55 protein-coding genes, 1 tRNA gene and 1 other RNA gene (2 of these 57 running past the window's edge) are annotated in these 57,306 nt (G+C 57.8%); 19 read left to right on the top strand and 38 right to left on the bottom strand.

Annotated features, from left to right (window positions below; genetic code table 11):
• From AC2AXP_RS20615 to lldD, 3 genes are all read left to right on the top strand, one after another.
• Nucleotides 1-365, top strand: partial view of a LysR family transcriptional regulator gene (locus AC2AXP_RS20615; protein WP_004959103.1) — the 3' portion only. Its footprint begins 556 nt before the window's first position; only the last 365 of its 921 coding nucleotides appear in the window; its start codon lies off the left edge, out of view; it ends in the stop codon at nt 363-365.
• A 333-nt stretch (nt 366-698) separates the two neighbouring features.
• The gene (locus AC2AXP_RS20620; RefSeq protein WP_039991792.1) at nt 699-2,279 is read left to right on the top strand and encodes an L-lactate permease; all 1,581 of its coding nucleotides are present in this window, start codon (nt 699-701) and stop codon (nt 2,277-2,279) included.
• A 38-nt stretch (nt 2,280-2,317) separates the two neighbouring features.
• A complete protein-coding gene (gene lldD, locus AC2AXP_RS20625) occupies nt 2,318-3,457 on the top strand; it encodes an FMN-dependent L-lactate dehydrogenase LldD (protein WP_004959099.1) in 1,140 nt (379 codons plus the stop codon).
• A gap of 32 nt (nt 3,458-3,489) precedes the next feature.
• Here the strand turns inward: lldD and actS are convergent, their stop codons facing one another.
• From actS to AC2AXP_RS20640, 3 genes are all read right to left on the bottom strand, one after another.
• On the bottom strand, nt 3,490-4,269 hold the full coding sequence (gene actS / locus AC2AXP_RS20630; RefSeq protein ID WP_004959097.1) for an amidase activator ActS: 780 nt from the start codon (nt 4,267-4,269) through the stop codon (nt 3,490-3,492).
• 71 nt (nt 4,270-4,340) lie between these two features.
• Nucleotides 4,341-4,685 carry a helix-turn-helix domain-containing protein gene (locus AC2AXP_RS20635; protein ID WP_484381906.1) on the bottom strand — a complete coding sequence of 115 codons (345 nt, stop codon included), beginning with the start codon at nt 4,683-4,685 and terminating at the stop codon, nt 4,341-4,343.
• Nucleotides 4,686-4,882: 197 nt separating this feature from the next.
• Nucleotides 4,883-6,373, bottom strand: a complete 1,491-nt coding sequence (locus tag AC2AXP_RS20640) for a YadA-like family protein (RefSeq protein ID WP_371902244.1) — start codon at nt 6,371-6,373, stop codon at nt 4,883-4,885.
• A 600-nt stretch (nt 6,374-6,973) separates the two neighbouring features.
• Between AC2AXP_RS20640 and fimA the strand changes: the two genes are divergently transcribed.
• The 7 genes from fimA to AC2AXP_RS20675 all read left to right on the top strand — a co-directional run bounded on the left by fimA (nt 6,974) and on the right by AC2AXP_RS20675 (nt 14,349).
• The gene (fimA, locus tag AC2AXP_RS20645) at nt 6,974-7,531 is read left to right on the top strand and encodes a type 1 fimbrial major subunit FimA (protein WP_004959089.1); all 558 of its coding nucleotides are present in this window, start codon (nt 6,974-6,976) and stop codon (nt 7,529-7,531) included.
• A gap of 55 nt (nt 7,532-7,586) precedes the next feature.
• Nucleotides 7,587-8,129: a fimbrial protein gene (locus AC2AXP_RS20650; RefSeq protein WP_227745701.1), complete on the top strand. Its 543-nt coding sequence runs from the start codon at nt 7,587-7,589 to the stop codon at nt 8,127-8,129.
• 26 nt (nt 8,130-8,155) lie between these two features.
• Entirely contained in the window at nt 8,156-8,860 is a 705-nt protein-coding gene (locus AC2AXP_RS20655; RefSeq protein WP_273870793.1) for a fimbria/pilus periplasmic chaperone, read from the top strand.
• Nucleotides 8,861-8,941: 81 nt separating this feature from the next.
• The gene (locus AC2AXP_RS20660) at nt 8,942-11,587 is read left to right on the top strand and encodes a fimbrial biogenesis usher protein (RefSeq protein WP_198773897.1); all 2,646 of its coding nucleotides are present in this window, start codon (nt 8,942-8,944) and stop codon (nt 11,585-11,587) included.
• The gene (locus AC2AXP_RS20665; protein WP_088499774.1) at nt 11,587-12,588 is read left to right on the top strand and encodes a fimbrial protein; all 1,002 of its coding nucleotides are present in this window, start codon (nt 11,587-11,589) and stop codon (nt 12,586-12,588) included. The genes AC2AXP_RS20660 and AC2AXP_RS20665 overlap by 1 nt, the downstream gene beginning before the upstream one ends.
• Nucleotides 12,589-12,598: 10 nt before the next feature.
• Entirely contained in the window at nt 12,599-13,114 is a 516-nt protein-coding gene (locus tag AC2AXP_RS20670) for a fimbrial protein (RefSeq protein WP_088499775.1), read from the top strand.
• 230 nt (nt 13,115-13,344) lie between these two features.
• On the top strand, nt 13,345-14,349 hold the full coding sequence (locus AC2AXP_RS20675; RefSeq protein ID WP_088499776.1) for a fimbrial protein: 1,005 nt from the start codon (nt 13,345-13,347) through the stop codon (nt 14,347-14,349).
• 268 nt (nt 14,350-14,617) lie between these two features.
• Here the strand turns inward: AC2AXP_RS20675 and AC2AXP_RS20680 are convergent, their stop codons facing one another.
• The 8 genes from AC2AXP_RS20680 to xerD all read right to left on the bottom strand — a co-directional run bounded on the left by AC2AXP_RS20680 (nt 14,618) and on the right by xerD (nt 22,305).
• The gene (locus AC2AXP_RS20680; protein WP_449145666.1) at nt 14,618-14,932 is read right to left on the bottom strand and encodes a DUF1493 family protein; all 315 of its coding nucleotides are present in this window, start codon (nt 14,930-14,932) and stop codon (nt 14,618-14,620) included.
• The gene (locus tag AC2AXP_RS20685) at nt 14,925-15,386 is read right to left on the bottom strand and encodes an STM2901 family protein (RefSeq protein ID WP_484381907.1); all 462 of its coding nucleotides are present in this window, start codon (nt 15,384-15,386) and stop codon (nt 14,925-14,927) included. Before AC2AXP_RS20685 ends, AC2AXP_RS20680 begins: the two co-directional genes overlap by 8 nt.
• A gap of 530 nt (nt 15,387-15,916) precedes the next feature.
• Nucleotides 15,917-15,990 (bottom strand) — tRNA-Gly (locus tag AC2AXP_RS20690).
• Nucleotides 15,991-16,145: 155 nt separating this feature from the next.
• A complete protein-coding gene (gene lysS, locus AC2AXP_RS20695) occupies nt 16,146-17,663 on the bottom strand; it encodes a lysine--tRNA ligase (protein WP_004959050.1) in 1,518 nt (505 codons plus the stop codon).
• A 9-nt stretch (nt 17,664-17,672) separates the two neighbouring features.
• Nucleotides 17,673-18,771 (bottom strand): peptide chain release factor 2 gene (gene prfB, locus AC2AXP_RS20700; protein WP_102991031.1). Its coding sequence is split into 2 segments (ribosomal slippage): nt 17,673-18,695 and nt 18,697-18,771, totalling 1,098 coding nucleotides; the frame shifts between segments, so codons are not numbered across the junction.
• A gap of 151 nt (nt 18,772-18,922) precedes the next feature.
• Complete coding sequence (gene recJ, locus AC2AXP_RS20705) at nt 18,923-20,656, bottom strand: single-stranded-DNA-specific exonuclease RecJ (protein ID WP_004959045.1); 1,734 nt, start codon at nt 20,654-20,656, stop codon at nt 18,923-18,925.
• 6 nt (nt 20,657-20,662) lie between these two features.
• Entirely contained in the window at nt 20,663-21,379 is a 717-nt protein-coding gene (gene dsbC / locus AC2AXP_RS20710) for a bifunctional protein-disulfide isomerase/oxidoreductase DsbC (protein WP_004959043.1), read from the bottom strand.
• A gap of 26 nt (nt 21,380-21,405) precedes the next feature.
• Nucleotides 21,406-22,305, bottom strand: a complete 900-nt coding sequence (gene xerD / locus AC2AXP_RS20715; RefSeq protein ID WP_004959041.1) for a site-specific tyrosine recombinase XerD — start codon at nt 22,303-22,305, stop codon at nt 21,406-21,408.
• 114 nt (nt 22,306-22,419) lie between these two features.
• Between xerD and fldB the strand changes: the two genes are divergently transcribed.
• Nucleotides 22,420-22,938, top strand: coding sequence for a flavodoxin FldB (gene fldB / locus AC2AXP_RS20720; RefSeq protein WP_004959039.1), 519 nt, complete (start codon nt 22,420-22,422; stop codon nt 22,936-22,938).
• 40 nt (nt 22,939-22,978) lie between these two features.
• Here the strand turns inward: fldB and creD are convergent, their stop codons facing one another.
• The 5 genes from creD to sdhE all read right to left on the bottom strand — a co-directional run bounded on the left by creD (nt 22,979) and on the right by sdhE (nt 27,174).
• The gene (creD, locus tag AC2AXP_RS20725) at nt 22,979-24,307 is read right to left on the bottom strand and encodes a cell envelope integrity protein CreD (protein ID WP_484381908.1); all 1,329 of its coding nucleotides are present in this window, start codon (nt 24,305-24,307) and stop codon (nt 22,979-22,981) included.
• 63 nt (nt 24,308-24,370) lie between these two features.
• Complete coding sequence (gene creC, locus AC2AXP_RS20730) at nt 24,371-25,810, bottom strand: two-component system sensor histidine kinase CreC (protein WP_198774103.1); 1,440 nt, start codon at nt 25,808-25,810, stop codon at nt 24,371-24,373.
• Nucleotides 25,807-26,502: a two-component system response regulator CreB gene (gene creB / locus AC2AXP_RS20735; protein WP_371902344.1), complete on the bottom strand. Its 696-nt coding sequence runs from the start codon at nt 26,500-26,502 to the stop codon at nt 25,807-25,809. Before creB ends, creC begins: the two co-directional genes overlap by 4 nt.
• Complete coding sequence (locus AC2AXP_RS20740; RefSeq protein WP_039991778.1) at nt 26,502-26,927, bottom strand: protein YgfX; 426 nt, start codon at nt 26,925-26,927, stop codon at nt 26,502-26,504. Before AC2AXP_RS20740 ends, creB begins: the two co-directional genes overlap by 1 nt.
• A complete protein-coding gene (gene sdhE, locus AC2AXP_RS20745; protein ID WP_004959027.1) occupies nt 26,908-27,174 on the bottom strand; it encodes an FAD assembly factor SdhE in 267 nt (88 codons plus the stop codon). The genes AC2AXP_RS20740 and sdhE overlap by 20 nt, the downstream gene beginning before the upstream one ends.
• 322 nt (nt 27,175-27,496) lie before the next feature.
• Here sdhE and ygfZ point away from each other — a divergent pair, with 322 nt between their 5' ends.
• Nucleotides 27,497-28,486: a tRNA-modifying protein YgfZ gene (gene ygfZ, locus AC2AXP_RS20750; RefSeq protein ID WP_004959025.1), complete on the top strand. Its 990-nt coding sequence runs from the start codon at nt 27,497-27,499 to the stop codon at nt 28,484-28,486.
• A 54-nt stretch (nt 28,487-28,540) separates the two neighbouring features.
• Here the strand turns inward: ygfZ and AC2AXP_RS20755 are convergent, their stop codons facing one another.
• Nucleotides 28,541-29,041, bottom strand: a complete 501-nt coding sequence (locus AC2AXP_RS20755; RefSeq protein WP_004959022.1) for a DUF2165 family protein — start codon at nt 29,039-29,041, stop codon at nt 28,541-28,543.
• 153 nt (nt 29,042-29,194) lie between these two features.
• Nucleotides 29,195-29,869, bottom strand: coding sequence for a PAQR family membrane homeostasis protein TrhA (trhA, locus tag AC2AXP_RS20760; RefSeq protein ID WP_039992574.1), 675 nt, complete (start codon nt 29,867-29,869; stop codon nt 29,195-29,197).
• A gap of 194 nt (nt 29,870-30,063) precedes the next feature.
• Here trhA and AC2AXP_RS20765 point away from each other — a divergent pair, with 194 nt between their 5' ends.
• Nucleotides 30,064-30,672, top strand: a complete 609-nt coding sequence (locus tag AC2AXP_RS20765; protein WP_004959018.1) for an HD domain-containing protein — start codon at nt 30,064-30,066, stop codon at nt 30,670-30,672.
• A gap of 114 nt (nt 30,673-30,786) precedes the next feature.
• Here the strand turns inward: AC2AXP_RS20765 and AC2AXP_RS20770 are convergent, their stop codons facing one another.
• Genes AC2AXP_RS20770 through AC2AXP_RS20785 form a run of 4 tightly spaced genes read right to left on the bottom strand, consistent with a single transcriptional unit; the run spans nt 30,787 to nt 34,866 of the window.
• Nucleotides 30,787-32,106 carry an MFS transporter gene (locus AC2AXP_RS20770; protein WP_004959017.1) on the bottom strand — a complete coding sequence of 440 codons (1,320 nt, stop codon included), beginning with the start codon at nt 32,104-32,106 and terminating at the stop codon, nt 30,787-30,789.
• Nucleotides 32,103-32,756 carry a DUF4286 family protein gene (locus AC2AXP_RS20775; protein WP_039991775.1) on the bottom strand — a complete coding sequence of 218 codons (654 nt, stop codon included), beginning with the start codon at nt 32,754-32,756 and terminating at the stop codon, nt 32,103-32,105. The genes AC2AXP_RS20770 and AC2AXP_RS20775 overlap by 4 nt, the downstream gene beginning before the upstream one ends.
• 47 nt (nt 32,757-32,803) lie before the next feature.
• On the bottom strand, nt 32,804-34,153 hold the full coding sequence (locus tag AC2AXP_RS20780) for an amidase (RefSeq protein ID WP_004959013.1): 1,350 nt from the start codon (nt 34,151-34,153) through the stop codon (nt 32,804-32,806).
• The gene (locus AC2AXP_RS20785) at nt 34,153-34,866 is read right to left on the bottom strand and encodes a DUF2848 domain-containing protein (protein ID WP_484381909.1); all 714 of its coding nucleotides are present in this window, start codon (nt 34,864-34,866) and stop codon (nt 34,153-34,155) included. The genes AC2AXP_RS20780 and AC2AXP_RS20785 overlap by 1 nt, the downstream gene beginning before the upstream one ends.
• A 125-nt stretch (nt 34,867-34,991) precedes the next feature.
• On the opposite strand from AC2AXP_RS20785, the gene AC2AXP_RS20790 reads away from it, so the two are divergent.
• Nucleotides 34,992-35,672 carry a GntR family transcriptional regulator gene (locus tag AC2AXP_RS20790; RefSeq protein WP_039991774.1) on the top strand — a complete coding sequence of 227 codons (681 nt, stop codon included), beginning with the start codon at nt 34,992-34,994 and terminating at the stop codon, nt 35,670-35,672.
• A 4-nt stretch (nt 35,673-35,676) separates the two neighbouring features.
• Here AC2AXP_RS20790 and AC2AXP_RS20795 read toward each other — a convergent pair whose 3' ends face one another.
• Nucleotides 35,677-36,423 carry an SDR family oxidoreductase gene (locus AC2AXP_RS20795; RefSeq protein WP_004959006.1) on the bottom strand — a complete coding sequence of 249 codons (747 nt, stop codon included), beginning with the start codon at nt 36,421-36,423 and terminating at the stop codon, nt 35,677-35,679.
• On the opposite strand from AC2AXP_RS20795, the gene AC2AXP_RS20800 reads away from it, so the two are divergent.
• Nucleotides 36,422-36,661 carry a hypothetical protein gene (locus AC2AXP_RS20800; RefSeq protein ID WP_484381910.1) on the top strand — a complete coding sequence of 80 codons (240 nt, stop codon included), beginning with the start codon at nt 36,422-36,424 and terminating at the stop codon, nt 36,659-36,661. The genes AC2AXP_RS20795 and AC2AXP_RS20800 overlap by 2 nt on opposite strands.
• Nucleotides 36,662-36,715: 54 nt before the next feature.
• Here AC2AXP_RS20800 and gcvP read toward each other — a convergent pair whose 3' ends face one another.
• From gcvP to AC2AXP_RS20835, 7 genes are all read right to left on the bottom strand, one after another.
• Nucleotides 36,716-39,595, bottom strand: a complete 2,880-nt coding sequence (gcvP, locus tag AC2AXP_RS20805; RefSeq protein ID WP_273870744.1) for an aminomethyl-transferring glycine dehydrogenase — start codon at nt 39,593-39,595, stop codon at nt 36,716-36,718.
• A gap of 86 nt (nt 39,596-39,681) precedes the next feature.
• Nucleotides 39,682-40,068 carry a glycine cleavage system protein GcvH gene (gcvH, locus tag AC2AXP_RS20810; RefSeq protein WP_004959000.1) on the bottom strand — a complete coding sequence of 129 codons (387 nt, stop codon included), beginning with the start codon at nt 40,066-40,068 and terminating at the stop codon, nt 39,682-39,684.
• 93 nt (nt 40,069-40,161) lie between these two features.
• The gene (gcvT, locus tag AC2AXP_RS20815; RefSeq protein WP_039991772.1) at nt 40,162-41,259 is read right to left on the bottom strand and encodes a glycine cleavage system aminomethyltransferase GcvT; all 1,098 of its coding nucleotides are present in this window, start codon (nt 41,257-41,259) and stop codon (nt 40,162-40,164) included.
• A gap of 480 nt (nt 41,260-41,739) precedes the next feature.
• On the bottom strand, nt 41,740-42,942 hold the full coding sequence (ubiI, locus tag AC2AXP_RS20820; RefSeq protein WP_004958996.1) for an FAD-dependent 2-octaprenylphenol hydroxylase: 1,203 nt from the start codon (nt 42,940-42,942) through the stop codon (nt 41,740-41,742).
• 31 nt (nt 42,943-42,973) lie between these two features.
• Nucleotides 42,974-44,152: a 2-octaprenyl-6-methoxyphenyl hydroxylase gene (ubiH, locus tag AC2AXP_RS20825; protein ID WP_004958994.1), complete on the bottom strand. Its 1,179-nt coding sequence runs from the start codon at nt 44,150-44,152 to the stop codon at nt 42,974-42,976.
• A gap of 1 nt (nt 44,153) precedes the next feature.
• A complete protein-coding gene (pepP, locus tag AC2AXP_RS20830) occupies nt 44,154-45,467 on the bottom strand; it encodes a Xaa-Pro aminopeptidase (RefSeq protein ID WP_004958992.1) in 1,314 nt (437 codons plus the stop codon).
• Between the two features lie 56 nt (nt 45,468-45,523).
• Nucleotides 45,524-46,102: a YecA/YgfB family protein gene (locus AC2AXP_RS20835; protein ID WP_004958989.1), complete on the bottom strand. Its 579-nt coding sequence runs from the start codon at nt 46,100-46,102 to the stop codon at nt 45,524-45,526.
• Between the two features lie 308 nt (nt 46,103-46,410).
• Here AC2AXP_RS20835 and zapA point away from each other — a divergent pair, with 308 nt between their 5' ends.
• From zapA to AC2AXP_RS20850, 3 genes are all read left to right on the top strand, one after another.
• A complete protein-coding gene (gene zapA / locus AC2AXP_RS20840) occupies nt 46,411-46,740 on the top strand; it encodes a cell division protein ZapA (protein WP_004958986.1) in 330 nt (109 codons plus the stop codon).
• Between the two features lie 40 nt (nt 46,741-46,780).
• Nucleotides 46,781-46,962, top strand: a non-coding RNA gene (gene ssrS, locus AC2AXP_RS20845) — 6S RNA.
• 48 nt (nt 46,963-47,010) lie between these two features.
• Nucleotides 47,011-47,619, top strand: a complete 609-nt coding sequence (locus tag AC2AXP_RS20850) for a 5-formyltetrahydrofolate cyclo-ligase (protein ID WP_039991769.1) — start codon at nt 47,011-47,013, stop codon at nt 47,617-47,619.
• Between the two features lie 54 nt (nt 47,620-47,673).
• On the opposite strand, the gene serA is transcribed toward AC2AXP_RS20850, so the two are convergent.
• Both serA and rpiA read right to left on the bottom strand, forming a co-directional pair.
• Entirely contained in the window at nt 47,674-48,912 is a 1,239-nt protein-coding gene (serA, locus tag AC2AXP_RS20855) for a phosphoglycerate dehydrogenase (protein WP_004958982.1), read from the bottom strand.
• A gap of 464 nt (nt 48,913-49,376) precedes the next feature.
• On the bottom strand, nt 49,377-50,033 hold the full coding sequence (gene rpiA, locus AC2AXP_RS20860) for a ribose-5-phosphate isomerase RpiA (RefSeq protein ID WP_004958980.1): 657 nt from the start codon (nt 50,031-50,033) through the stop codon (nt 49,377-49,379).
• 127 nt (nt 50,034-50,160) lie between these two features.
• Between rpiA and AC2AXP_RS20865 the strand changes: the two genes are divergently transcribed.
• A complete protein-coding gene (locus tag AC2AXP_RS20865; protein ID WP_004958979.1) occupies nt 50,161-51,054 on the top strand; it encodes a LysR family transcriptional regulator ArgP in 894 nt (297 codons plus the stop codon).
• A gap of 51 nt (nt 51,055-51,105) precedes the next feature.
• Here AC2AXP_RS20865 and AC2AXP_RS20870 read toward each other — a convergent pair whose 3' ends face one another.
• The 6 genes from AC2AXP_RS20870 to epd all read right to left on the bottom strand — a co-directional run.
• Nucleotides 51,106-51,837: an oxidative stress defense protein gene (locus AC2AXP_RS20870; protein ID WP_071586657.1), complete on the bottom strand. Its 732-nt coding sequence runs from the start codon at nt 51,835-51,837 to the stop codon at nt 51,106-51,108.
• A gap of 182 nt (nt 51,838-52,019) precedes the next feature.
• Complete coding sequence (argO, locus tag AC2AXP_RS20875; protein ID WP_088499783.1) at nt 52,020-52,634, bottom strand: arginine exporter ArgO; 615 nt, start codon at nt 52,632-52,634, stop codon at nt 52,020-52,022.
• Between the two features lie 183 nt (nt 52,635-52,817).
• Nucleotides 52,818-53,687, bottom strand: a complete 870-nt coding sequence (gene mscS / locus AC2AXP_RS20880) for a small-conductance mechanosensitive channel MscS (RefSeq protein ID WP_004958970.1) — start codon at nt 53,685-53,687, stop codon at nt 52,818-52,820.
• A gap of 225 nt (nt 53,688-53,912) precedes the next feature.
• On the bottom strand, nt 53,913-54,992 hold the full coding sequence (gene fbaA / locus AC2AXP_RS20885) for a class II fructose-bisphosphate aldolase (RefSeq protein ID WP_039991768.1): 1,080 nt from the start codon (nt 54,990-54,992) through the stop codon (nt 53,913-53,915).
• Nucleotides 54,993-55,232: 240 nt separating this feature from the next.
• Nucleotides 55,233-56,396, bottom strand: coding sequence for a phosphoglycerate kinase (gene pgk / locus AC2AXP_RS20890; protein WP_004958966.1), 1,164 nt, complete (start codon nt 56,394-56,396; stop codon nt 55,233-55,235).
• 74 nt (nt 56,397-56,470) lie between these two features.
• Nucleotides 56,471-57,306, bottom strand: partial view of an erythrose-4-phosphate dehydrogenase gene (gene epd, locus AC2AXP_RS20895; RefSeq protein ID WP_004958964.1) — the 3' portion only. The gene runs 181 nt beyond the window's last position; only the last 836 of its 1,017 coding nucleotides appear in the window; the start codon falls outside the window, past its right edge; the stop codon is at nt 56,471-56,473.

Here is a 57,306-nt window from a genome sequence, read left to right on the forward strand (position 1 = left end):
CCGAGCTGCTCAATCACAACTGTCTGACCTATACCTATCAGGAAAGCGGCAGCGCCAACTGGCTGGTCAAACAGCCGACCGGCGACCAGATTGCCGAACTGCAGGTCAACGGTAACCTTTCCGCCAATAATGCGCGGGCGATCCGCAAAGCGGTCATCGGCGGCTACGGCATTGCCATGGTGCCGCGTTGCATGGTGTACGAGGATCTGCAGCAGGGCAAACTGCTGGAAATATTGGCCGGACACTGCGGCAAAGTGCTCGGCGTGTATGCGGTGTACCCGTACACGCGTAATTTGCCGCTGAAAACCCGGTTGCTGATCGAGCACATCATCTGCAGTTATAAAAATATCAGTCATTATTTTTGAGCGACGACAGCGTATTGCGTTCATTCCATGCCGCAGCGCCGGCATGGATTAGGCGATATTTGGATATAATCTATTGAGAATAAACGCCTAATAAATGTGATCACGCGCTTTTATCACACAATATCTTTTTTTACCCCACTGATTTTTAACGTGTTTACCGTTCCCTCTGGTGCCGACCGCTGACGCCGATACGTCTGTTTCCCGTTACTCTACGATTGTTATAAAAATGCGTCATAGAACATCACATTATGTTGTGATTAGAATAACGCGCCGTGGAAATTAACGACTCTGTAACACCTCTCCCCTACAAGAATAATGACCTCTGAGGATGATATGTCCCTGTTTTTCAGTATCGCTCCCATCGTCTTATTGATATGGATGATGACGAAACGTCAAGGCGTGCCCTCTTATCTGGCCCTGCCGCTGACCGCAGCGGTGGTATACGCGGTGCAACTGCTGTGGTTCGGCAGCGCACCGCTCCTGCTGCACGCCAACATCATCAGCGCACTGGTGGCGGTGTTCACGCCAATTACCATTATTGCCGGTGCGATCCTGCTGAATAAACTGATGCAGATCAGCGGTGCTGAAAATGTGATACGCAACTGGCTGGAAAACATCAGCCCCAACCCGGTCGCCCAGTTGATGATCATCGGCTGGGCCTTCGCCTTTATGATTGAAGGCGCCAGCGGATTTGGCACGCCGGCCGCCATTGCCGCCCCGATCCTGGTTGGCCTGGGCTTTAACCCGCTGCGCGTTGCGCTGCTGACGCTGGTAATGAACTCCGTACCGGTCTCGTTCGGTGCGGTAGGCACGCCAACCTGGTTTGGCTTCGCCAATCTGGGCCTGAGTGACGGCAACCTGCTGGACATTGGCCGGCTGAGTGCGTTAATTCATTTTGTCGCTGGATTTATCATTCCGATCCTCGCTCTGCGCTTTATCGTTTCCTGGCAACAGATCCGCCATAACCTGGTGTTTATCCTGCTCAGCATCGTTAGCTGTACCGTGCCCTACCTACTGCTGGCGCAGGTAAATTACGAGTTCCCTGCCTTGCTCGGCGGCGCGATTGGCCTGACGCTGTCGGTGCTGCTGGCGCGTAGCCGTATTGGCCTGAGCAACGAGCCGGCCAACACGCCCGGCGCCGCCATTCCCTTTGGCCAGGTGCTGAAGGCAATGACCCCCACGCTGCTGCTGATCGCCATTTTAATCGTGACCCGCATTCACCAATTGGGGCTGAAGGCGCTGCTCAACAGCACCGCCCCCCTGTGGCAAGGCAGCCTGGGCTGGCTGGGTGAGCTGAGCCTCAGCAAGGCGTTGATCATCAACCTGCAGCAGGTGCTGGGCACCAGCGTCAGCGCCAGTTATAAAACGCTGTACGTGCCGGCGCTGATCCCGTTCCTGCTGGTGGTGCTGATTTCCATTCCACTGTTTCGGCTGAACGCCAGCCAGGTGCGTAATATGTTCGGCGACACCGCCGCACGCATCAGTAAACCGTTTATCGCCCTGCTCGGCGCGCTGATCATGGTCAACATGATGATGCAAGGCGGCGACCGTGCGCCGGTGATTATCATCGGCCAGGCGCTGGCCGACACCACCGGTAGCGGATGGCTGCTGTTTTCGGCATTTCTCGGCGCGCTCGGTTCATTCTTCTCCGGTTCCAATACCGTCTCCAACCTGACGTTCGGCGGCATTCAGCACTCCATCGCCGTCAGCAGCGGTTTGAACGTCAACCTGACGCTGGCGCTGCAATCGGTCGGCGGGGCCATGGGCAATATGGTGTGCCTCAATAACATCATCGCCGTCTGTTCGATTCTCGGCATTAGCAACGCCGAAGGGAAAATCATCAGAAAGACCGTCCTGCCGATGCTGGTTTACGGCGTGATTGCCGCGGCCGTCGGATCGGTGCTGGCTTTCTGAAGGGAACCTAAGTTAACGACAAAAGTAAGGTAGATATCATGATCATCTCCGCTTCAACCGATTACCGGGCCGCAGCACAGGCTAAGCTTCCGCCTTTTCTGTTCCATTACATTGACGGCGGAGCTTACGCGGAACATACCCTGCGGCGTAACACCGCCGATTTGGCCGATATCGCGCTGCGTCAGCGCATATTGAAAAACATGTCCGAGCTAAGCCTGGAAACCACCCTGTTCGGCGAAAAATTGGCGATGCCGGTGATCCTGGCGCCGGTCGGGCTGACCGGCATGTACGCCCGCCGTGGTGAAGTGCAGGCCGCACGCGCCGCCGCCGCCAAAGGCATTCCGTTCACCCTGTCGACCGTTTCAGTGTGCCCGATCGAAGAGGTGGCGCCGGCCATCGATCGGCCCATGTGGTTCCAGCTGTATGTGCTGAAAGACCGTGGCTTTATGCGCAACGCGCTGGAGCGAGCGCAGGCCGCCGGGGTAAAAACCCTGGTATTTACCGTTGATATGCCGGTACCTGGTGCACGCTACCGCGATGCGCACTCCGGCATGAGCGGCCCGAACGCCGCCATGCGCCGCGTATGGCAGGCGATGACCCATCCGCAATGGGCCTGGGATGTCGGCATCCACGGCAAGCCCCACGATCTTGGCAATGTGTCGGCCTATCGCGGTACGCCAACCAATCTGGAAGATTACATCGGCTGGCTGGGCGCCAACTTCGATCCGTCGATTTCCTGGCAGGATTTGGAGTGGATCCGCGAATTCTGGCAGGGGCCAATGATTATCAAAGGTATTCTTGACCCGGAAGATGCCAGAGACGCGGTGCGCTTTGGCGCCGACGGCATTGTGGTGTCCAACCATGGCGGCCGCCAATTGGACGGCGTGTTGTCCACTGCCCGCGCCCTGCCGGCCATTGCCGATGCGGTCAAGGGAGATATCGCCATTTTGACCGACTCCGGCATCCGCAACGGGCTGGACGTGGTGCGCATGATAGCGCTAGGCGCCGATAGCGTGATGCTGGGGCGGGCGTTTGTCTATGCGCTGGCCGCTGCCGGTGAGGCCGGCGTGGCCAACTTGCTGAGCTTGATCGACAAGGAGATGCGTGTGGCGATGACGCTGACCGGGGCCAAAAGCATCGGCGACATTACGCCGGAACTGTTGGTTAAATCAGCGTAAATGCAACAGGCCGGTATTAACCGGCCTGTTGTTTAACATGATGGCGAACTGCCCTGCGGCGGCAGATAGCGCAATGGATCAAGCGCCGTCGCGCGATAGCGGATCTGGAAGTGCAGGCGCACCGAATCGGTACCGCTGCTGCCCATGGTGGCGATTTTCTGCCCGGCCTTTACCTGCTGGCCATTGCGCACCAGGGTGCTGTCGTTATGGGCATAGGCGGTAATAAAGTCCTCGCCGTGCTTGATCATGATCAGGTTGCCATAACCGCGCAACTGGTTACCCACATAGACCACTTTGCCCGTGGCCGACGCGTACACCGCTTGGCCACGGCTGCCGGCGATATCGATGCCCTTGTTACCGCCGTCGGAATTAGAGAACTTGACCAGGATTTTACCCCTGGTCGGCCAGCGCCAGCAGCGCGCGGCACCCGGCGGCGGGGTACTTTTCGCCAATACCGTGCCGGAGGAACGGCCAGCCGATTTGCGGCCAGTGGAGGACGCCGTCGCGCTCGGGGTTACCCTGAGCTTTTGTCCGACCGCCAGGCTATAGGGCGGGCGGATTTTGTTGATGCGCGCCAGATCGCTAACTTCGTTATCCGTGATCCAGGCAATGTAATACAGCGTGTCGCCGCGTTTGACGGTGTAGGTTTTACCGCTATAGCTGCCTTTGGGCAGCTTGTCATAATCGCGATTATAGCTGTTTTTGCCGGAACACCCCGCCAGCAGCAGGCCCAGTGCCAGACACACCGCGATGCGACGCCACCCTACCGTTATGCTTCCTCTGCCCAAAGCCATCCCCAATCTGTTCGACATGCTGATACACCGGTGGCGTATAAAGACCGCCTATCTTAACACCTGTGGCAAGGCAGTCAAAAAGCCGGGGATCAGGGATTATGCCTTTTGGCTTTTCTTACCCAACCCAGCAGCCCACGCTGTTTTTCTGCCGGTGCCGGCGTGCCAAGCCTGGCCTTGATCTCATTGACGGACTGGGTAAGCAGCGCGATATCCTGCTGCATCAGCAGCAGTTTTTCCAGCAGGATGGCCGCACCGTTTGGCGTAAGCGCCTGTGCCGGCAGTTGATAGACGCGCAACAGTTCGCCAGTGTCTATTTTGATGTTGTCGCCCTGACCTTCCGCAACCTGCAGCTTGTTGCTGGCAATATGGCGATAGATGGTACGCCGGGTCACGCCGACCAGCTTTGCCGCTTCCGTGACGCTATGTAGAGCCACGCTCGCCTCCTTATCATGCCATCTGCATAATCGACCAACGGCGGCAGACATCGCCCTGGCCCGGTAAACCGTTAACCGGGCGATACTGCCGCCAGGCGTGACCCCATATCGCGGATCAACGCCCTGGCGGTTAACCGACGGTTGGCCGAGGCGGGTGCCGCGGCCAATCAACGGCCATCAGCGTGGTCGCTGTGCCGTCAGAACTGCCAGCCAACGCCGGCGCCCAGGCCATAGTCACCCTGCGTATTGGCGGTACCGCTGAACTTGACCACCATCCCACCCTGGGTGGCGGTAGACAGCCCCATGGCGACGGCGCTTGAATCATGGAAGGTGCCGCCACCGATGCCAAACATCGACGCGCCAGGCGTCATCACCTGCGGGATCTGCGACATGGCGAACGCAGAGGCCACGCCGGCATTCAGGCGTTTGTTCAGGTGATTGATTTTGGCGTCCTGCTGCCCCAAACGGGTATCAAACTGATCCATACGGCTGCTGAGCTGGCCAATCGAGCGGGTGTTGCTTTGCGTTTGCGTATCGACGCGATTCAATTGACCGGCCTGCTGCGTCAATTTACCGTCAAGTTCGCTGGTGGTATTAGTCGTAGCCTCGGCAAATTGATTGAATTTATTGGTGGTATCGGCAATCTGCTGCGTATTGCTGCCGATGTCGCTGCTGTTTTTGGCAATTTTCTGCGCGTTATCATCGACGCCGGCCTGCGCCTTGTCCGCCGTCAGCTGCGCGCCTGCCGCCGCCGTGGTCGCCGTATTCGCCGTGGCTTGCGCCAGATCCGCCGATTTTTGCGCGCCTTCGGTCAGCGTTTTATTGGCCGCGATATCGCTGGCGTTCTGCTGCCCCTGCTGCTGCGCCTTGTCAATTGCCTGCTGATGGATAGCGATATCTGCGCCATTTTTATCGACGCCCGCCTGTGCGTTGGCCGCGGCCGTCGCGGCAGCGTCTGCGCCGGCCTGGGCGTTGACCGCCGCCGTGCCCGCCTGGTCGGCGGCCAATTGCGCCTTGTCCAGCGCCAGTCGCTGGTCGGCAATGGCGCCGGCGTTGACGCCAATAGCGGTTTTGTTGGCATCTATGCCATCCTGCAAGGTTTTGGCAGCGGTATTAAGCTGGCCGACGGTGGCGCCGTCGGTGGCCGCCACGCCATCGGTCATGTTGGTCATTTTGCGGGTAGCGTCCGGTGCACCGATCGATACCGCGTTATCTTCCGTTGCCACCGAACCGACGCCGAGCGCCACGGAATTGACGCCGGAGGCTTTGGATTTGCTGCCAAACGCGCTGGCATTGTCCGCGCTGGCGCTGGCCTCTTCGCCAATCGCCGTCGCCTGCACGCCGCTGGCCGACGCGTAATAACCGGCCGCGGTGGAAAAGTCGCCGCTGGCCTTGGCTTCGTTACCCAAGGCTGCGGATTCGGTGCCGGTTGCCCCGGCGTTCATGCCTACCGCCGTCGATCCCCGCCCCTGCGTGGTGGCGTTAACGCCAAGAGCGGTCTGCCGATCGGTCAACGCGTCCGTCGCCGCACCGGCGCCCACCGCCACCGAATCCGCACCCGGGGCCAGGCCACCGCCGGCCTCATAAGAGCCGGCTCCGGGGGCGGCTAACGCCACCTCGCCAAATAGCGAGCCGGAAATAGCCAGCGCCACCAGCGCCAGTTTGAACTTCGTCGTTTGCTTCGTCATTAATCTATTCCTTGTTATGGTCGACAATCGGGGAAACAGCAGAATCCATCGACAAGGAATATAGGTTTGCCTTAACGCTCAAAGAATAAATTTAATTTAATTTAACTTCTTCCTCCCGCCTCCGTTATATAAAAACCAACAGGCACCGACTTAGTGATAATCAATTAGCATCAAGTTAAAATAAAACCGCAGCGTGATTATCGTCGTTATTATTAATGGAATAAATAACACGAAAATTAGCAACCAGACGGTTTGATTCAGAAAATACAATGGCTACAATTTGCGTAATTCAGCCCCACACCCCGCATTACCTGCGGGTGCGCGTTTCCTGGCAAGGTGACACAATGTCACTAGGATGTCGCAAGATAGGCGATATTTATCGCAACAACTATAGGTAATAAATAAAAATAACGCATAAATCACTAGAGGTTTTTTATATCAGGTTGATTGGTGTTTTATAACGTTACTTAAATCAGAATACACCGTTTAATCACCGTTTAACCTCCCGTCATCATTATTCTTTTGCCGGCCAAACGGCTACTGCCCGTATTTGGATATTTGGCTGCGCAATTCCCATTAAATAATTTAAAAGGAAATTTCATGTACAAGAATTTATCTCGCATATTGATCGGGACTGCACTGCTGACTACCGGCGCCTCGGCACTGGCTGCCACGGCAACCACCTATGGCGGCAATATTCACTTTGTCGGTCGTATCGTCAATGCCGCCTGCGCGGTGAGCGCAGACTCTACCGATCAGACCGTGAACCTTGGTCAGTATCGCACCGCCAAGTTTGCCGCTGCGGGCGACTATTCCGGCAAGGTGCCTTTTACCATCAAGCTGGAGGATTGCGATACCGCAGTGTCGACCAAAGCCTCGGTTGCCTTTAACGGCGCGGCCGACAAAACCGATAACACCGTGCTCGGCGTCAGCAACGCCGGTGGCGGCGCCGCCGGCGTTGCCTCGGGCGTAGGCATCGAAATCCGCGATCATCTGGATAACGTGCTGATCCCGAACGGTGCCAGCTACTCTGCCCCCTTCACCCTGGCCGACGGCAAAAACATTCTGCACTTTACCGCACGCTACAAGGCCACCGCCAAAGCGGTTACCCCAGGTGAAGCCGACGCTGACGCCACCTTTACCATGCAATATCAATAAACATTCCGCTTTGGGATGAACTGCGCACGGAGCCATGACGGTTAAGGAGCCTACATTGCGATATTCAACGATTATCTCTGCCGCGCTGATGCTGTCTTCCGCGGTTGCCCTGGCGGGGAATCGCCATCACGTCATCATTGATGGCGGGCAGGTGAAACTTCGCGGTGCAATTACGGCAGCAGCCTGTTCAGTCAGCACCGGCAGCGAAGCTCAGATTGTCGAAATGGGCGACGTGCGCAGTAACCAGTTCAGCGGGCTGGGCAGCTATTCCCCTCCGGTTGCATTCAGTATCGATCTGACTGGCTGCAACCGGGCTATCTACCACGCGGTGGGCGTCAGTTTCTGGGGCGTGACCGACGGCAAGGATCCTCTGGTGCTGAAAGCCGGCAACGGCGCGCAGGGTGGCCCCGGTATCGGGCTGGCGCTGTTTGACGACCATGGCGATCTGATGGTGCCCAACGCCCCGCCGAGCCGCCTGGCCATGATTAATGACCGGGAGACCAGGCTGCATTTTTCCGCTCGCTATCGCGCAACCTCGCGTCAGGTTACCGGCGGTGAGGCCAATAGCTGGGCGTGGTTCGCTCTTACCTATCAATAAGGCAATCAATCATCAACGAGGTCAGCGTGTTCAACAAAAAATCACTGCGCCAACTGGGGTTAACGTTGTTTTTTTCCACCCTTGCCATCAGCAGCTTTGCCGCGCAGGCCGGTGGCATCGCGCTGGGGGCAACGCGGGTGGTCTATCCGGCAGATGCCAAACAGGCCTCATTGGCCGTGACCAACAGCGACAAGAATCTGCGCTTTTTGATTCAGTCCTGGGTCGAGACAACCAACGGCGAAAAAACCACTGATTTCATCATGACGCCGCCGCTGTTCGTCAGCAAACCGCAGGGGGAAAACACCTTGCGTATCATGTACGTGGGCCAGACGCCGCCGACGGATCGTGAAAGCGTCTACTGGATCAACGTCAAGGCGATCCCGGCGGTCGAACGCGAGGCGGTACAGGGCAAAAACGTGCTGCAACTGGCCGTGTTGTCGCGCATCAAACTGTTTGTGCGCCCTGCGGGGTTGGCGATGTCGCCAGCAGATGCGCCGGCCAAGCTGACGTTCCATAAGCAGGGCAACAAGATAAGCATTAATAATCCAACGCCTTATTATATTACTTTGGTGAATTTTAATATTGGCAATCACAATTTGCCAAATACCATGGCGGCCCCCAAAAGCAATACCGACATTGCCATTCCGGCCGGCGTTAACGGCTCGATAAAATACCAAACAATTAATGACTATGGCGCCAATACGCCCAGTATCAATGGCGTAATGAAATAATAAAAACATTTTCGAGGGACAGGTGTTACAGAGGCTTGTTTGGCTCTCAGGGAACCTGCTGCCTAAAATAAAGGAGTATTTATGCGGTCATTTGCTGTTAGCAAGTGCGCACAGCGATTAAGACAGTGCTGCCTGCCCCATTGCACCTGGTCTTATTTCAGCCCGGCGCTATTTATGGTTGCAATGCTGCCATCAGCCTCTGTCAGCGCGGAGATATTCTTTAACCCGTCGTTCCTGTCAGGCGATCCTACGGCTATCGCCGATTTGTCGCGTTTCGAAAAAGACGAGGGGCAGGCCGCCGGGCAATATCACGTTGAGCTTTATCTTAACGACGATTACGTTGCCACCCGTAATATCAACTTTGTCCCCGTAGACAAAGACGCGCCGGCACATGATGACAGCGGCCTGCTGCCCTGCCTGTCATATAATCAGCTCAGCGCGCTGAACGTTAATATGACCATGCAAAGCAAATTGACCGTATTAAAGCCCGAACAATGCCTGCCGCTGCCAGAGGTCATTGAGGGTGCGCAGTCCGAGTTCGATTTTGAAAAGCAACGACTGAAGATCAGCATTCCACAGGTGATGCTGGTGAATAACGTGCGTGGTTACATCCCGCCCGACCAGTGGGATAACGGCATCACCGCCGCGCTGCTGACCTATAATTTCAGCGGTGGTAACAGCTGGGGAGCCAGCACCAACAATAGCTATTTTCTTAACCTCAATAGCGGCTTCAACTGGGGCGCGTGGCGGCTGCGCGATAATTCCAGCTGGTCATACAGCAGCGGCGCCGGCCAGCATGCCAACCAGTGGCAGCACATCAACACCTACCTGCAACGGGCCATCATTCCGCTCAAGGGCGAGCTGACGCTGGGCGATCACATCAGCCCCAACGACGTGTTTGACAGCGTCAATTTTCGCGGCGTGCAGCTTGCCTCCGACGATAATATGCTGCCGGACAGCCTGCGCGGATTTGCCCCGACGGTGCACGGCGTGGCCAAGAGCCATGCCAAGGTGACCATCAACCAGAACGGCTATGTCATTTACCAGACCTACGTTTCCCCCGGGGCCTTTGCCATTAGCGATCTCTACCCCACGTCGTCCAGCGGCGACCTGAAGGTCGAGGTGCAGGAGAGCGACGGCAGCATCAGCCGCTTTACCGTGCCCTATTCCGCCGTGCCGGTTTTGCAACGCGAGGGGCGGGTAAAGTATGCCGCCACCGCCGGGCAGTACCGCAGCGGCGACGGCAATAAAGGCAAACCGGGGTTTGCCCAGGGTACGCTGATCTGGGGGCTGCCGGCTGGCGTCACGCTGTACGGCGGCAGCCAGCTGTCGAACGACTATGCCGCCTTTGCCTTTGGCGCCGGCAAGAATCTGGGCAGTTGGGGCGCAATGTCGGCGGACGTTACCCAGGCCAACAGCCGCCTGGCGGACGACAGCCGTCACCAGGGGCAGTCGCTGCGCTTCCTTTATGCCAAGTCGCTGAACGAGGCGGGAACCAACTTCCAGTTGCTGGGTTACCGCTATTCGACCGAAGGCTTCTACACGCTGGATGACACCAGTTATCGCCGTATGAGTGGCTATTCGCTCAACACCCAGGATGGCCCGGTCGACGTCAAGCCGACGGCCAATCAGTATTACAACCTCAAATACTCCAAAAAGGGGCGGGTGCAGGTCAATATCACCCAGCAGGTCTGGGACTATGGCTCACTGTTCCTGACCGGCAGCCGACAAACCTATTGGCACACCGACGAGAAAAACGATCTGCTGCAAGCCGGCTACAGCGCCTATTGGAACGACATCAGCTATAGCCTTTCCTACAGCCATAACAAAAGTCCGGGGCTGGCAGAGGCCGACAAGCGCGTGGCGCTCAACCTTTCGCTGCCGCTTGGCAAGTGGCTGTCGGGCGGCGGCGCGGCCAGCGATATCACCCGCTCCTCCAGCACCGCTTATGCCACCTATGCGGCCAACACCGACACCCACGGGCAACTGGCCCAGCAGGCCGGCGTTAGCGGTAGCCTGCTGGCGGGCAAAAACCTGACCTACGGCGTCATGCAGGGGTACAGCAACCGCGGGGGCGGCGGCAACGGCAGCGCCAACCTGAACTACCAGGGAACTTACGGCAACAGCAACCTCAGCTACAGCTACAGCAGCGGCTACCGGCAGGTGAACTATGGCCTGAGCGGCGGGATTACCGCTCACGCCAACGGCGTCACCCTTAGCCAGCCGCTCAGCGATACCAACGTGCTGGTGGCCGCCGCCGGCGCCAAAGCGGTAGCGGTTGAAAATGCCACCGGCGTCAGCACCGACTGGCGCGGCTATGCGGTGATGCCCTACGCCACCACCTATCGCCTGAACCGGGTGGCGCTTGACCCGACCACCCTGCAAGACAATGCCGATCTGGACGATGCGGTGGTGAACGTTATACCGACCAAAGGCGCACTGGTACGCGCCGAGTTTGCGGCACGCATTGGCGCCAGAGCCTTGATGATGCTGCAGCAGCGCAATGGTAAGGCGGTGCCGTTTGGCGCCACCGTGGCGCAGGAAAACGGCAGCGGTGCCAGCATCGTCGGCGAAAACGGCCAGGTGTATCTGTCTGGCCTGCCGCTAAGCGGCAAGTTGCAGGTGGCGTGGGGCCACGGTGCGGCGGAGCGTTGTGAAGTGTCTTACCAGTTGCCACAGGGCAGCGAACACCAGGCAATAAACTATGCCAAGGCGGGGTGCCAGTGATGTCTGTTTTTTTCAAAGCGATGTGGTTGTTTACGCTGCTTGTCGCAGCTTGCCTGCTGAACCCGGCGCAGGCCGCCTGTTCCGGCTGCAACAAAACCATTAATCTGTCGATCAATAAAACCCTGGGATTAACCGATAATGCGGTGGGCCATACTGAGCCCAGTACTTCTTTTACCATTTCCGGCGTAAATACCGGATTTTATGGCTTTTTCGGCGGCTATCTGTCGTTTTCTTTCAGCAGAATAGACGGCACCCTGCCCCCTTTTGGCACCAAGCCAAGCGACTGGGTGTATCAACAGGTAGATGATTATTTCGCCGTTGCTATCCGTGCGCGAAATGTATGTGGAGCTCATTATGTGCCATCTAGTAGCCCTGCAGTTGGCTATCCGTCATGTAAACCCATGATTGCTAACAACTTAATTCAACCAACAACCTGGGATTCATCGCTAAAGATTATCCGACCGTTGATCAACGGCACCTACGCCAACAATGTCTTCCTCGGCCGCTGGGGCGCCTGCCCTGGCATCAGTTGCGGCCATCAGGCGATAGTTATCGCCAACCTTTACCTCAACTACAGCATCACGGTGCCGCAGACCTGTGTGATCAACGCCGGGCAGATCGTCACCGTCGACTTCGGCAACGTTTCTACCGGGGCATTTAAAACCGCCGGCGCCAAGGCCAGCGGGGTTAACCCGATAGCGCGCAACCTGGGCATCAAGTGCAATAACATCGACGCCTACGCCAACCTGACCCTGCGCGTGCAGGCCGACAACACCGCCGGCAACGCGCTGGTTTCCAATAACAAGGACGTCGGCTTTGTCATCACCGACGCTAACGACCGGCCGCTGACGCCGAATGACTTTTCCAGCGTGCTGCCGTTCAAGCTGCAAGAGGCCGGCGCCAACGTCACCATCAAGGTGTATCCGGTCAGCATCACCGGGGCAAAACCGGCAGAAGGCCCGGTGACCTCTAGGGGTTATCTGCGCATTGACTTCGCCTGAGGAAACAAACATGAAAAAACAGCTAATCGCCGCGCTGGCGCTGCTCGCCACGCTCCACTGCCGGGCCGATCTGGGGGTGATCAATATTTCGATCACCGCCAATCTGGTTGCCAACACCTGTAGCGTCAGCCTGGCTTCGCAAAACCAGACGGTACAGATGGGCGACTGGGCGGACAAGCAGTTTGCCGTCAACCCGGAGACGCTGGCCAAACCCTTTATCCTGACGCTGGAAGACTGCGACGCCGGGGCCAGAGGCGTCAAGATGACCTTTAACGGCACCGCCAACGGCGCCGACAGTAGCCTGCTGGCGCTAACCGGCGCCGGCTCGGCACAGAACGTCGGGCTGGCCATTCTTGATAAAGACAAAAACCGTATCCCGCTGGGCAAGCCCAGCGGCATTTATCCGCTCAAGGCCGGGCCGGGTAAGCAGAATCTGCAATTTTACGGCCAGTACGTCGCCACCGCGCAGCCGGTCAAGGCCGGCCTGGCCAATGCCGACGCCACATTTTCGCTGGAATATCAGTAATGTAATCGGCTGCAGCAGCGAGAAGCGGCGGCGAACCGCCACGCAGCCAAACGGCAGCGATGCCAGCATCGCTGGCGAAAACCGCCAGCGCTAGCTGTCTGGCCTGCCGCTAAGCGGCAAGCTGCAGGTGGCGTGCGGCCACGGTGCGGTGGAGCGTTGTGAAGTGTCTTACCGGCTGCCGCAGGGCAGCGAAAGCCAGCAATAAACCATGCCAAGGCAGGAGGCCTGTGATGACCGTTTCTTTCATAGCGATGTGGATGTTTGTGCTGCTTGGCGCAGCTTGCCTGCTGAGCCCGGCGCAGGCCGCCTGTTCCGGCTGCAACCAGACCATTAATCTGTCGATCAATAAAACCCTGGGGTTAACCGATAATGCGGTGGGCCATACTGAGCCCAGTACCACTTTTTCCGTTGGCTATATAGACACCGGCTTTTTTGGCATTTTCTCTCCCGGCTATACATCTATTTCTTTCAGTAAGATAGACGGCACCCTGCCCCCTTTCGGCACCTCGCCAACTGACTGGGTATATCAACCGGTTGATGACTATTTCGCCGTGGCCGTCCGCATGAGGAATGTATGTGGAGCTTGGTATACACCGTTTAACCGGAGAGTTCTAAAAATTACCACATGCCAGATAGATGTTACGAATGGTGTGTGGGATCCCACAACCTGGGATTCCTCGTTAAAGATTATCCGGCCGTTGATCAACGGCACCTACGCCAACAATATTTTCCTCGGCCGTTTGGGGGCCTGCCCTGGCGCTGGCTGTAGCCATCAAGCCGTGGTAATGGCCAACGTCTACCTTAACTACAGCATCACGGTGCCGCAGACTTGTGTGATCAACGCCGGGCAGATCGTCACCGTCGACTTTGGCAACGTTTCTACCGGGGCATTTAAAACCGCCGGCGCCAAGGCCAGCGGGGTTAACCCGATAGCGCGCAATCTGGGCATCAAGTGTAACAACATCGACGCCTACGCCAATCTGACCCTGCGCGTGCAGGCCGATAATACCGCCGGCAACGCGCTGGTTTCCAATAACAAGGACGTCGGCTTTGTCATCACCGACGCTAACGACCGGCCGCTGACGCCGAATGACTTTTCCAGCGTGCTGCCGTTCAAGCTGCAAGAGGCCGGCGCCAACGTCACCATCAAGGTGTATCCGGTCAGCATCACCGGGGCAAAACCGGCAGAAGGCCCGGTGACCTCTCGGGGTTATCTGCGCATTGACTTCGCCTGAGGAAGCAAAAAAGAAGACCGATTTATCGGCTTGGTTATGAAGATGCTGAATCACAGCAACGCCGCCGTTACTCAAGTGTACATAGGGATTACCGATCAGGATGTTGAAAAGGCTATGATGAACGTTAAGTTCTAAAGGGAGGAAGCTATGAGAATCTTACTGGAGCCTGTCCCTAATTCTGTGTTTATGAGAATGCTCGGAGAACAGAAACGACGACGGTTAGTGCTGGCCGCTCCTGCCCTCATACCATGACATTCGATGATGAAGGTTAATCATACAACCAGCGCCCGGCCTTGGCAGACTTTATCAACATCTCGACAGTTAACTCTGCTGGTTCGTGGCGATCTGTTTGCATATGCTTCGGGAGAATCGCATTAGGTAAGAACCAAATCCCCCTGTTTGGAAAGTATTTGCGAAACTCAAAGTTGTCCATATCAACATGCATCTTATCGGCATATTCTTCTAGAAAATCATAAGCATCTTCAGGGAGTACGCTCTTTTTACCTGTACTCAGCGACGCATCATCCGACATTTCCCAGAAGTATTTTTTAAGTAGCTGATGAACTTCATTGGCTTCATTCATTGCCGCCGATCCTTTTTCCAACAATAAGTTCATAACGATGGATGACATTACGAGTTACCATAGCCAAATCATAAGCTGTCAGAACTGCACCAACCCAAGGAAGCCAGCGGCCGACATAGGCACCAATACTCGTAGTGTAAGCCCACTCGCCACGTATTAACTTGGCCCATGTAATGGTTTTTTTGGCGTTCTTAAATCTTTGTTGAATCAGCGTACGTGAGGCTATCGATAATGGACTGGTTCCTGCTGTGCCTATACCAGATGCCCTACCAATCTTTCCCTTCACAGGAATCACGGGCAGGCTAACCAGCATTGAAGCAATAGCCAGCAAATCAACCACCCCGCCGAACTGTTTCTGAAACTCATCAAGGATAAGCCACAGGAGGAGTTCATCTTTGTCTAGGCTCATTCCGTTGAAAAAATACTTTCCGCCTAACTCTTCAACCGTATCCATCCCTGTTTCCCCATGGTTACAAATCGTCCTCAATAGTACTAATGAACCATGATTAGGACAATAAGAGCCATAAAGCCCGTTGGTGGTAAGGAAAACCAGCGAGCGTTAGCGAGAGCATCAGAAAGACTATCCACTGGCCTGTAACACACCACAAACATTTATCAGGCGGCTTGTGTATCCATCAGGAAGCGAAAGCGGCACGCAGGCAGAGCCGATTCTATTGCTACCAGTGCAAAACCACCGTAACCTTGTTTATCCCCTCTACCGTGGAAGCATCTAGGGGCATCGGCTGTCATGCTGTTTGTGTAGCGCGCTTTAGCGAAGGTTTAAACCGTGATTGGCGGCATCGTCTATCAAGTTGGATTATCGCAGTTTGAGACGTGGAACTACTGCCAGCAAGAAGGTATGATCTCTAACCAATCAACACATCCTGTCGCGACAGGTGAGCGTGTAGTTCAATGGTAGCTATCAGAGAGGCAACGCCTCTGTAGAGGGCTATTTTAGCTGCATAGTGTAGCTAAAAGAGAATTTGGAGCGGGTGAAGGGAATCGAACCCTCGTATGCAGCTTGGGAAGCTGCCGTTCTACCATTGAACTACACCCGCAACGGTGTGCGACTGGCATTATAACCGGTTATCGCCGGCGGGCAAGCAGAGTTCGCACATAACTGCTGATGTTTTAGGCAGTTAGTTCACTGCAGACGCTGAGGATAAAAAAACCGGCGCAGCAGCCTGCACCGGTTTTTATTCGGCTGTGGATCTTATTTGGTCGGGCGCATTGCCGGGAACAGGATCACGTCACGGATGGTGTGGCTGTTGGTAAACAGCATCACCATACGGTCAATACCGATGCCGAGGCCAGCGGTTGGCGGCAGGCCGTGCTCCAGCGATGTTACGTAGTCTTCATCGTAGAACATCGCTTCGTCGTCACCCGCGTCCTTCGCCGCAACCTGGTCGGCAAAGCGCTGAGCCTGGTCTTCTGCGTCGTTCAGCTCGGAGAAGCCGTTACCGATTTCACGGCCGCCAATGAAGAACTCAAAGCGATCGGTGATTTCCGGGTTCTGGTCGTTACGACGCGCCAGCGGGGAAACCTCAGCCGGATATTCGGTAATGAAGGTCGGCTGGATCAGGTGGCTTTCGGCAGTTTCCTCGAAAATTTCGGTCACTACGCGGCCCAGACCCCAGCTCTTCTCAACCTTGATGCCAATCGATTCGGCAATCGCTTTTGCCTTGTCAAAGTCATCCAGATCGGCCAGGTCGGTTTCCGGACGGTATTTTTTGATCGCTTCGCGCATGGTCAGCTTTTCAAACGGCTTGCCGAAGTCGAACACTTCATCACCGTACTGCACCGCCGTTTTACCCAGCACGTCTTGCGCCAGAGTACGGAACAGCGATTCGGTCAGTTCGATCAGATCTTTGTAATCCGCGTACGCCATATAGAGTTCCATCATGGTGAACTCTGGGTTGTGACGCGGCGAAACGCCTTCGTTACGGAAGTTACGGTTGATTTCGAACACCCGCTCGAAGCCGCCGACCACCAAACGCTTGAGGTACAGCTCTGGCGCAATACGCAGATACATGTCGATATCAAGCGCATTATGGTGCGTGACGAACGGACGGGCAGACGCGCCCCCCGGGATCACCTGCATCATTGGCGTTTCGACTTCCATAAAGCCGCGGCCAACCATAAAGTTACGAATGCCAGACATGATCTGCGAACGCACTTTAAAGGTATTGCGTGACTCTTCGTTGGCGATCAGATCAAGATAGCGCTGGCGATAGCGGGTTTCCTGATCGGCCAGGCCGTGGAACTTGTCCGGCAACGGACGCAGGGCTTTGGTCAACAGACGCAGTTCGGTGCAGTGGATCGACAGTTCGCCGGTCTTGGTTTTGAACAGCTTGCCGCGTGCGCCCAGGATATCGCCCAGATCCCACTTTTTGAACTGCTCGTTGTAAACGCCTTCCGCCAGATCGTCGCGCGCGACGTACAGCTGAATGCGACCGCCCACGTCCTGCAGCGTAACGAACGACGCCTTGCCCATGATACGACGGGTCATCATGCGGCCAGCGACGGTCACTTCTACGCCCAGCGCTTCCAGCTCGTCGTTTTCCTTGCTGTCGTACTCGGCGTGCAGCTTGTCGGACGTGGTGTCACGACGGAAATCATTCGGGAACGCAATGCCGTTCTCGCGCAGCGCAGCCAGCTTCTCGCGGCGTGACTGCAGCTCGTTGTTGAGATCCAACGCCTGATCGGCGCCCTGTGATTGTTGCTCAGACATTTCTGTTCCTCATAACCCGGCTTTCAAACTTGCCTCAATGAATTTATCCAGGTCGCCATCCAGTACGGCCTGCGTGTTACGCGTTTCAACGTTGGTGCGCAAATCCTTGATACGGGAATCATCCAGTACGTAAGAGCGGATCTGGCTACCCCAGCCGATATCGGACTTGTTGTCTTCCAACGCCTGTTTGTCAGCATTTTTCTTTTGCATCTCGTATTCATACAGCTTGGCTCGCAGCTGTTTGAATGCCTGATCCTTGTTCTTATGCTGTGAACGGTCGTTCTGGCACTGCACGACGATGTTGGTCGGCAAGTGGGTAATACGCACCGCGGACTCGGTTTTGTTGACGTGCTGACCACCGGCACCTGAAGCGCGGTAAACGTCGATACGCAGATCCGCCGGGTTGATGTCGATATCGATATCTTCATCGACTTCCGGGTAGACAAACACCGAACTGAACGAGGTGTGACGGCGACCGCCGGAGTCGAACGGGCTCTTGCGCACCAGGCGATGAACGCCGGTTTCAGTGCGCAACCAGCCGAACGCGTAGTCACCGATAATCTTGATGGTGGCTGATTTCAGGCCCGCAACGTCGCCGTCGGACTCTTCAATCACTTCGGTCTTGAAGCCTTTGGCTTCTGCCCAACGCAAGTACATGCGCAGCAGCATGCTGGCCCAGTCCTGCGCTTCGGTGCCGCCGGAACCCGCCTGAATGTCCAGGTAGCAATCCGCGCTGTCGTATTCACCAGAGAACATACGACGGAATTCTAGCTGTTCCAGCTTGGCGATCAGTTGATCAAGCTCAACCACCGCCTCGTTAAAGGTTTCTTCATCGTCGGCTTCAACCGCCAGCTCAAGCAGGCCGGTCACATCTTCTTCACCCTGGCTCAGGTTGTCGATGGTTTCAACGATGGCTTCGAGCGCGGAACGTTCCTTACCCAGCGCCTGCGCGCGTTCGGGCTCGTTCCAGACGTCCGGCTGTTCCAGCTCGGCGTTAACTTCTTCTAAGCGTTCTTTCTTGGCATCATAGTCAAAGATACCCCCTAAGAACGGCAGTCCGCTCGGACAGGTCCTGAATTCGGTTTTTTACCGGGTTTATTTCAAACATGGTTTTAGCGTTCTTACGTTAGATGTCGTCAATGGCGGGATGCCATGGAACCGATAATTCTAGCGGATCTGGGTAACAGATTATAGCGAGTTAGGCAGTTTTTCTGGGAAGTTGCCGGGGCGCTGCGGTAGCCACGCCCCGGCCAAATGGCTCAGTAGGGCCAGATATGCTGGATCAGCAGCTGTACGCTGCGGTTGCCGCGAAACTCGTTGACGTCGAGCTTGTAGGCCAGCTCCACTTCGCGCACGCTGCTGTCGGGCCACAGCGTGGTATCAACGTTGAAGGCGATACCGTCCAGCAGTGGGCCGCCACCAAGCGGCTCCACCATCAGCTTCAGGTGTTTTTCACCCACCAGACGCTGTTGCAGAATACGGAACCGCCCGTCGAAGGTCGGCTCCGGGAACGCCTGCCCCCAGGGGCCGCCTTCGCGCAACAGCTCCGCCGTTTCCAGCGTCAGCTCCTGCATCGCCAGTTCGCCATCGGACCAGATAACGCCCTCCAGCATCGCAGGATCGAGCCATTCACCCACCAGTTCGCCAAAACGCTGGCGGAACTCGTCAAACCGCGCTTCCTCCAGCGACAGCCCGGCTGCCATCGCATGGCCGCCGAACTTGAGCATCAGCCCGGGGTTGAGGGTGTCGAGCCGCTCCAGCGCATCACGCATGTGCAGACCGGCTATCGAACGACCAGAACCTTTCAGAATACCGTCCCCCGCCGGGGCAAAGGCAATCACCGGCCGGTGAAAACGCTCTTTGATGCGCGATGCCAATATGCCGACCACTCCCTGATGCCATTCGGGATGATACATCGCCAAACCGTACGGTAGCGTGGTACTGGTACGCTCAAGCTGGTCGCACAGCTGCAGCGCTTCCACCTGCATGCCCTGCTCGATCTCGCGGCGCGTCTGGTTGAGCGCGTCCAGATCGTTGGCCAACATGCGCGCCTGCGCAATGTCGTCGCTCAACAGCAGCGCAACGCCTATCGACATGTCATCCAGCCGGCCGGCGGCATTCAGCCGCGGGCCGAGGGCAAAGCCCAGGTCGTTGGCCGCCAGCTGGCGCGCATCGCGATTGGCCACCTCCAGCAGCGCACGCACCCCGGGGCGGCACTTGCCGGCACGGATACGGTTCAGCCCCTGATACACCAGAATGCGGTTATTGGCATCAAGCGGCACCACGTCGGCCACCGTACCCAACGCCACCAGATCCAGCAGCTCGGCCAGATTGGGCATCGCCATCGCGCGCTGTTCAAACCAGCCGCTGTCGCGCAGCCGCGCACGCAACGCCAGCATCAGATAAAACGCCACGCCGACGCCGGCCAGCGACTTCGACGGGAACGCGCATTCGCGCAGGTTAGGGTTGACGATGGCTTCGGCTGCCGGCAGCGTTTCCCCCGGCAGGTGGTGATCGGTAACCAGTACCTGCATGCCCTTGGCGTGTGCGACCTCAACGCCAGCGTGAGAGGAAATGCCGTTGTCCACGGTCACGATCAGCTGCGCGCCACGGGTCGCCGCCTGCTCAACCACTTCCGGACTCAGGCCATAGCCGTCCTCAAAGCGGTTCGGTACCAGATACTGGACGTTGTTGCCGCCCATGCTGCGCAATGCCAGCACCGTCAACGCGGTACTGGTCGCACCGTCGGCGTCAAAGTCGCCAACGATCATGATGCGGCGGCCGTCCGCCAGTGCCTGTTGCAGAATGTCCACCGCGGCATCGATGCCATCCAGCAGTTGCCAGGGCAGCATGCCTTTTACGCTGCGCTCCAGCTCCTGTTCGCCCTGAACGCCGCGCTGGGCGTAAAGTCGGCGCAGCAACGGGTGCAAATTGACCGGTAGATGACTGTCATTCGCCGTCTCGCGACGGCGTAATTGGGTTTTGATACTCACCGGCGATTAACCACCGGCTTTGGTTGCGGCCTGATGCGCGTCCAGCATGGCGGCCATTTCCTTCGGCCCCTGATAGCCTGGGATCATCATGCCATTTTCCAGGATGATGGCCGGCGTCCCCTGAATACCGAACTGCACGCCGAGCGCATAATGCTTGCTGATGTCGGTCTTGCAGGTGGCCGGTGAAACCGCGTCGCCCTTCATCGCGGCGTCAAACGCCTTGGCCTTGTCGGCGGTACACCAGATCGACTGCATGTCTTTTTCGGCCTGGGAATTCAGCCCCTGACGCGGGAATGCCAGGTAGCGTACGGTAATGCCCAGATCGTTGTACTCTTTCATCTGCTCGTGCAGTTTGTGGCAGTAGCCGCAGGTGATGTCGGTAAACACGGTGATCACGTGTTTTTCCTTCGGCGCCTTGTAGACGATCATCTGATCCTTCAAGGCGGCCAGTTGGGTGCCCAACAGCTGGTTGGTGACGTTGACCGGCTCTTTGCCGCTGACGTCGTACAGCGGCCCCTGCAGGATATGCTTGCCGTCTTCGGACACGTACAGTACGCCGCTTTCGGTCAGTACGGTTTTCAAACCGGCGACCGGAGAAGGCTGCACGTCCGCCTGCTGAATGCCCAGGCTGACCAGCGCTTTCTTGATTGACGCGTCATCGGCGTGAGCCGTGCCGGCCACCGAGGCCACCAGCAGAGAAACCAGCATTAAACCTTTTTTCATTGTTCCAATCCTTTCGAACCCGGGCGTCAGGCGCGCGGGTGATGCTGTTGATGTAGCTGTTTCAGTCGTTCGGTTGCTACATGCGTATAAATTTGTGTGGTAGAGAGATCGCTATGTCCCAGTAACATCTGTACGACACGAAGATCGGCCCCATGGTTCAGCAAATGGGTGGCGAATGCGTGCCGCAACACGTGCGGCGATAATCGTTCGCTGTCGATGCCGGCTAGGATCGCATAGTGTTTGATACGATGCCAGAACGTCTGTCGCGTCATTTGCTGACAGCGCTGGCTGGGGAACAGCACGTCGATCGTCTGCCCATTGACCAGCCACGGGCGGCCATGTTCCAGATAATTTTCGATCCAGTACACGGCTTCCTCTCCCAATGGCACCAGCCGTTCCTTGTTGCCTTTGCCGATCACCCGCACCACGCCCTGGCGCAGGCTGACGTCGCTGATGCTTAACCCCACCAGCTCGGAAACCCGCAGCCCGGTGGCGTACAGCACTTCCAGCATCGCCTTGTCGCGCAGTTCCAGTGGCTGATCGACGCACGGCGCCTGCAATAGCGCATCGATCTGCGCTTCGCTCAGATCCTTCGGCAGCCGCTGCGGCAGTTTGGGCGAGGCCAGCAACGCGGTGGGATCGTCGGCACGCATTTTTTCGCGATACAGGTATTGGAACAGGCGACGCATGGCGCTCAACAGGCGCGCGGAGCTGCTGGCCTTGTAACCGCCCTCTACCCGTTCGGCAAGAAACGCCTGCAAATCCAGCGCCTCGGCCTGTAGCAAGTCGCTGTTGTGCTGCGCCAGCCAGTTGACCAACGCCTGTAAATCCAGCCGATAAGAGGCCAGCGTATTTTCCGCCAGATTGCGTTCAAGCCACAGTGCATCCAAAAATTGCTCGATCAGCGCATTCGCCTGTTGTTGCACCTGGTCCTCTCTTTGTTACGGTTTACACCGTTGGCATTATGCCTTAAGCCAGCGTAAATCTGATACACTCGTTGCCATTCCACGCACTACCAACGGCAACATAACGGTTAAAACATGAAGATTGGTCTGTTTTACGGCTCCAGCACCTGCTACACCGAAATGGCGGCAGAAAAAATCCGTGAGATTCTGGGTGAAGACCTGGTCGACCTGCACAACCTGAAAGACGTCTCACCCAAACTGATGGAAGACTATTCCGTGCTGATCCTCGGCATCCCCACCTGGGATTTCGGCGAGTTGCAGGAGGACTGGGAAGCCATCTGGCCGCAGTTGGCTGAACTGGATCTGCAAGGCAAGATTGTCGCCATGTACGGCATGGGCGATCAACTCGGTTATGGCGAATGGTTCCTCGATGCGCTAGGCATGCTGCACGACCAGCTCAAACCGCGCGGCGTGCAGTTTATCGGTTTCTGGCCAATCGACGGCTTTGAGTTTACCAGCCCGAAACCGCTGGCGGCCGACGGCAAACATTTTGTCGGCCTGGCACTGGACGACGTCAATCAATACGATATGAGCGAAGATCGCCTGCAACAATGGTGCGAACAGATCCTGCTGGAAATGGAGCCATTGCTGTAACCGGCAATCAACCAGGGCGCGGCACGCCGCGCCCAAAAGGTCAGTCCGCTTCCTTGCGGGTTAACCGCGCCGGATCCGCCACCTGATACCAGTCCAGTTTGCGCGTCAGCAACATGATGCCCGCCAGTATCGCAAACAGCAGGCTCGCCCCCAACACCAGGGCGTTATCTTCGGATTGCAACAGCAAGTACAGCACGCCGTACAGCGCCAGCAGGCTGACGGCAAACAGCGCCCCCCAACGTTTGCCACGCAGTGCCGCGCTCAGATAAAAAGCTATCAGCCCGCTGCATGCCAGACTGGCCAGCCAATAGGCGGCGTCAAAGCCCAGGTGCTCGGAAAACGCCAGTAATACCAGGTAGAACAGCACCAGCGCCGCCCCCACCAGCAGGTATTGCATGGGGTGAACGCGCAGCCCGGTCAGCGTTTCAAACAAAAAGAACGCCATAAACGTCAAACCGATAAACAGCAGCGCGTATTTTACCGCCCGTTCGGTCAGTTGATAATGATCCACCGGTTCAATCAGGCTGACGCTGAAGCTCGGCAGTTTATCCGCCTTGACTATACCGTCCTGGTCGATAAAGGCGCTGTTGATATTGTTGGCAAACCAGGTGCTGCGCCAACGGGCGTTAAACCCTTCAGCCGTGACCTTGCGTTCATCCGGCAGGAAATTGCCAAGAAAGTTGGGATGCGGCCAGTTGCTGTGCAACGCGAGCTCGCTATTGCGCCCCAGCGGCACCAGTGAAAGGCTGCTGGTTCCCGCCAGCGTCAAGGTGAATTCGGCGTCGATCCCCTCGGTTTGCAGCGCCGCCAACGCCAACGGCGCATGAATGCCCTGCGGCAGTTCAGCGATGCGCGTGCCCGGCTCAAATATCGCCGGTTGGTTGCCGCTTAACGGAGAAATACGCTTGATGCCGCGTGAATCGCTCAGTGAAACCAGTAAAAAGGGTTGGCCAACGACGACGTTGCTACGCTGCAGCTCGGCCAGATCCAACGGCTCAAAGCGGGCCTTGAAGGTCAGCGGTCCCTGGTAAACCTGAGTCTGGTAAATGCCCAGCTTGCGCACCTCGACGTTGGGCTTGCCGGTCACCTGCAAGCTTTCCGGCAGCAGATAGCGATAGTGACGCAGCGTATCGACCGTGACCTGCCTTGCCTGGTCCTTTTTTTCTTGCCGCTCGGTGTAAGGGATGACGATGACCGGGCCCAGTATGCGTTGCGCCCGGCTGGTGCTTTCGCTCACCTGGCCAACCACGCTTTGCCGATAGCCGCTGCGCTCCTGTATTACACTCATCAATTCCGCAATCGGGATCAGTAATAAAATCATCAATCCCAACAACGTTACCATTTTCCAAAACAACACTGATTTCAACATGGTTATGCGCTCCTGATTAGCCATGGCGCCATGTTAAAACCCGTAGGTGAAGACAGAATGTGGTTATGTGAAGGGACGGTGAAGCCCGGAGGATAAGCTGAAGATCGCCTCGACGCCGTGGGGTTGGCGGTTGTGCAGATGAATACTGCCCCGGTGCAGACGGGCCACTTCCTGCACAAAGTTCAGCCCCAGGCCGCTGCTTTTGGGTTTATCGGCGCGGGCCAGCGAATAAAACCGCTCGAAGACTTTATCCAGCGCGTAGTCGGGGATCCCGCTGCCGCTGTCGCTGACCGTAATGCGGTACTCCTGCTCACCCTGTTCGCCCCGCAGATGAACCGTACCGCCTGGCGGAGTGAAGTCCAGTGCGTTATCAAGCAGATTGGTCAGCGCCTGTTCGATCAACAGCGCATCGCCATACAGGGTGGCGGCGTCGGCGGCGATGAGCTGCAACTGTACGCCGCGTCGCGTCGCCTGCGCTTCTTTGCCCTGCACCACCTGGCGCAGCAGATCGGCCATCGCCAGCGGTGACATCTCCAGCTCGAGCCGACTTTCCAGCCGCGCCTGTACCAGTAGCTTATCGACCAATTGCTGGATACGGGCGCTCTGTTGTTCAATATTGATCAGAAAACGCCGTGCCGTGGCCGGAGGGGGTTGCTCGTGCAACAGCTCCGCCGCGCCGCGGATCGCCGCCAGCGGGCTTTTCAACTCGTGCGTCAGCGTATGCACATACCGTTCGATGTACGCTTTGCCCTCCAGTTTGAGACGCATGCTTTCCAGTGCCTGCGCCAATCGCGCCAGTTCATGGGTGCCAATGTTCGGCAGCGTGACCACTTCACCCTGCGCCACCCCGTCGGCATAATGCACCAGGCGACCTATCGACCGGTTAATCCACCAGACAAATCCCAACCCAATCAGTAAAGCGATACCGAGCAGCACGCCCCCCGCCAGCAGAATGCGCCGTTCGCTGCGCTTGATCACCGGAGTCATGCTGCTGTTGGGCTTGCCGACGCTCAGCACGCCGATGATTTTGCGCCCTTCGCGCACCGGTGCGGCAACGTACATCACCGAGCTGTTTTCATCCGCCGGGTTACTACGGCTACTGCGCGCGCCGTATTGCCCACGCAGCGTCAGATAAACGTCGTTCCAGCGCGAATAATCCTGCCCCAGCGCCTGGCCGGCAGAGTCGAAAATGACTCGCCCCTGCGCGTCGGTAAGATAAACGTGATATTCGCTGCGATCTTTGCGGATGCCGGCAATATTAGCGCCGATAGGTTGCTGGTTGAGTCGAATGAACGCCTGCGCCAAGCGACCGTTGGCCACCTCGCCGTGTTGCATGTCCTGGCGGGCTATCTGCGCCAACAGGCTGGCGGTATCAACCAGCGTGCTTTCGGTCGCACGCCGCACGCCAGGTTTGACTTCCTGTACAAAAATGCTCAGCACGAAGTAGCCCGCCACCGCGACGATCAGGAAATATCCCAGCAGCAGTCGCAGGCCGATTCTCATGGCTGGCGAACCACGCTATACCCCAGGCCGCGATGGGTGTGAATCGGCGAGGCGTGGGCATTGACCGCCCGCAGCTTGGCGCGCAACGTTTTGATGTGGGTATCGACGGTACGTTCAAGGCTGTCTTCCGCCTGGGCCCAGACCACCTCCATCAGTTGTTGACGTGAAAATACCCGCCCCGGCGCCAGCAGCAGGGTTTTCAACAACAGGTATTCGTAACGGGTCAGCGCCAACGGCCGTTGGTAATAATGCACGGTGGCGGCGTCTTCATCGAGCACCAGCTCGCCCACGCGATGAGTCGCCGACGCCGTTATGCGTTGCTGCTTGTGTAATCGGCGCAGGATGGTGCGCACCCTGGCGCTGACTTCTCGGGGCGAAAACGGTTTGGCAACGTAATCATCTGCGCCGATCTCCAGCCCGAGCAGCCGGTCGATCTCGTCGCTGCGTGCGGTTAAAAACAGGATCGGCAAGTCAGCCGACTGCGCCAGCAAGCGGCGGCAAAGCTCAAAGCCGTTAATATCGGGCAAGCCGACGTCAAGGATGATCAGCGCCGGTTCCCCCTGCGCCAACGCCTGCAGCGCCGGTTCTCCGCGTTCGAACCAACGCACCTGGAACCCTTCGCTTTCCAGCGTGTAAACCAGCGTATCGGCAATGCTGGGTTCATCTTCTACCAGCCAGATCGGCGGTTTCATCACGGCGCCTCGCTATCATCCTCCGGCGGGAACGACAACCGCTGGCGCAGTTGCCGCCAGTCCGCTTTGCTCATGCAGTCGGACGCCAGCCACAGCCGACGTCGTTTTTGCCCGTCAAGCGGTTCCAGCGTGAACAGAATACCGAAGCGCGGCATCCATGGCCGGCCGATAACCCGCCATTCCTGGCCGTCCCACACCACATGCCGCGGCGCACTCAGCACCCGCAGCTCTCCCTGGCGCGTGGCAATGCGCTTTTGGCTGCGGATGCATTCAAACACCACCAGCGTCAGCAGCACCAGCCATAGCGGGCCGTAACCTTCGGGCCACGGCGAAATCAGGATCAGCAGTATCAGCGCGCCGTGCGCCAACAGCGAAACGATTTGGGTGCGCCAGGAGATACGGACATTACATCGCCACTGGGCCACGGTCTTTATTTCGCGTCTGGATCAAGGTCACCATTCTCTGCAGTTCGTCATCCTGCGGAGCGCCATGATTCATCAGCCAGTTAAATAAATCTGGATCGTCACATTCCAGCAGGCGAATAAACAGCGCCTTGTCTTTATCGCTCAACGAATCGTACTCATATTCAAAAAACGGCATGATCGAGATATCCAGTTCGCGCATGCCGCGGCGGCAAGCCCAGTGAATACGTGCTTTGTTATTGATATCCATGTTGTAATGACTAACCTCTGTTCTGCGTGGCTTCGGCGTGGCAATGCCAGTATAGGGTTCACCTGTTACACTGTATGGCAACGCTTGCTCGATATAATTCCGTCGGTTAACAATTAGTTTGTCAGGGTAATGTCAGCCGTAAGCGTATAGAGTAACAATTTGACATACTCGCCGGGAAGAACGTTTGCTGCGGAAAGCGCAATTAAGCGCTAAATGTCAAAAAAAGCGCTACCAGGCAATAACTGTTTGCAAAGCCGGTCGCCTCTTTTACCATGGTGGGCATACTCCTTTCGGTAAGCTTAACGTTAATCAGGATCTTACTATGGCGTTCAATATTCCTTTTCTACCCCGTCAACCCTCCGCTTCGTCTCACCTGCCGCTTACGCTGATATCGCTGGAAGACTGGGCGCTGGTGACGCTGAACGGCCCGGACACGGTGAAATACCTCCAGGGTCAGGTCACCGCCGACCTCGACCAACTGGCGGCTGACCAGCACGTGCTGTGCGGCCATTGCGATGCCAAAGGTAAAATGTGGAGCAATCTGCGGCTGTTCCGGCGTGGCGAAGGCTTCGCCTATCTGGAGCGCCGTAGTCTGGCAGACAACCAACTGGCGGAAATCAAAAAGTACGCGGTATTTTCCAAGGTGACCTTTAGCGCGGATAACGACGCGGTACTGCTGGGCGTCGCCGGTTTCCAGGCGCGTGCGGCGCTGGCGGGCGTGTTCGGCCAATTACCGGACGCGGCGCATCCCGTGGCGCAGGACGGCGATACCACCCTGCTGCACTTCAGCCTGCCGGCGGAACGCTTTCTGCTGGTCACCACGGCCGCAATCGCCGAACAGCTTTGCGCAAAACTGCAAGAGCAGGCGCAATTGAACGACAGCCAGCAGTGGCTGACGCTGGACATTGAAGCTGGCTACCCGATTATCGACGCGCCAAACAGCGCGCAACTGATTCCGCAGGCCACCAACCTGCAGGCACTGGGCGGCATCAGCTTTAGCAAAGGCTGTTATACCGGGCAGGAAATGGTGGCGCGCGCCAAGTTCCGCGGCGCCAACAAGCGCGCCATGTATTGGCTGGCAGGGAAAGGCAGTCGGGTGCCCGCCGCCTCGGACGATTTGGAACTGCAACTGGGGGACAACTGGCGCCGCACCGGCACCGTGCTGGCTGCCAGCCAGTTGGCCGACGGCACCATCTGGGTGCAGGCGGTGTTGAATAACGATCTGGCAGCGGACAGCAAGCTGCGGCTGCGTGAGGACGTTGGCGGCGAACTCGGCATCATGCCGCTGCCGTACTCGCTAACCGAAGAATAATTCGACAGCAAAGGCGCAACGGGTTGCGCCTTTTTTTATTCCAGCCTCTGTGATTTACTGCTGCTGAAGCTCGTCATCACGCTGCACCAGATAAATCAGCACCAACAGGATGGTCACAAAGAAACGGAAGGCGTCAGGCACTCCGTTCCACTGTTTTGACATCCACATACCGAACCATTCGCCGCCGATCGACATAAACCCCACCTGCCAGGTCAGGAACCCTAACGTCAGGCCGGCTACCGCCCACGCCTTACGATGATTAAACGCCGCCGCCGGCAGCCTGAGCGCACGCAACAAACGCACCCCGCCAATCCAGCACAACAGCGCCGTTAAGGTTTCCAGCGCAATGATGCCGATATAGCCGGCATGGTGCATCCACGGGGTATCAATGGCGCGATAGCGAATGGTGGCGTCAGGGAAAAGGGTATCCATCATAAATACGTGGTGAACAAAGGCAAAGTTAGAGCCGTAATCGGTGATGTTACCGAAGGCGACCAATGAGGCGAACAAGGCAATGGCGCAGACTAGCAGCGCTTTGGATAAGCGAATGATCATAATGATAAGTCCTGAAAGAAAACAAAGAGCATCGGAGGATGCGTATTGCGGGCTCAGGAAGACGAAAGGAACTTGTTGGATACCCGAAAGAAACAAGCGCTTCTTTCTAACGCAAAAGAAACGCTTATTCAATATGGATTTAACGTTCGGCTATCAGACGTACAGATAAATCGCCATAAAATGGCACACGCTGCCGCCCAGTACAAAAGCGTGCCAGATGGCATGGCCGAAACGCCAACGCTTGGAGGCATAAAAAATTACCCCCAGGCTATACACGACTCCGCCGACGGCCAGCAGCGTAACGCCGCCGATATCCAGTCGCGTAGCCAGTTGATAGATCACGATCAGCGACAGCCAGCCCATGGTCAGATAGGTCACCAACGACAGCGCCTCGAAACGGTGGGCAAATGCCAGCTTGAAGATCACGCCAAACAGCGCCATCCCCCAGATCACCGCCATCAAGCCGCGTGCCAGCGGCGAATCCAGCCCGACCAGTAAAAATGGCGTATAGGTGCCGGCGATCAACAGATAGATGGCACAATGATCAAACTTTTTCAGCCAGTATTTGGCCTTTTGATGCGGAATGGCATGATAAAGCGTAGAAGCCAGATACAGCAGGATCATGCTGCCGCCGTACAGGCTGTAACTGGCGATGGCGGTGGCCCCGGCGCCGGTATCCACCGCCTGCACCAGCAGCAGCACCAAACCGACAATGCCGAAAATCAACCCAATCCCATGACTGATACTGTTGGCGATCTCTTCCGCCCACGGATAAGCCGCATTGGCCAACTTGTCGGCCCTGGCTTTAATTCCACCCGCTTTTCCCATAACCACCAAACCCTCAAAACCGGTATTCTTGCTCGAAATTTCCACAACGCAGCTTAGCTGAGAATAATTCCAGTGTACACGTGTACGCTAAAATAAAACTGTGTTGGCGTGTAACAAAGCGCAAACGTCGAAATCTGCCGTTGAGTGATCTACAATCATCCTGCTTTAAACCCACCGACTACCGAGGCTGTATCATGTCATCTGCCGTACCCGCGTTAGAATTTGGCGCCATGACTCAGGTCATCCAGTTCCTGATGGAAATCGATAAACTCAAGAGCGTTCAGCGCCGTACCAAAGTGTTGGGCACCCAGCGTCAGGAAAACTCCGCCGAGCACAGCTGGCACTTCGCCATCGCCGCCATGAGCCTGGCGCCTTATGCCGCTGAAGACGTTGATATCCAACGCGTGATCCAGATGGCCCTGCTGCATGACATCGTCGAAATCGATGCCGGCGACGTGCTGGTGTACGATCTGGCCGCACGTGCCGCGATTCACGATCAGGAAGTCGCCGCAGCGCGTCGTCTGTTTGGTCTGTTGCCGGAACCACAGCGCGAGTATTTCACCGCGTTATGGCAGGAATATGAAGACGGCGAAAGCGCCGATGCACGTTTTGCACTGGTGCTGGATCGCACCATGCCCATGCTGATGAATCTGCATAACCAGGGGCAGAGCTGGGTTGAAAACGGCATCAGCCTCGATCAGGTACTATCGCGCAACGCCATGATCGCCGAGGTCTACCCGGAACTGTGGCAGCACCTGTCCCACCATCTGCATGAAGCACAGCGCAAAGGCTGGCTGAAGTAACCATCACACGCGCCGACGCTGGAAGCCAGCGGCGTGAGCGAGCAGACCATGGCGGCCTGACCCGGCCTTTGCCTGAACAACCACGCCGGGTGCAGATATCGCCCGGCGTGGCCTTTACAGCGGTTTATGCGCGGTTTCCCTGGCGGCCAGCACCGCCCACAGGGTTATCAGCAGCGCAAAGACCACGTACAGCGACACCGCCAGCGTACTGTCATAGCTTTTGAACAGCGACGCGATGATCAGCGGCGCAAAGCCACCGCCGACGATGCCGGCCAGTGTATAGGCCAGTGATGAGCCGGCGTAACGCACGCGGGTCGGGAACTGTTCGGTGACGAACGCCGCCTGCGGGCCATACATCGCGGCATGGATCAGTAACCCCACCACCACCGCCAGGCAAATCAGCACTGGCTGCGTGCTGTCCAGCAGCACGAAGAACACGAACGCCCAGACCATCGCCGCCAGCGCGCCGCCAATATACACCGGGCGCCGACCAAGCCGATCGGAAAGCGCGCCGAACAGCGGAACCGTAAGCGCGTTGCCCACCGCGCCGAGCATGGTGGCGGCCAACGCCAATGGCCGTGGCAGGTTCAATACCGTGGTGACATAGGTCAGGGTAAACACCACCACCAGCGCATACAGTACGTCAGAGCCAATGCGTGAACCGCCGGCGATCAATAGCGCCCGTTTATGCTGGCCGAACACTTCACGCAGCGGCGCGTGAGTCACGTCGCGGTTGGCTTCCAGCTTGAGGAACGCCGGCGTCTCCCCCACGCCACGACGCAGCCAGAGACCAAATACCACCAGCACCAGGCTCAGCAGGAACGGAATGCGCCAGCCCCATTGCTGGAAGTCGTCCGCCGACATCGCCACCGTGACCAGCATGATAAAACCGGTGCCAATCAGCGAGCCGCAGGACGGGCCGACCTGAGCGAACGACGCATTGCGCCCACGCTGATGCGGTTTGCCATGCTCCATTGACAGCAGCACCGCACCGGCCCATTCACCGCCCAGCGCGATGCCCTGAATAAAGCGCAGCGTCACCAGCAGCAACGGGCTCCAGATGCCCCAACTGGCATAGCCGGGCAGTAACCCCATCAATGCAGTGGTAATGCCCATCATCAGCAGCGTGGTAACCAATACAAAACGACGGCCAAGCACGTCGCCCAGATGACCGAACACGATGCCACCAATCGGCCGCGAGACATAACCGACCGCATAGGTGGAAAACGCCAGGATAGTGCCCACCAGCGGATCAAACGACGGGAAGAAGACGTGATTGAAAATCAGCGCCGCCATGATGTTGTAAACGGTAAAGTCGTACCATTCCAGCGCGGTGCCGATGGAGCTTGCCGCCGCCAGTTTGCCGGTATTGGGCGCATCGGCGCTGCGGGCCGCCTCTGCACCGATCGGGGTTTCCGTGGTAGAAGTGCTCATGATGTCAACTCCTGTGCGGTGAGTCGCCAGCTGAGCGCGTATTGCAGCGCAGCGTCCGGCGCAATATTCAGAGCCGCGCAAGCCTGGTCGGCAAGGCGTTGACCGGCCTGCACGCTGCTGCTTTCGATCAGCAGCATCGGCAGTAACCGGCGGTTTTCCGTGGTTTCTTTTGGCAGCGGCGTACTGAGTAGCGCGTCGGGCAGCAACAGGCTGCTGCAGACAAACCCGGCGGCACTGGCCAGTTCTTCGCCCAGTTGCCTGGCTCGCTGCACCAGTGGGCGGTCTGCGCCAACCGCCAGGGTGAGAATGCTCAGATGGCTACCGCAGCCGATGCCGCTCAGCGTCGTCAGCGAACAGACGCGCCGCATCGGATTGACCATCTTGTCCAGACAGGCCACTGACCATGGCGTCTGGCGAGTGAACGCGGCGTGATATGCCGCTGAAGTAAAGCTGTCGAGCGAGGTGGTTTTATACAGGCCGAGGTATTTTCGCCCGCCCTGCAACGCCTGATAACGCGTGCCGCTCAAAAAGCCGTCAATGCGCACCCGTTCTTCCACGTGTTCCCGGTCGTACCATTGGTTGAAGTCCGCCTCATCCTGTGCGGCGACGTCTGTGGCGACAAACAGCATTCCATTAGGGGTTCCGGTCATGGGAGTCTCCTGTTAGCTCAAAATGAGGCGAGCATGCCCGCCGTAATTCACGCGCCGGCAAGGCAACGCTCAATTGACAGCGCCCAACCCAGCAGCGCCTGATCCTGCTGCGGCAATCCCGCCACCATCAAACCGATCGGCGCGCTGCCGGGGGGTTGCATGGGTAGCGACACGGCGCAGCCATCTAGAAAATTGATTACCGACGGGTTACGCAACGCTGCGCCGTTAACGCGGAAGTACAGCGCCTCATCCGCTTCCAGTTCGGCGATGGTCGGCGCGATAAACGGTACGCTGGGCATCAGCAGCGCGTCATAGCCCTCCAGCGTTGCCGCCACCCGCCGTTGCCAATCGCCACGCTGTTGTTGCAATCGCTGACGGTCACCCTCGCCCAGCGTCGCACCGCGACGAATGCGCGACAGCACCCGTGGATCGTAATCAGCCGCCTGTGAGGCAATCAGCGTCTGGTGCCATTGCCACGACTCCAGCGCGGTGAAGCCGCCGCTGGCATTGATCGCCGCCAGTTCGGCGAACTCGCTGCATGGCAGGGCGTCGATGCGCGCCCCCGCCAGCGTCAGACGCTGCAACGCGCGGTCAAATGCCGTCGCCACCGCGTCATCCAAATCATCAAGCACCAGCGTTTGCGGCACGGCGAAACGCGCCTGAGCCAGCGGCAGCGTTTGCGGTTCCAGCGCCCGTTCGGCGATCGCCGCATCCAGCGCGACGCAGTCCGCCACGCCGTGAGCGATCACACCAACGGAATCCAACGACGGTGACAGCGGCTGCACGCCAGCCATGTCAATGCGGCATGCGCTGGGCTTGTAGCCGGTCAATCCGCAAAACGCCGCCGGAATGCGCACCGAACCGCCGGTATCGCTGCCAATCGCTCCGAATCCCATGCCATCGGCGACCGCCACCGCCGCGCCGGACGATGAACCGCCGGGAATGCGTCGCGCCGCGCGCTGCCATGGATTGGCCGGCGTGGCGTAGTGCGGGTTGATGCCCAGCCCCGAATAGGCAAACTCGGTCATATTGGTTTTACCGACAATCACTACTCCGGCCTGCAGCAAACGCGCTACCACCGCCGCATGGCGTTGCGCCGGAGCGGCATCGGTCAAGACGCGAGAACCGCCGGTGGTCGCTTCGCCGGCCACGTCGAACAGATCCTTGATCGACACCGGCACGCCGTCCAACGGCGACAGCGCCTGTCCAGCGGCTCGCCGCCGATCGGATTCGGCCGCCTGCTGCTGCGCCCAGGCGTGATAAACGCGGATAAATGCGCGTGCGCCCTCTCCTTGGGGATCGTCGATGCATGCCAGCGCCTCTGCCGTCAGCCGCCGAGAGGTGAACTCACCGCACGCCAGGCCGGCAGCGGCCTGTAACAAGGTCAGCTTTTTCATCACGCCACCACCGGTAATTCGATGCTTCGATAGGTATGGCAAATACGGCGCCCCAGAATCTCGTCCACCAATTCCATGCGAAACTCCGCCGCCGGGCGAATACCGCCGATCGCCGCCAGCGTGCCGCAGGTCATCGCCAGTCCGTCGCGCGGCTGCTGTGGTTGCGTCTGGTATTCCGGCAGTTGCTGGCCGGCCAGATAACGCTCCAGCAAGTCGCCCGGGGTGCGCAGACTGGCCAGTGTTCCTTGTTGATACAGGCGGAACTCCCCCTGCTCCTTAATCCACGAGCGCAGAATCAACTGGTCCCAATGCGCTGCCACCTCCTGCAATCGCCAGGCCGCCGTGGCCACCGGTTTGACGCAGAGCTGTTTCGACAGCGCCACGCTGTGCGCCTCCAACTCCCGGTCGGTATGATCGGAGGCCAGCGAAACATACAGCTCGCCTTGGTGGGTAAACACCAGCGGTTCGGCTTCGCCGGAGCTGGCGGCGCCCATCACTTCGACGCTGTCGCGCTGGCTAAGCTGGTTGGCCGCCACGCGATAAAACAGCGGAACTGCACTCGGTTGGGGCACCCCCAGCTCGGCCAATTCCCGAATATGGTGCAAGATGGCTTGCCGATCGCGTCCGGTCCAACCGGCAATCACCAGATGGTCAATCTCGACGTTCAGGGCGTCAGCCTCGCAAGAATCAGGTAAAGTGAAGGTCAGTTGCATGGTATTCGCTTCCTTTTGTTAAAACACTGTGAAATTTCACTATATCTTTAGTTACTCATTAAGCGATTTCCGTGCCATATTTTTGTGTACTATGTCTAAAAATTTTTTAGTTGCAGGAGCAAAACGTGAAGACCGTTGATGCAGAGGGTCGGGAGCGCCCGCCGGTAGAGGAAGCAGGCCTGTCCCTGAACGAACTGGCCTATCGGCGCTTCAAGCAGGCGTTAGTGACCTTGAGCTATAAACCGGGTGAGTATTTGAATACCGCGCAGGTGATGACTGATTTGCAGATGGGCAGAACGCCGATCAACCAGGCGATCCACCGTCTGGCCAATGAAGGGTTATTGCAGGTGATCCCACGCAAGGGGGTAATGGTTGCGCCTTTGTCGATCGATGATGCATTGGAACTGATCGAAGTGCGACTGGCCAACGAATTGCTGTGCATGCGTCTGGCCAGCAAGCGCGCCACCGCTGCGCAAGTGGCCGGGCTGAGCGCGCTCAATCAGCAGATTGCCGCTGCCTGCCAGGCTCGCGATCGGGTGCGCATGATGATGTTGGATAATGAATTCCATCAGGCGCTGGCACAGATCGCCGGCAATGCCATGCTGGCCGACATCCTCAGCGTGCTGCACGCACGCGCGCAACGCTTCTGGGCCACCTCGCTCTCCAAGGAAGGTCATATGCAGGAGGTGATTGAAGAGCACCGCGCAATCATCGACGCACTGGCTCAACAGGATACCCAGGCGGCGGAATCGGCGGCGCAGGCACACATTCTGTCCTTCCGCAGCGCGCTGTTGCACGATGCCTGACGGATCAGCGACCGCCGCCGGCGTCGATAAAACTGCCGGTGACGTAAGAAGCGGCGTCTGACAGCAGCCAGGCGATGGCCTGCGCTATTTCTTCCGGTTGCCCGCCGCGTTGCATCGGCAACAGGCTTTTTACCCGCTCGACGCGCTCCGGCTCTCCACCGCTGGCATGCATCTCGGTATAAATGGCGCCCGGCCGCACGCTATTGACGCGGATCCCCTGCGCCGCTACTTCGATCGCCAGCCCGGTAGTCAAGGTATCCTGCGCCCCTTTTGAGGCGGCATAATCGACATATTCTCCCGGCGACCCTAACCGCGCGGCGCCAGAGGAAACGTTGACTATCGCCCCGCCCTGCCCGCCGTGGCGCAGCGCCATGCGTTTCACCGCTTCGCGACAACAGAGAAAACTGCCGGTGACGTTGGTGGCCAGCACGCGGTTGATGCGCTCTGCGCTCATGTGTTCGATGCTGGTCTGCTGAAACAGAATGCCGGCGTTGTTCACCAGAGCACAGAGGGTACCAAGCTCGGCGTCCAGCCGGGAGAACATCGCCACAACCTCATTCTCCTGGGCAATATCCGCCTGCAACGCCAGCGCTCGGCCGCCAGCGGCAAGCACCTGGTTTACCACCTGCTGTGCCGCTGCCTCATTGGTCTGATAGTTAACCCCTACCGCATAACCCTGACGGGCCAGCAATAACGCCGTCGCGCGGCCAATGCCTCGGCTGGCACCGGTAATCAATGCAACTTTTGTCATGTCATTCCCCATTACGGATGCGGTAAATAATGTGCCGCTGTGCTTGGCAAAACGGTTTGCACCGCTCACCCGGCGGGCAGATTCTAGCCGCGCACAAGCGGTGTGCCAGGATAATATCATCTGGAAAATCAACAAATTCAATATTACTTTTTGCCAGTTGCTGACCTCACCCGACGCCGAGCTGTTTGCCGGCGATCCAGAGGATATCCATCTGGCCTGCTATTGCCGCCAGCAATAAAAAAAGGACGCCGTAAATACGGCGTCCCTGATTAATCGACGTTAATCGAATCGGTTATTGGTAGTCGCCGATCGGCACACAGGAGCAGAACAGATTGCGGTCGCCATAAACGTCATCAAGACGCTTCACGGTCGGCCAATACTTGTTCTCGCGTACCGCCAGCGACGGGAATACCGCCAGCTCGCGGCTATAGGCATGTTGCCATTCGCCAACCAGCTCCGCCTGCACGTGTGGCGCATTGACCAGCGGGTTGTCGTCCAGTGGCCATTCGCCCTGCTGTACGCGATCGATTTCTGCACGGATCGCCAGCATCGCGTCGATAAAGCGGTCCAGCTCGACTTTGCTTTCTGATTCGGTCGGTTCCACCATCAGCGTGCCGGCAACCGGGAACGACATGGTCGGCGCGTGGAAACCGTAGTCGATCAGGCGCTTGGCGATGTCCATTTCGCTGATGCCGGTTTCATCCTTCAGCGGGCGAATGTCCAGAATACATTCATGCGCCACGCGATGATCGCGGCCGGTATACAGCACCGGATAGGCATCCTTCAGGCGGGTAGCGATATAGTTGGCGTTGAGGATCGCCACCTGGCTCGCCTGCTTCAGCCCTTCGGCCCCCATCATGCGAATGTACATCCAGCTGATAGGTAAAATCGATGCGCTGCCGAACGGTGCCGCAGACACCGCACCCTGCTGAGTCGTAACGCCGTCGATTTGCACCACGCTGTGCCCCGGAACAAACGGTGCCAGGTGCGCCTTGACGCCGATTGGCCCCATGCCCGGGCCGCCGCCGCCGTGCGGGATACAGAAGGTTTTATGCAGGTTAAGGTGCGATACATCCGCGCCGATATAGCCCGGCGTGGTGATGCCCACCTGCGCGTTCATGTTGGCGCCGTCAAGATAGACCTGACCGCCGAACTGATGAACGATTTGGCATACTTCGCGGATGGTTTCTTCGTACACGCCGTGGGTCGACGGGTAGGTCACCATGATACAGGACAGTGCTTCGCCGGCCTGCTCGGCCTTGACGCGCAGGTCATGCAGATCGATGTTGCCGTTCTTGTCGCAGGCCACCACTACCACGCTCATGCCGGCCATTTGCGCCGACGCCGGGTTGGTGCCGTGCGCCGAACTTGGGATCAGGCATACGTGACGGCCGGCTTCGTTACGGCTTTCATGATAGCGACGGATCGCCAGCAGACCGGCGTATTCGCCCTGAGCGCCGGAGTTCGGCTGCATACAGATGGCGTCATAACCGGTCAGTTGCACCAGCCACTGGGACAGCTGGCCGATCATCTGCTGATAGCCTGCCGCCTGTTCTGCCGGGCAGAACGGGTGCATGTCGGAAAACTCCGGCCAGGTGATCGGGATCATCTCTGCCGCAGCGTTCAGCTTCATGGTACAGGAGCCCAGCGGGATCATCGCCTGGTTCAACGCCAGATCCTTGCGTTCCAGACGATGCATATAACGCATCATCTCGGTTTCGCTGTGGTAGCTGTTGAATACCGGATGACTGAGGATCGGCTCCTGGCGCAGCATCGCTGCCGGGATCGATGCACTCGCGGTGCTCACCGCCGCGTCCAGCGCGTCAATGTCCAGACCGTGGTCGTCGCCGGCCAGGACGGCAAACAGCGTTTGCACGTCTTCGCGCGACGTCGATTCGTCAAGGGTAATGCCCACCGCACCGTGAATGTCGGTGCGCAGGTTGAGGCCGAAGCTTAGCGCGCGATCCAGCACCGCCGCCTTGTCCTTGACCTCAACGGTCAGGGTGTCGAACCAGGTGGCGTGACGCAGCAGCAGGCCGGCCTGCTGCAAGCCGGCAGCCAGAATGTCGGTCAGGCGATGAATGCGCCCGGCGATGCGCTGCAGGCCTTGCGGGCCATGGTACACCGCGTACAGGCTGGCGATGTTGGCCAGCAGCACCTGCGAAGTACAGATGTTCGAGTTGGCCTTTTCACGGCGGATATGTTGCTCACGGGTTTGCATCGCCATACGCAGCGCGGTGTTACCGGCGGCATCGCGTGACACGCCGATGATACGGCCCGGCATCGAGCGCTTGAACTCGTCGCGGCAGGCAAAGAACGCGGCATGCGGGCCGCCGTAGCCCATTGGCACGCCAAAGCGCTGCGCAGAGCCGAATACCACGTCGGCGCCCTGTTTGCCCGGCGCGGTCAACAGCACCAGCGCCATGATGTCGGCAGCGACGCTGGTGATGATTTTGCGCGACTTCAATTCGGCCAGCAATGCGCTGTAATCGTGCAGTTCGCCGGTGGTACCGACCTGCTGCAACAGCACGCCGAACACGCCTTCCAGCTCGAGCACTTTTTCGGCTTTGTCGACGATCACTTCAAAATTGAAGGTTTCGGCACGGGTACGCACCACGTCCAGCGTCTGCGGATGCACGTCGTCCGCCACAAAGAAGCGGTTGGCGTCCTTCAGCTTGCTGGCGCGCTTGGCCAGCGCCATCGCTTCGGCGGCTGCGGTTGCTTCGTCCAGCAGCGACGCGGACGCCAGGTCGAGACCGGTCAGATCCAGCGTCACCGTCTGGAAGTTCAGCAGCGCTTCCAGGCGCCCCTGCGACACTTCCGGCTGATATGGCGTGTAGGCGGTGTACCAGCCGGGGTTTTCCAGCATATTGCGCAGGATCACCGGCGGCGTCAGTACCGAGCTGTAGCCCATGCCGATATAGGATTTGTAGCGCTGATTCTGACCGGCAATCGCCTTCAGCTCGGCCAGCGCCTGATGTTCAGTGACCGCATCGCCAACCGGCGGCGGCCCCGGCAGTTGAATGTCTGCCGGCACAATCTGTTGGATCAGCGCGCTGAGCGAGCGTGCGCCCACCGCTGCCAGCATCTCCTGCTGTTGTTGCGCAGAAGAGCCGATGTGGCGTTCGATGAACGCTTCGCTGTGTTCAAGTTGGCTGAGTGTCTGAGTCATTGCTACAAATTCCTGAATGCTTGCGTGGTACGGGATATAGCGTGAACTAAAACGCCCCGGTCGGCTGACCTGGGGCGTGGTGGTGATTATTCGTCGATCGACGCCTGGTAGCCGGCGGCATCCAGCAGCTTGCCCAGTTCGCCGGCATCGGAGGCTTTGATGCGGAACAGCCAGCCGTCGCCATAAGGTTCGCTGTTGACCAGCTCCGGCGAACCGTCCAGCGCGTCGTTGACCGCGATGACTTCACCGCTGATTGGCGCATAGATGTCGGACGCGGCCTTCACCGATTCGGCCACCGCGCAGTCGTCGCCTGCCGCGACGGTTGTGCCTACGTCAGGCAGGTCGACAAACACCATGTCGCCTAACAGTTCCTGTGCGTGTTCGGTGATGCCCACCACGTATTCGCCGTTGCCTGCGTCGCGCACCCACTCGTGAGAGGTCGCGTATTTCAATTCTGTTGGTACATTGCTCATCGCCCGAACTCCTTCAAAATAAATAATGTCTCCGCGTGTTTCACACCGCGTTATCACCGACGGCGTAAACCCTGCGGAATAGCCAATAATGATTTAATTTATCAGTGATTTGCCGGCGCGAACAAAGCCAGGCTTGGTCACTTTGACCGGCATTTCACGGTTGCGGATCTGCACGATGGCCTGCTCGCCGATGCCGGCCGGCACGCGCGCCAGCGCAATGCTGAAACCAAGCGTGGGCGAAAACGAACCGCTGGTGATAATTCCTTCGTGGATCTGGCCGCCGGCGTCGGTGAAACGCACCGGCAACTCATTACGTAATACGCCTTTTTCCGTCATGATCAAGCCGACCAGTTGCTCGGTGCCCTGCTCACGCTGCTGCTCCAGCGCGTCGCGCCCAATGAACTGGCGGTCCTGCGGCTCCCAGGCGATGGTCCAGCCCATGTTGGCCGCCAGCGGAGAAACGCCTTCGTCCATTTCCTGCCCATACAGGTTCATGCCGGCTTCCAGACGCAGCGTATCGCGCGCGCCCAACCCGGCCGGCTTGACGCCCGCTGCCAGCAACTGCTGCCAGAATTCGGCGGCCTGCGCCTTCGGCAGCGCAATCTCGTAGCCGGCTTCGCCGGTATAACCGGTGGTGGCAATGAACAGATCGTCGGCCTGAACGCCGAAGAACGGCTTCATGCCCTCGACGGCCTGCTTTTGTTGCGTGCTGAACAAGGTGGCGGCACGCTCTTTGGCCTGCGGCCCCTGCACGGCGATCAGCGCCAGATCGTCACGAACCGTCAGCGCAACGCCGTACGGCGCCGCGTGTTGCTCGATCCAGGCCAGGTCTTTGTCGCGGGTGGCGGAGTTCACCACCAGGCGGAAATAGTCTTCGCTGAGGAAATAAACGATCAGGTCGTCGATCACGCCGCCGGAGGCGTTAAGCATCCCGGTGTACAGCGCCTTGCCTGGCTGGGTCAGCTTGGCGACGTCATTGGCCAGCAGATAACGCAGGAATTCGCGGGTACGCGCACCGTGCAGATCGACAATGGTCATGTGGGAGACATCGAACATACCGGCATCCTGCCGCACGGCGTGGTGTTCATCAATCTGGGAGCCGTAGTGCAACGGCATCATCCAGCCGTGAAAATCGACCATGCGCGCACCGCACGCCAGGTGCTGGTCGTACAGTGGGGTTTGCTTTGCCATCTTATCCCTCTCCACAATGATTAACCGGGTATCAAATGCCGCGCAGAACGTTGCCAAAAAGCCCGTCAACCGCCGCGACGCAAACGATACCTTTTATCCGAACTTATCACCGAACGACCACATTAACCATAAGTTAAAATAGGCTCAGACCGCTCGGCGAGCGCTAAAATGCCGCGCTAGTGTGCAGAGTTTTTCACTGGAAAAATGCGCCTCATGGCACAAAATCAACAATTAAAGTGGCAAAATGACGATGTTATATAACAAATGCGTCATGGCTGGCGGAATTTTGACTTTTGATAACCGACCATTGAATTAGAAAAACTAATGCAAAAAATTGGGTGAAATTAGTTTATTTCAAATGAAGGGTATTATAAGGAGGATTTATGACACCACGCTGTTTTGCTGATGAAAACAGCGTGGTCGTCGAGAGAAGAATACGGCGGAGTTTGCCGGCAGCGAGAGGCCGGCACAGCCGGACGGCTAGGCCAGCCACTCCGGCAAGTCATTGAGCCCCATCGCCTGACGCACCAGTTTCGGCTTTACGCCCGGCAGGCTGTCCGCCAACCGCAGCCCCAGGTCACGCAGCAGTTTTTTGGCCGGGTTATTGCCGTCAAACAGTTCACGGAAGCCCTGCATGCTGGCCAGCATCACCGCCGCACCGTGCTTGCGGCGGCGCTCGTAGCGGCGCAGATACAGGTGCTGGCCAAGATCCTTGCCCTGACGTTGCAGGCGCTTCAGTTCGGCGATCAACTCCGCCGCGTCCATAAAGCCGAGGTTGACCCCCTGCCCAGCCAACGGGTGTACGGTGTGGGCCGCATCGCCCACCAGCGCCAGTCGGTGACCGGCAAAATTACGCGCATAGCGGCCGGTCAGCGGGAAGGTCAGCCGTTCACTTTCCACCGAGCACGCCCCGAGACGCATGTCGAAGGTGATGCCCAGCTCGCGGTTGAACTGCTCCGGCGGCAACTGTTGCAAGCGCTCGGCTTCTTCCGGCGCCACCGACCAGACGATCGAACACAGATGCGGATCGCTGAACGGCAGAAACGCTAAAATACCGTCGCCGTGAAACACCTGCCGCGCGGTCGCCAGATGCGGCTCTGCGGTGCGGATGGTGGCGACCAGCGCGCTATGGCGATAGTCCCAGAAGGTCAACGGGATGTCGGCATGCTGGCGTAGCCACGAATGGGCACCGTCGGCCCCCACCACCAACCGGGCGCTCAGCATGCGGCCGTCGTCCAGCGTAATGAACGCGTCGTTTTCGCCCCATGCCACCTGTTTCAACGCCGCCGGAGTAATCAGGGTCAGATCCGACGACGCCTGCGCCTTGCGCCACAGCGCCTGCTGAATCACGTCGTTTTCAATAATGTGGCCAAGATGGCTGAATCCGCATTCATCGCCGCTGAAGGCAATTTTGCCGAAGCTGTCGCGATCCCACACTTCCATCGCGTTGTACGCGCTGGCGCGCAGTTGCAGAATCTCATCCCATACGCCTATCTGTTGCAGCAGACGTTCGCTGGCGGCATTAATGGCGGAAACGCGCAGCGCCGGCTGTTGCGGCGGCGGCGACATGTCCGGCTGATGATGCTCCAGCACCGCAACCCGCAGGCCACTGCCCTGCAAGCCGCAGGCCAATGCCAGCCCGACCATACCGCCACCGGCGATAACCACATCAAATGATTGCATGCTGCTTGATTCCTTAAAAACGCATTAAATATTAGCGATCGACCCAGCCCAGAGTACGCTTGGCAAACGCATCGCGTACCGGCGACAGGTGTTCCATCGCCATCAGACCCAGATTGCGCCCCACCACCAACGGCGCATAGCGATTGGCGAACAGGGCAATCAGGCCGTCGGTGACGCCGACCGTCGCCTGCTGGTCTTGCTGCCGCCGCTGTTGGTAATGGCTCAGCAGCGTAAAGGCGCCAAGATCTTCGCCACGTTCTGCCGCTGCGGCCAGGGTTTCCGCCAGCGACATCACGTCACGCAGACCCAGGTTAAATCCCTGCCCGGCTATCGGGTGCAGCGTTTGTGCGGCATTGCCCACCAGCGCCAGGCGATGGGTGACGTGCTGGTTGGCGGTGAGCAGGCTGAGCGGGTAGCTGTGGCGTTTGCCGACCTTCAGCATACGCCCCAGACGCCAGCCGAACGCCTGTTGCAGTTCGGTTAGAAACTGCGCGTCGCTCCAGCCGTCGACCCGCTCACGATCGTCCCGCGCATGACACCATACCAACGAACTGCGGCCGTGACTCATTGGCAACAGCGCCAGCGGCCCGTGGCGGGTAAAGCGCTCGAAAGCTCGCCCTTGCGGATCCTGTTCGGTGGTGAGGTTGGCGATGGTGGCGAACTGCGGATAATCCCGTTGCTGCCAGTGCATATTGCACGCCTGCGCCAACGCAGAACGCGAGCCGTCCGCGGCGACCAGCAATTGACCACTCAAACGCTGGCCATTATCCAACCGCACCTCGGCATGATCGACGCTGCGCTGCACCTCCAGCACCCTGGCCGGACAGTGCAAGGTTACGCCTGGCGCCTTGTCCAGCAGTGCAAACAGCCGCTGACCGGCGTCGTGCAGTTCAATCACCTGGCCAAGCGCTGCGACCTGATAATCCCGTGCGCGCAGATTGACGAAACCGGCATGACCGCGATCGCTAACGTGCACGTGGGTAATCGCAGTCGCGCAATCACGCAACGCCGGCCAGACGCCGATACGTGCCAACTGCTGGCAGGTCCCCTGCGCCAGGGCAATCGCCCGCGCGTCAAATCCCGGATGCGAACGATCGTCCGGCTGCGTCGCCTCGATCAGATCGACCTTTACCTTTCCCTGACTCAGCGACGATAGCGCCAGCGCCAACGTCGCACCGGCCATGCCGCCACCAACAATGATTACGCTCATGTTATCTCGCCGCCGCCATCAGCGCTTCGATGGCATCGGCATCTTTCACCACTTGCGCGGTCAGGTTTTCATTACCGTCGGCGGTGATCAGAATGTCATCTTCGATACGAATACCGATGCCGCGATACTCCGCTGGCACCTCGGCGTCCGGGGCGATGTACAGGCCTGGCTCAACCGTCAGCACCATGCCCGGCTCCAGCAGGCGATCGCGGCTTGGCGTGCCATAGTGACCCACATCGTGAACGTCCAGCCCCAGCCAGTGGCTCAGGCCATGCATAAAGAACTGGCGATGTGCCTGCTCGGCGATCAACTGCTCTACGTCGCCTTTCATCACCCCCAGGCCAACCAGGCCCTTGACCATGATGCGCACCACCTCGTCATTCACCTGACGAATGCTTGTGCCCGGTTTGAAGGCCTCAAGCGCATAGTGCAACGACGCCAGCACGATGTCATACACCGCGCGCTGCGGCTGGCTGAACCTGCCGTTAACCGGGAAGGTGCGGGTAATGTCACCCGCATAGCCCTGATACTCGCAACCGGCGTCGATCAGCACCAGATCGCCGTCGCGCATTTCGCTTTCGTTTTCGGTGTAGTGCAGGATACAGCCGTTTTCGCCGCTGCCAACGATGGTGTTATAAGCCGGGTAACGCGCACCCAGGCGGGTAAACTCGTGGTGTATTTCCGCTTCCAACTGATATTCAAACATCCCCGGGCGGCATTTTTCCATCGCCCGAGTGTGCGCCTGCGCGCTGATTTCGCCGGCGCGACGCATCACAGCGAGCTCTTCCGCCGACTTGAACAGCCGCATATCATGCAGCCACGGCCGCCAGTCGGTTACGCTGGCCGGCGCCTGCAGGTTCTGGCGGAATCCGTTGCGCAGCCGCTCCAGTGCGGCAAACAGAATGGCATCCGCATAGGCATATTCGCCCTGTGCGTGATACACCACGTCCAGGCCGTTCAGCAGCAGATGCAGTTGGTCATTGATCTCATCAAACGGCAACGCGCGATCGACGCCAAGTTTGGCCGGCGCAGCGTCCTGTCCCAGGCGACGACCAAACCAGATTTCCGCCGTCAGATCGCGTACCCGGTTGAACAATACGCTGTGATTATGCGTCTCGTCGCTTTTCACCAGAATCAATACCGCTTCCGGCTCATTAAAGCCGGTAAGGTAGTAAAAATCGCTGTTCTGACGGTAAGGATATTCTGAATCTGCACTGCGCGTTGCTTCCGGCGCCGAGAAAATCACTGCCGCACTGGCTGGCGCCATTTTCGCCAATAGCGCCTGTCGGCGATGCTGGTATTCCTGCTGAGTCATGTCCCTCTCCTGAAATCTGTCTGCTGCTGGTGAGCGATACGCGAATAACCTGCGGTTTAGTGTAGCGTGGGTTTGACGTTTTCCGGCGCGGTCGGCTTGCGGCGGCTGAATTCGGTATGGCACAGGATCGCCGCGACGCGCACGTACTCCACCACCTCTTCCAGCGACTGCTCCAGCTCTTCCTGGTCTTCGTCTTCGTCGTAGCCCAGTTGCGCGATGTTACGCAGATCGTCAATCGCCTCGCCCACTTCGTCCTTCACCTGCGCCAGCTTCGGCTGCATCATCCCCAGGCCAAGCAGGAAGTGGTTCACCCAGCCCGCCAGCGCGTCGGCGCGTTCGAATACCGTCACCGCCTCACCGTCCGGCATCATCAGCTGGAACATAAACTCATCGTCTTCCAGCGTTTCGCGAGTGATTTCATACAGTTGTTGCAGTGGCAGACTCAACGCCTGCGGAAAGGCCACGCCGTCGTTGGTCAGGTCGTGCATCAGCGTTTGCCAGCTGGCATCACGATTGCCGCCGCACAGCATGCCGCTGAGCAGGCCGTGCATTTCGGCTGCGGTCAATGCCACCGACTGGCCCTTGAGGGCGACGGTCAAAGATTGGTAACTTGGAAATGTATTCTGTATAGACATGCGTATTCGTCATCGTTGGCAGGATAAGTTCGTGTTATGCTACCACCAAGGTCCGTGGTTATACCAGATAAGCACGCCCCTGCAGTGGCTAGTTATAATCGGTATGTGCTAGGGTTCACTTGGTGCCGTCCGGGATAAAAATGGCGTTATGTCCGCATTTTGACACCGTTTTTTGACTGGCGCCGTGCCGCACAGTAGATTACAACCAGGTACTGATAAAAAGGGGTTGTATCTCGGTACTAGGGTATATATAGTGTCGCCCGCTTCGGCAGACCGAGGCTGGCGCGAAATTTAGGCAGGAAGGTGGCATGTCTGCACAACCGGTAGATATTCAAATTTTTGGCCGCTCGTTAAGAGTCAATTGCCCGCCAGAACAACAAGATGCGTTGAACATGGCGGCGGACGATCTTAACCAACGGTTGCAAGATCTTAAAGTTCGCACTAGAGTCACAAATACTGAGCAGTTGGTTTTCATCGCCGCTTTGAATGTTTGTCACGAACTTGCACAAGAACGCTTGAAAACGCGCGATTATGCGGCCAATATGGAACAACGCATCCGCATGCTGCAACAGACCATTGAACAAGCGCTGCTTGAACAAGGTCGCATCGCTGACCGTCAGGATGCACAATTCGAATAACTTAAGTTGTTGAAGCGACAGCGTCGACAATGAGTAAAAAATTTCTCTGAGATGTTCGCCAGCGGGCCAGTCCCCTGAGCCGATATTTAGTACCAACAGAATGTGATGCTCCGCGATCGGTGTGCATGCTCGCCCGTCGAGAAGCCTTAAGATTGCGACAGCACGTTCACCTTGAACCATGGGTTCAAGGGTTACAGCCTGCGACGGCATCTCGGAGATTCCCTTCATTGCGGTTTATGGGGCCACCCATCACAACGCGCCATGCAAACTATGCCTTTTCAACCTCAGTTCGCCGCACAACGGCAAGCCATTCGTAACCATATCCGTCAGCAACGCCGAGCGTTAACCCCTGAATCACAAAAGCTGTTTGCCGAACAGATCGCCGATCGCATTGCCACTCATCCGCGCATTGCCGCTGCACAGCGCATTGCGGCATTCCTGTCGTTTGACGGTGAGCTCGACACCCGGCCGCTGATCGAACGCCTGTGGCAGATGAACAAGCAGCTGTATCTGCCGGTGTTGCACCCGTTCAGCGCCGGACATTTGCTGTTCTTGCGCTATAGCGCCGAAACGCCGATGACGCACAACCGTTTCAACATTGCTGAACCGCAGCTCGACGTACGCAACGTGTTGCCAACCCGGCAGTTGGACATCGTATTGGCGCCACTGGTGGCCTTCGATCACACCGGACAGCGGCTGGGGATGGGCGGCGGATTTTACGATCGCACACTGCAGCACTGGCAGCACGGCGGCCCTTACCCGATCGGGCTGGCGCACGATTGCCAGCAGGTCGACGCCTTGCCGGCAGAGCATTGGGATATACCGTTGCCGGAGATTATCACCCCGTCAACGGTCTGGGCGTGGCAGATCGTCGAATAACAAAAAGGCCGGACAAAGCCGGCCTTGGGGATGGTCACGTTAGCACAACCCGGGTTACAGCAGCAGACGGGCGCGGATAGTGCCCTGAATGGCCTTCATACGCTGCAGTGCCGCGTCGGCACGTTCGGTTTCCGCTTCGACATCAATCACCACATAGCCGATTTCCGGGCCGGTTTGCAGATACTGCGCCGCAATGTTGACGCCCTCTTCCGCAAAGATCTGGTTAATCTGCGTCAGCACGCCAGGACGGTTTTGGTGAATATGCAGCAGACGGCTGGCGCTCGGGCCATGCGCCGGCAGCGACACTTCCGGGAAGTTGACCGCAGACAGCGTAGAGCCATTGTCGGAGTACTTCGCCAGTTTGCCGGCCACTTCATCACCGATATTTTCCTGCGCTTCCTGCGTGGAGCCACCAATGTGTGGCGTCAGGATCACGTTATCAAACTCACACAGCGGCGAATTGAACGGATCGCTGTTGGTTGCCGGTTCTTCCGGGAACACATCGATCGCCGCGCCCGCCAGATGATTGCTGGCCAACGCATCGCACAGCGCAGGAATATCCACCACGGTACCGCGTGAGGCGTTGATCAGGATCGCGCCCGGCTTCATCAGCGCCAGCTCTTCCTGGCCCATCATGTTCCTGGTCGACAGCGTTTCCGGTACGTGCAGCGTCACCACGTCGCTCATGTTCAGCAGGTCCGACAGATGACGTACCTGTTGCGCATTGCCCAACGGCAGCTTGTTTTCGATGTCGTAGAAGAACACTTTCATCCCCAGCCCTTCAGCCAGGATGCCCAGTTGGGTACCGATATGGCCATAGCCAATGATACCGAGCTTTTTGCCGCGCGCTTCAAACGACCCGACGGCCAGTTTGTTCCACACGCCACGGTGCGCTTTGGCGTTGGCGGAAGGAATGCCACGCAGCATCAGCAATAGCTCGCCCAGCACCATTTCAGCCACGGATCGGGTATTGGAGAATGGCGCGTTAAACACCGGAATACCGCGTTTGGTCGCCGCTTGCAAATCAACCTGGTTGGTACCGATGCAGAAACAGCCTACCGCAACCAGTTTCTCGGCGGCAGCAAAAACCTCTTCGGTCAGATGCGTACGCGATCGAATGCCGATGAAGTGAGCATCGCGGATCGATGCCTTAAGCGATTCGGTGTCTAATGCACCTTTATGGTATTCAATGTTGGTATAACCGGCAGCGCGCAGGTTATCTACCGTACTCTGATGAACCCCTTCCACTAACAGGAACTTAATCCTGTCTTTCTCCAATGATACTTTTGCCATTTACCCGACCCTATGTTCAGACTTCAGAAGCGGCTGCGTTATCCAGATCCAGCCTGTTTTCACGTTGGCTTGCCATGGCTGCGCCTCAGCGCCAGGTGCCTGGGCATGGCTCGCTCGCCTGCCGCCGTGTTGCCACGTAAAAATTTCGCTACAAATGGAACAGCACCGCACCAACATAACAAAAATAACGCCAGCGGCAATACAAACGATTGCCTGCCCATCAGCACAAGGCCAAGGGCTGTCGGTCGATTCTGGTGGAAAATGCTATAGGGAAAGAAATTAACGGAAGCTTAACGGAAATTATTACCAAGATGTGACATATGTCACCAAATTCGCCGTCATAAATAAAACATGTTTTCTGCCATAAATTATGCCGAACGCGGCCCGGACGGTTTGCCAATGCTCAACGCGACGGAACACGCCGCACAGCGGCGGCGATTGCCCGGGCCACAGCGGCTAACGGCTTATTTGACCACCTTGACCCCGTCGGAGGTGCCGATCAGCGCAATGTCGGCGCCACGATTGGCAAACAGCCCAACGGTGACCACGCCGGCGATGCCGTTGATCTTATTTTCCAGCGCGATGGCATCAACAATTTGCAGATTATGTACGTCGAGGATCACGTTGCCGTTATCGGTCACCACGTTCTGGCGGTATTCCGGCAGTCCGCCGAGCTTCACCAGTTCGCGCGCGACATAGGAACGCGCCATCGGGATCACTTCTACCGGCAGTGGGAATTTCCCCAGCACGTCAACCTGTTTGGAGGCGTCAGCAATGCAAATGAACTGGCGTGCAATGGCCGCGATGATTTTCTCCCGCGTCAGCGCCGCGCCGCCGCCCTTGATCATCTGCATATGGCCGTTGATCTCATCGGCACCGTCGACGTAAATATCCAGCACGTCAACTTCATTGCTGTCGAACACCGGGATCCCCAGGCTTTTCAGCTTGGCGGTCGAGGCGTCGGAACTGGATACTGCGCCCTTGATCTGATGTTTGATCGACCCCAGCGCGTCGATAAAGTGCGCCGCGGTAGAACCGGTCCCCACCCCGACGATGGTATCCGGTTTGACATATTCCAGCGCCGCCCAGCCTACCGCTTTTTTCAGTTCATCCTGCGTCATGGTATTTACATTGCCTATGTACGAAAACGTGTGCGTATTATAAGGTAATTCGCTGTTTTGCACTCCGGCAGGATCACAAATTGTGGCATAGTGCCTAAATCAAACGACTTTAAGGGATATCTCTCCGATGAAACGCCCAGACTATAGAACGCTACAGGCGCTGGACGCGGTGATCCGTGAGCGCGGCTTTGAGCGCGCGGCACAAAAACTCTGCATCACTCAATCGGCGGTATCTCAACGCATTAAACAGTTGGAAAACCTGTTCGGCCAGCCATTGCTGGTCCGTACCGTGCCGCCGCGCCCTACCGAACAGGGGCAGAAACTGCTGGCCCTGCTGCATCAGGTCGAGCTGTTGGAAGAGGAGTGGCTGGGTAACGATACCGGCGTTGATACGCCGCTGCTGCTGTCGCTGGCGGTCAACGCCGACAGTCTGGCCACCTGGTTGCTGCCGGCGCTCAAACCGGTGCTGGCGGATTCGCCAATTCGCCTGAATCTGCAGGTGGAAGATGAAACCCGCACCCAGGAACGCCTGCGCCGCGGCGAAGTGGTCGGCGCGGTCAGTATCCAACCGCAGCCGCTGCCGAGCTGTCTGGTGGATCAGCTTGGCGCGCTGGATTATCTGTTCGTCGCCTCGCCGGGCTTTGCCGAGCGTTATTTCCCCAACGGCGTAACCCGCTCCGCGCTGCTGAAAGCGCCGGCGGTGGCCTTCGATCATCTCGACGACATGCACCAGGCCTTTTTACAGCAAAACTTCGACCTGTCGCCGGGTAGCGTGCCGTGCCACATCGTCAACTCGTCCGAAGCCTTTGTGCAACTGGCGCGACAAGGCACCACCTGCTGTATGATCCCGCACCTGCAAATAGAAAAAGAGCTGGCGTCCGGTGAACTGATCGATCTGACCCCGGGGCTGTTTCAGCGCCGCATGCTGTTCTGGCACCGCTTTGCACCGGAAAGCCGCATGATGCGCAAGGTGACCGATGCGTTGCTGGCGCACGGGCATCAGGTGTTGCGTCAGGACTAAAAAGAAAAGGTTCGCCGTAGCGAACCTTTCATTATTTGCTGCTGCGGCGCGTTACTGCGCTGCGTTACGCTGCAGTTCAAACACCACATCCACCTGATCGTCAAAGTGAATGCTTTGCTGTTCGTAGGTTTGCGCGGCGCTGTTTTCCGGCGCGTCGCTGGCGGCTTTATACATGCGCGCCACTGGCATTGGCTGGTAGTTGGCGACGTGATAGCGAATGCTGTAAACCGGACCCAGTTTGGCTTTAAAGCCCTGAGCCAGTGAAGCAGCCTGCTGGGTGGCGTTTTCAATCGCCTTCGCGCGCGCCTGCTGGCGGTAAACGTCCGGGTTGGCAACCCCCAGCTCAACGGCACGGATCTCGTTCAGGCCAGATTTCAGCGCCCCATCCAGCAGTTCGTTCAACTTGTCCAGTTTACGCAGCGTCACCTGTACCTGACGCACCGCGCGGTAGCCTTTCAGCACCGACTCGCCGGTTTTCAGGTAGTCGTATTCCGGCTGCGTGCGCAGATTGGCGGCGCTGATGTCTTTCTTCTCAATGCCGTTTTTTTGCAGGAAGTCGAAATATTGCGCCACGCGCTCATCAACCTGTTTCTTGGCCTGTGCCGCATCCTTGGAGGACACGCTGACTTCAATTGCCAGCGTTGCGATATCCGGGGTAGCGTCGACGCTGGCGGTGCCAGAGGTGACCACATGTGGCCCTTCTGGTACTTCCGCCGCATGCAGCGCCACAGGCAGCGTCCCTAATCCAACCATTGCGGCCATAGCCAATGCTTTAAGCTTCACAGTGTCTCCTTAATGACAGGCTGTTCTGATTCCCCGCCGATCATCCTCAACCGACAGCCAACCGAAAGCAAATTTGCAGAAATTTACTCAAGCGACTGAAGATAGGGACAACAGCGGGTTCTTTGCCATCAAACGTAGCATATCGCGCGGTGTTTTAAATTCGGATTAGTGACAAATTCTTGTTAATGAGCGCCCTGCCACGCCAACTGAGCGGCAATCAGCCACATTACCACGCCAACCAGAAGATTGATGATCCGTTGCGCCAGCGGGGTATTCAGCCACGGCGCCAGCCAGGCGGCCAGCAATGCCAGCGCAAAGAACCAGACGATCGACGCGCTGACGGCGCCAATGGCAAACCAGGAACGCACCTCCGGCGCCAACTGCCCACCCAGGCTGCCAAGCACCACAAAGGTGTCCAGATAGACATGGGGATTCAGCCAGGTGACCGCCAGCATGGTAACCACCAGACGCCAGCGGCTCTGCTTCATCTCCTGTGCGCTGGTCAAGGCAAACTGTTGGCTGAAGGCGGAGCGAAACGCCCCCCAGCCGTACCACAGCAGGAACGCCACCCCGCCCCAGGTCACCAACGTCAACAGCAGCGGCGACCGCCCCAGCAGCGCGCTGCCGCCGAAAATACCGGCGCAGATCAGCACGATGTCACTCAGCGCGCACAGCGAGGCGACCATCAGATGATATTGTCGACGGATCCCCTGATTCATCACAAAAACGTTTTGTGGGCCGAGCGGCAGGATCATCGCGGCGCTCAGGGCAAAGCCCTGTAAAAAGACGGTTAACATGCTGTTCCTCTGAAAGGTCAAAAAGCGCCTGACGAGGGCGCATACGGGTCAATACGCGCATCATACGAGGGGATGATCATTAGGGGAAATGGATAGTTCTAATCCTGCATTAGCCAAACTGATTAGAGCGTCGGACGATAAAAAAAGGGAGCCGAAGCTCCCTTATGTCGTTCTATCTGCAGGTTATTCCGCCGGTTTGGCCGGCGCCTTTTCGATATGGCGCACGTGGACATCCATCTGCGGATACGGGATACCGATGCTGTTGGCATCCAGCTGACGCTTGAAGTTTTCCATCAGATCGAAGTACACGTCCCAGTATTGGGCGTTGGTGGTCCATGAGCGAGTGACGAAGTTCAGCGAAGAGGCCGCCATCTCGTTCAGGCGCACGGTAACGCCTTTCTCGTGCATGATGCGCTTGTCGGCAGCAATCACGTCGTTCAGCACTTTCTTCACCAGATCGATATCGGCGTCGTAAGCCACGCCAACCACGATGTCTACCCGGCGATTGGGTTCGCGCGAATAGTTGATGATATTGCCGGCGATGATTTTACCGTTCGGCACCACGATGGTTTTGTTATCTGGGGTGCGCATGGTAGTGGAAAAAATCTGCACCTGATCGACGGTGCCGGCAATACCGCCCAGATCGACGTACTCACCGGCACGGATCGGACGGAAGGCCACCAGCAGCACGCCGGCGGCAAAGTTGGACAGCGAACCCTGCAACGCCAGGCCAACCGCCAGACCGGCGGCACCGAGCACCGCGATAACCGAGGTCGTCTGCACGCCTACCCGGCCCAATACGGCAATAAAGGTGAACGCCAGGATGCTGTAACGCGCCATCGCGGACAGGAAATCGGCAACCGTGGCATCAATACCACGCAGTTTCATCACCCGGTTCAGCGCATTACCGACCATGCGGGCAATAATCGACCCCACGATCAAGATGGCGATTGCCGCGACCACGTTTACCGCATACTGAATCAATAAATCCTGGTTTTTCACCAGCCAGTTACTGGCACTGTTAATGCCGTTTACTACGTTGAGATCTTCCATTCTAACGTCCTACTTTAAAGCTCCCCGAGGGAGAAATAGCAACAGCATCGGTCTATCCGATGCGCAAACCACCCGCATAAGGGTAACCAACAATGTTGTGCGATGCCAATTTTGGCAAAAAAACATCGCGGGCAACATCAAAACCGCGCCAAAAAACAAAGGCTCCCCGAAGGGAGCCTTTGTGCGTCGAGCGAACGGTGCGACATAGCACACCGGGCAAACGGATTACAGAACGTCGATGGCGTTCAGATCTTTGAATGCCTGCTCCAGACGAGTCACCATGCTGGTTTGCGCAGCGCGCAGCCAGACACGTGGATCGTAGTATTTCTTGTTCGGCTGATCGGCGCCTTTCGGGTTACCCAATTGGCTTTGCAGATAACCTTCGTTTTGTTTGTAATATTGCAGGATGCCGTCCCAGGTCGCCCATTGGGTATCGGTATCGATGTTCATTTTGATCACGCCGTAGCTGACGGACTCTTTGATCTCTGCATCGCTTGAACCGGAACCGCCGTGGAACACGAAGTTCAGGCTGTTGTGCGGCAGGTTGTATTTCTTGGACACGTAGTCCTGAGAATCACGCAGAATGGTTGGCGTCAGCTTGACGTTGCCTGGCTTGTACACGCCATGTACGTTGCCGAAGGAGGCAGCGATGGTGAAGCGCGGGCTGATGGCGTTGAGTTTTTCGTACGCGTAAGCCACGTCTTCCGGTTGGGTATACAGCGCAGAAGCGTCCATGTGGCTGTTGTCCACGCCGTCTTCTTCGCCGCCGGTACAACCCAGTTCGATTTCCAGCGTCATGCCCAGCTTCGCCATGCGTGCCAGGTACTTGCTGCAGATTTCGATGTTTTCTTCCAGCGACTCTTCAGACAGGTCGATCATGTGGGAAGAGAACAGCGGTTTACCGGTCGCGGCAAAGTGCTTCTCGCCGGCATCCAGCAGGCCGTCGATCCATGGCAGCAGTTTCTTCGCACAGTGGTCGGTATGCAGGATAACCGGCACGCCGTAGTGTTCAGCCATCTGATGAACGTGATGCGCACCGGAGATTGCGCCCAGAATCGCTGCGCCCTGTGGCACGTCAGTTTTCACGCCTTTGCCAGCGATGAACGCGGCGCCGCCGTTGGAGAACTGAACGATGACAGGTGAACGCACTTTCGCCGCAGCTTCAAGCACCGCGTTGATGGAGTCGGTACCCACACAGTTGACAGCTGGCAGCGCAAAGTTGTTCTCTTTGGCTACTGCGAATACTTTCTGAACGTCATCACCCGTGATGACACCCGGTTTTACGAAATCAAAAATTTTAGACATGTTACTTTGTCCTGTTTCGTCGGCCGTTATACCCTTCATCGTTCAAGACGTAGCGGCGTTGGCATCCCGTACCTGCCTCGCCTGTCCGGCAGTGCCGGCTGGCGAGAGGTCGTTCTTTCGCCGCCAGCCACATCTCGAAATCCGTTGGGTAGAGATGGTGGTAAATCGATTTTTCATACCGCACTACCGTAGCAGAGCGGTATAAAACAAACGGGCGGCTTTCGCCTCCCGTTGTCAGAATTACTGCTTAGCGCGTTGTTCCAGCATCACCACTGCAGGCAGCTGTTTCCCTTCAACGAATTCCAGGAACGCACCGCCGCCGGTGGAGATGTAGGAGATCTTGTCAGCAATACCGAACATGTCGATCGCTGCCAGAGTGTCGCCGCCGCCCGCAATCGAGAAAGCATCGCTTTCTGCAATGGCGCGTGCAACGATTTCGGTGCCCTTACGGAAGTTAGGGAACTCGAATACGCCAACCGGACCATTCCACAGAATGGTTTTGGCGTTCTTCAGGATAACGGCCAAACGCTCGGCTGAGACGTCGCCCATATCCAGAATCTGCTCGCTGTCCTGGATTTCGTTCGCCTGTTTTACCGTTGCTGCGGCAGTTTCGGAAAACTCGGTGGCTACGCGCACATCGGTTGGCACCGGAATGTCGCAGGTTTCCAGCAGCTTTTTGGCGTTCGGGATCAAATCAGGTTCATACAGTGACTGGCCGACATTGTTGCCTTGCGCGGCAACGAAGGTGTTGGCAATGCCGCCGCCGACGATCAGCTGGTCGGCGATTTTGGACAGGGAGTCCAGCACGGTCAGTTTGGTCGACACTTTAGAGCCGCCGACGATGGCAACCATTGGGCGCGCAGGTTCTTTCAGCGCTTTGCCCAGGGCTTCCAGTTCGCCAGACAGCAACGGACCAGCACAGGCTACCGGCGCGAACTTGCCCACGCCGTGGGTAGAGGCCTGCGCACGGTGTGCGGTACCGAACGCGTCCATCACATACACGTCGCACAGTGCCGCATATTTCTTGGACAGGGTTTCGTCGTCTTTTTTCTCGCCCTTGTTGAAGCGCACGTTTTCCAGCACTACCAGCTCGCCTTCGGCCACGTCAACGCCATCCAGGTAGTCCTTTGCCAGACGTACCGGGTTTTTCAGATGGTCTTTCAGGTAGTTAACCACCGGCAGCAGCGAGAACTCTTCGTTGTACTCGCCTTCGGTCGGACGGCCCAGGTGGGAGGTCACCATAACGCGGGCGCCTTGCTTCAGCGCAGCTTCGATAGTCGGCAGGGAAGCGCGGATACGCGCATCGGAAGTCACTTTGCCGTCTTTTACCGGTACGTTCAGATCGGAACGAATCAGAACGCGTTTTCCCGCCAGATCCAGATCGGACATCTTGATTACAGACATGGTGAACCCTCTTGGTTGATTCTCTATAAGCTATAAAGTTGCCTGAGTGGCGCATCGTCGCGGATGCCGCCGTACTAGAAACCGCTTGCGGCCATTGCCCGTGTTGTATCCAACATCCGGTTGGCAAAGCCCCATTCATTGTCGCACCAGACCAAGGTCTTGATCAGGTGCTGACCGCTGACCCGCGTCTGGGTACCATCGACGATGGCGCTGTGCGGGTCATGGTTAAAATCAATCGAGACTAATGGTAGTTCTGTATAGTCAACTATACCACGAAATGATCCCTGTGCGGCCTTTTGCAACAACTGGTTGACCTCTGCCACCTTCACCGCCGCGCTGACGCTGACGCTGAGATCGATGGCGGTAACGTTGATGGTCGGTACGCGCACCGAGATCGCTTCAAAACGATCGCAAAACTGCGGAAAGATGCGGGTAATCCCTGCGGCCAGCTTGGTATCGACCGGAATAATCGACTGGCTTGCCGCACGGGTACGGCGCAAATCTGCGTGATAGGCGTCTATCACTGGCTGATCGTTCATCGAGGAGTGGATGGTGGTCACGGTGCCGGATTCGATACTGTAGGCATCGTCCAGCAGCTTGATGACCGGAATAATGCAATTGGTGGTGCAGGAGGCGTTGGACACGATGCGATGATCCGCCTGCAGCGTCTGGTGATTGACACCAAATACCACGGTAGCGTCCAGATCGTTGCCGCCCGGGTGCGCAAACAGAACTTTCTTTGCTCCGGCGGCCAGATGCGCCTCGCCATCCGCCCGACTGCCGTAAACCCCGCTGCAGTCGAGCACCACGTCTACCCCCAGCTCCCCCCACGGCAAACGCTCTACCGCCGGCTGGTGCAGCAGACGAATGCTATCGTCGCCCACGCTCAGCACATCGCACTCCTGGCGAA

Source organism: Serratia sp. Sp408 (genome assembly GCF_057180665.1).

Bases quoted from the DNA above. Each gene is read 5' to 3' on its own strand.
- AC2AXP_RS20620 (WP_039991792.1), top strand. From the start codon at position 699: ATGTCCCTGTTTTTCAGTATCGCTCCCATCGTCTTATTGATATGGATG.
- lldD (WP_004959099.1), top strand. From the start codon at position 2,318: ATGATCATCTCCGCTTCAACCGATTACCGGGCCGCAGCACAGGCTAAG.
- actS (WP_004959097.1), bottom strand. From the start codon at position 4,269: ATGTCGAACAGATTGGGGATGGCTTTGGGCAGAGGAAGCATAACGGTA.
- AC2AXP_RS20640 (WP_371902244.1), bottom strand. From the start codon at position 6,373: ATGACGAAGCAAACGACGAAGTTCAAACTGGCGCTGGTGGCGCTGGCT.
- fimA (WP_004959089.1), top strand. From the start codon at position 6,974: ATGTACAAGAATTTATCTCGCATATTGATCGGGACTGCACTGCTGACT.
- AC2AXP_RS20660 (WP_198773897.1), top strand. From the start codon at position 8,942: ATGCGGTCATTTGCTGTTAGCAAGTGCGCACAGCGATTAAGACAGTGC.
- AC2AXP_RS20665 (WP_088499774.1), top strand. From the start codon at position 11,587: ATGTCTGTTTTTTTCAAAGCGATGTGGTTGTTTACGCTGCTTGTCGCA.
- AC2AXP_RS20670 (WP_088499775.1), top strand. From the start codon at position 12,599: ATGAAAAAACAGCTAATCGCCGCGCTGGCGCTGCTCGCCACGCTCCAC.
- AC2AXP_RS20675 (WP_088499776.1), top strand. From the start codon at position 13,345: ATGACCGTTTCTTTCATAGCGATGTGGATGTTTGTGCTGCTTGGCGCA.
- AC2AXP_RS20680 (WP_449145666.1), bottom strand. From the start codon at position 14,932: ATGAATGAAGCCAATGAAGTTCATCAGCTACTTAAAAAATACTTCTGG.
- AC2AXP_RS20685 (WP_484381907.1), bottom strand. From the start codon at position 15,386: ATGGATACGGTTGAAGAGTTAGGCGGAAAGTATTTTTTCAACGGAATG.
- lysS (WP_004959050.1), bottom strand. From the start codon at position 17,663: ATGTCTGAGCAACAATCACAGGGCGCCGATCAGGCGTTGGATCTCAAC.
- dsbC (WP_004959043.1), bottom strand. From the start codon at position 21,379: ATGAAAAAAGGTTTAATGCTGGTTTCTCTGCTGGTGGCCTCGGTGGCC.
- fldB (WP_004959039.1), top strand. From the start codon at position 22,420: ATGAAGATTGGTCTGTTTTACGGCTCCAGCACCTGCTACACCGAAATG.
- creD (WP_484381908.1), bottom strand. From the start codon at position 24,307: ATGTTGAAATCAGTGTTGTTTTGGAAAATGGTAACGTTGTTGGGATTG.
- creC (WP_198774103.1), bottom strand. From the start codon at position 25,810: ATGAGAATCGGCCTGCGACTGCTGCTGGGATATTTCCTGATCGTCGCG.
- creB (WP_371902344.1), bottom strand. From the start codon at position 26,502: ATGAAACCGCCGATCTGGCTGGTAGAAGATGAACCCAGCATTGCCGAT.
- sdhE (WP_004959027.1), bottom strand. From the start codon at position 27,174: ATGGATATCAATAACAAAGCACGTATTCACTGGGCTTGCCGCCGCGGC.
- ygfZ (WP_004959025.1), top strand. From the start codon at position 27,497: ATGGCGTTCAATATTCCTTTTCTACCCCGTCAACCCTCCGCTTCGTCT.
- AC2AXP_RS20755 (WP_004959022.1), bottom strand. From the start codon at position 29,041: ATGATCATTCGCTTATCCAAAGCGCTGCTAGTCTGCGCCATTGCCTTG.
- trhA (WP_039992574.1), bottom strand. From the start codon at position 29,869: ATGGGAAAAGCGGGTGGAATTAAAGCCAGGGCCGACAAGTTGGCCAAT.
- AC2AXP_RS20765 (WP_004959018.1), top strand. From the start codon at position 30,064: ATGTCATCTGCCGTACCCGCGTTAGAATTTGGCGCCATGACTCAGGTC.
- AC2AXP_RS20770 (WP_004959017.1), bottom strand. From the start codon at position 32,106: ATGAGCACTTCTACCACGGAAACCCCGATCGGTGCAGAGGCGGCCCGC.
- AC2AXP_RS20775 (WP_039991775.1), bottom strand. From the start codon at position 32,756: ATGACCGGAACCCCTAATGGAATGCTGTTTGTCGCCACAGACGTCGCC.
- AC2AXP_RS20780 (WP_004959013.1), bottom strand. From the start codon at position 34,153: ATGAAAAAGCTGACCTTGTTACAGGCCGCTGCCGGCCTGGCGTGCGGT.
- AC2AXP_RS20785 (WP_484381909.1), bottom strand. From the start codon at position 34,866: ATGCAACTGACCTTCACTTTACCTGATTCTTGCGAGGCTGACGCCCTG.
- AC2AXP_RS20800 (WP_484381910.1), top strand. From the start codon at position 36,422: ATGTCATTCCCCATTACGGATGCGGTAAATAATGTGCCGCTGTGCTTG.
- AC2AXP_RS20795 (WP_004959006.1), bottom strand. From the start codon at position 36,423: ATGACAAAAGTTGCATTGATTACCGGTGCCAGCCGAGGCATTGGCCGC.
- gcvP (WP_273870744.1), bottom strand. From the start codon at position 39,595: ATGACTCAGACACTCAGCCAACTTGAACACAGCGAAGCGTTCATCGAA.
- gcvH (WP_004959000.1), bottom strand. From the start codon at position 40,068: ATGAGCAATGTACCAACAGAATTGAAATACGCGACCTCTCACGAGTGG.
- gcvT (WP_039991772.1), bottom strand. From the start codon at position 41,259: ATGGCAAAGCAAACCCCACTGTACGACCAGCACCTGGCGTGCGGTGCG.
- ubiI (WP_004958996.1), bottom strand. From the start codon at position 42,942: ATGCAATCATTTGATGTGGTTATCGCCGGTGGCGGTATGGTCGGGCTG.
- ubiH (WP_004958994.1), bottom strand. From the start codon at position 44,152: ATGAGCGTAATCATTGTTGGTGGCGGCATGGCCGGTGCGACGTTGGCG.
- pepP (WP_004958992.1), bottom strand. From the start codon at position 45,467: ATGACTCAGCAGGAATACCAGCATCGCCGACAGGCGCTATTGGCGAAA.
- AC2AXP_RS20835 (WP_004958989.1), bottom strand. From the start codon at position 46,102: ATGTCTATACAGAATACATTTCCAAGTTACCAATCTTTGACCGTCGCC.
- zapA (WP_004958986.1), top strand. From the start codon at position 46,411: ATGTCTGCACAACCGGTAGATATTCAAATTTTTGGCCGCTCGTTAAGA.
- AC2AXP_RS20850 (WP_039991769.1), top strand. From the start codon at position 47,011: ATGCCTTTTCAACCTCAGTTCGCCGCACAACGGCAAGCCATTCGTAAC.
- serA (WP_004958982.1), bottom strand. From the start codon at position 48,912: ATGGCAAAAGTATCATTGGAGAAAGACAGGATTAAGTTCCTGTTAGTG.
- rpiA (WP_004958980.1), bottom strand. From the start codon at position 50,033: ATGACGCAGGATGAACTGAAAAAAGCGGTAGGCTGGGCGGCGCTGGAA.
- AC2AXP_RS20865 (WP_004958979.1), top strand. From the start codon at position 50,161: ATGAAACGCCCAGACTATAGAACGCTACAGGCGCTGGACGCGGTGATC.
- argO (WP_088499783.1), bottom strand. From the start codon at position 52,634: ATGTTAACCGTCTTTTTACAGGGCTTTGCCCTGAGCGCCGCGATGATC.
- mscS (WP_004958970.1), bottom strand. From the start codon at position 53,687: ATGGAAGATCTCAACGTAGTAAACGGCATTAACAGTGCCAGTAACTGG.
- fbaA (WP_039991768.1), bottom strand. From the start codon at position 54,992: ATGTCTAAAATTTTTGATTTCGTAAAACCGGGTGTCATCACGGGTGAT.
- pgk (WP_004958966.1), bottom strand. From the start codon at position 56,396: ATGTCTGTAATCAAGATGTCCGATCTGGATCTGGCGGGAAAACGCGTT.